The organism is Heliomicrobium sulfidophilum, from assembly GCF_057715735.1.
This window is the reverse complement of the sequence record NZ_JBVTZZ010000002.1, coordinates 1-57,671: the sequence shown is the minus strand read 5'-3', so window position 1 is coordinate 57,671 and position 57,671 is coordinate 1. Positions and strand designations below refer to the sequence as shown.

Genomic DNA, 57,671 nt, shown 5'->3' with positions numbered 1-57,671 from the left:
AGAGCCCTTCGGCTTCCACACCTCTACCTCTCTGCCACCTCGCTTCTCCAGGACCTTTTCCTCCGAGCAGATTTGCTCGGCATACTCACGATCACATTCAGCAAAGACCATCCATGATCCGGGACCGTTCGGTCTGTTCAGGCGGCCGGCAATCATGTCTTTGTATTGGCTGCCGTCAACGATGTACAGTTTCATGCCGTAAGCCTTGCTGTCGACCTTGTCGATGGTGCTCACCTTGTAGCGCGACAAGAGTGGGTTCGATGAACCCTTCACCGGCACCGCCCATTCCTGGTTGATGACGATGAAGTCGTAAACCTCGTCCGTCCGGGCGCCGGAGTCTACTCCGCACAGGTTGACCTGATAGGCATTACCGTGACGATCTTTATATGGCAAGTTCATCACATGCTCAACGTCATCCCAGCTTTCCGCCCTTCCGTGTGCAATGTTCCAACTGGTCATCGATGTTCCCCAGGCGCGGATGGTATAGAAAAAGTGGTCCTTCTGCACGTCAACGCCGCCCGTTAAAAGCAGCGCGCCGTCAGGGACCACTCCCTCTTCGAATTCGCTTTGCCGCTCTAGCACGAGGTCGGAGTTCATCCGGACCTCCGTCTGCTCCCACGGCTCAGCCAGCCACGAGTTGATAAAGTTCTTGAGCAGCTCCGGAAAGTCTTTGGAGCGCAAGAACTCGTAAGCGACGTCGCCGAAGCGAACCCAAGGAGAATACAGGGCGTTGAGATGAAAGGCCGTCCGGCGAGTGCCGGTTTTGCTCTCTGACTTCCACCGGCAGGCACGAAGCATGGTCGGCTTATGCCCGTCCGTTATAATTCCTCGGCACTGTTCACACTCATAATGCGCTGCGGCCTGAGCCTCCTCCGGCTGCTTCGCGGACTTCGGCCACTTTATCTGTTTGAACCTTAAGGTTTGATAGTGCCCACAATGGGGACACGGCACATAGCACCGGCGCCGATCGTCAGCTCCCTCCCACTCCTGCCAGATTGGCCCGCCCTTTGTTGTCGGGGTTGACGTCTGGAAGATTTTTTTGTTGTGCGGAAAGGTCTTGGTACGTTCACGGGCCAGACTTCTCGGATCGGCTTCTTTGCCGGCGCTTTTTGGGAACTTGTCCACCTCATCCATGAAGAGGTATCGAATCGGCCGGGATGCCAGCGACGCCGGGCTGTTGGCCCCAGCTAAAACGATGTACATGCCGTTATATTGCAGTTCAAGGACCTTGCTCTCGCCTTCCCGATATTTCTCTTTCAGCGTCGGACACAAGTTGACCATGGGTTGCAATCTGTTTTTCGAGGTGTACTCGGCGAGTTCCAGCGTCGGGTAGACAATCAGCGTCGGGCTTGGGTCTTGCGCGACTACATAGCCGAGCATGTTATTCAGACTCTCCGTACCGCCGACCTGCGTCGGCTTCACGAAGATAATCTCTTCGATGTCCACGTCGTTGAAGGCGTCCATGATCCCTTGCAGATAGGGCGTTCGTGCCGTCCGCCAAGGGCCGGGCTCCGCCGATGTCTTTACGTCCAGGACTCGGTACTTATCCGCCCACTCAGAGACGGTTAGCTGCTCAGGAGGTTGCAGCGCCCGTAAAGGTTTTTGTAGCCAATCCGGCCATTCAACCTTTGGGCGTTTTCTTCGGCGGCCGGTAGACCCCGTCAATACTGAGTTGTTCAAGGGCATTGAGGGTCAACTCCGTAATCATCTTTTCAATCCTCCTGGCCGTCATCGAATCCACGTAAGCGGCTAATTCCGTCGCTATCCTGCGACTGTATCCCATCATAGAGCGCTTGAGCACAACAAAAAAACGCTGCAACTCAGCGGAGACGTCTTCTTTTTTGACGTACTCTCCTCTGGCAACCGCGTTTTCAAATGCAGCCTCTTCGGCTTTTTGCTTTTTCAGTTCCGCCTCGTACTTTAGCTTTTTGATCGCCAGGGACGATTCCGCCGCTTCTCCCTCATCGGCAATCTTCCCGCCGCCGATAAGCCCCCGCCACCGTAAGACCTCCCACAGCGGCCACCAACCCCGAGCCAACTTCGGGCACCCTTTGTCCGCCCACTCGGCGAGTGTCTTTCGGCTTATGTCTAGCTGGCTGCAAAGTTCGCCGGTTGAGACGCAGAACTTGCCATCTATCTCCCGGTAGTTGTCGTCCACTGTGACCACCCTTTTTGTTACCTTGTTACCCAGTTTTAAAGTTTTGCACTGGGTGAAATCTCGGGGATCACTAGACCCGCACTTCCCCCACCCCCGGGGAAGGACCCATAAATTTCCAAAGCAAGAGGCACCCAGCATATTGCTTGGGTGCCCCTGCGCTTCCTTGGCTCGATACCATATTAGCACGGGATAGTGTGTCATTGTGTGTCATCTTTTCAGGCCAAGAGCTTTAATGCGTCTGAATGGATACGGTGGACCTGCTTCCAGCTATAGTCCATATCCACGCATATCTGCTCCCAGGTCATCATGTCGATGTACCTGGCCCGGATCAAGTATCGTTCTCGTGGTGGTAACTTCTCTATGTCTTTCTCGACCTTGGCCAATAACCTGTACGACTTCTGAATCTGCTCCTGGATTTCATTCTCTACCGTTACGATGTCCGCCACGACGTTCCCTACCCGGTCCGACGCGCCCCCGCTACCCATACGCTCACTCTTCGTTTGGGCGGTCTGGCGCTCGGCCGTGGCCCTCAGCTTCTCCAGCTTTTGCTCCAGCCGCTGTATGTATCGCTGCAACCAGTAATGCTCTTGCAGGTCCTTTTTCGTCAAGCCGCCATCACCCTTTCAATCCTTGCTTTCACTGCCCTCAGCAGTTCGTGCTGGCCAGTCGCTTTGTTTCTCAAGGCCCGCATCACGTCCTCATCCACCGTCCCCTCAGCAATCAGGTGGTGGATGATCACCGCGTTCAGTTGCCCCTGCCGATGGAGTCGGGCATTGGCCTGCTGGTAGAGTTCCAGGGACCAGGTTAGACCGAACCAGACGATGATGTTCCCGCCCGCTTGGAGGTTTAGCCCGTGGCCCATCGATGCGGGATGGCCCAGGGCCAGTTGAATCTTTCCGGCATTCCACTCGGCGATGTCGGCCGACGTGTCCAGGGTCCTCGCCTTGGGGTATCGCGCTTTCAACCGCTCGAAGTCATGCTGATAAGCGTAGAACACCAAAACTGGTTTCCCGTTGGCCGCCTCGACGATGTCCTCCAGCGCGTCCAGTTTTGCGTCGTGAATCCAGCGAACGGCTTTCTTCTCGTCGTATACGGCACCGTTGGCCATTTGCAACAACTTGTTCGACAGGATGGCTGCGCTGTCCGCCACGACGTCGCCGGCCGCGTCGGCAAACGGGAGAAGTAGGTCTCGCTCCAGCTGGTCGTATTTCTCCCGGGCCTCCTCCGGCAGCCGAATGGTGATCTCCCGGTCAATCCGCTCCGGCAGCTTCAGCCAGTCGTCTGCGCTCATCGACACGCACAAGTCAGCCAGCTTTTCGTATATGGCCCGTTCCGCCTCCGGCTTTGGCTTGTAGCTGTAGATGATGGTCCGGTTCCGCTTGTCCGGCTGAAAGTATCGCTCCCGGTATCCGGTGACCGTTTTGCCTAGCCGTTCCCCGAGGTCCAGGAGATAGATTTGTGGCCAGAGGTCGATGAGCCCGTTGGGCGCCGGCGTCCCGGTCAGACCCACAATCCGTTTAATCAGTGGCCGCACTTTCCGCAGCGCCCGGAAGCGCCGGGCCTTCGACGATTTGAACGATGACAGTTCATCGATGACCACCATGTCAAAGGGCCACTTTTTCCCGTAGTACGCCACCAGCCACTCGACGTTCTCCCGGTTGATGACGTAGATGTCCGCTTTGGATTCTAACGCCCGGATCCGCTGTCGTTCTGACCCCAGCACCTTGGCCACTTTGAGGTATTGGGTGTGCTGCCACTTCTCGGCCTCCCTCGCCCATGTGTCTTCGGCCACTCGCAAGGGGGCGATCACGAGGCACTTGACCACGTCGAACCAGTCATGCATCAGCTCCGCTGTCGCGGTAAGCGTGGTGATCGTCTTGCCCATTCCCATGTCCAGGAACAATCCGACCTCTGGCTGGTCAATGATTTTCTGTCTCGCGTATTCCTGATAGGGGTGCGGTTCAAATTTCATCGGGGAAAAACTCCTCGAGGAATGCCTGTATCTCGGCGTCAGAATCAATGACTCTCACTTGATGCCCCAACGCTTCCAGTTCTCGGTGGCGTTTCACTTGCAGCGGCTCCGGCTTCTCTCCCCAGGCTTTTATCTCAACGAATACTGTCCGGCCGCCTGGCAAGACGATGATTCTGTCTGGGGCTCCGGCCCAGCCGGGTGAAACGAATTTTAACGCAAGACCGCCGCGCTTATTTATTTCTCGGCTGAACCGCTTTTCCAAAATGGCTTCCGGTTGGTGTTTGGGGTTCACGCGGACGTTTTGAATTTTATAATTCCAGTTCAGCGCTTTTGGGTCGACAGGGTGATACCCGCTTACCAGCATTGCGCCTTTGAACTGATCATTGGTGACGTAGATTTTTGTAGTCGAGTGGAAAAGGTGTTTTAACCCGTAGCTGGTGTGCCCGTGGTTTTCGGAATTAGCTGGTCGTATGTACTCGCGGATCCACCAATCCAATTCCTCGCGAATATCGTTCTCCAGCCCTGAATATTCGCACATCACCTGGTCGATTATCTTGTTCACGATTCGTCCCCTCCCTGATTCAATCGCGGCGTCGACAGGGTGGACGGGTTGGCCGAACTATTCTTTTAAACTTTTTAAATACCCCTATATTTTTAAATATTTTTCTCTTTTCTCGTGTGCGTAGGGTAAAGAAAAGTCGTCCACCCCGTCCACTTCCTAGAGCCGCAAGGGTTTGCGCCCGCCCACCACCCGTCCACCTACCCGTCCACTCCGTCCACCTTTACGATGTTTTTGGAGATAATTCCTTGAAAATTGAAGTTTTTAGAATTGGAATGTTACCCGTCCACCCCGTCCACCCCGTCCACTTTTTGCAACCCGTCCACCCCTACCCGTCCACCCTATTTACTCTAAATAACCTTCAAAATCGGTATCATTTACCAGTTTCAGGTTGCGCCACCTTCTCGGAGATGTCTTTTTGTACTCTTTCACATCGGGTCGTAACACCAACAACCGGCTGTTAAAATTGGCCTGATTGATGGGCTGGTTACCCCAACGGAGACACATACTGCGGTAGGCATCGTATACTTCCTGCTTTCCCGTCATAGCTTCCGGTTCAAAAAGACAATGCTCCTCGAGGAAACGGAAGACGGTGTCTCCGTGTTCACGATACTCCGTAAGCGTTTTTTCAACGGTCTCTGAACGGGTGAATCCCTCATTCGCTTGTAGCCGTTTTAGGCCTTGCAGCGCCCGAAGCAAAAAGCCAGAGAGGCAATTCGGTGTAAACAGGCGTTCACGAAGCGCCCTGTCTGTGAACTTATTCGGAAAATGGACCATTAGCAAACGTCGGTAGAAGCCTTCCGTGTTGTCTTTGCTAACCGGAGGTTCGTTGGCGCTAAAAATCAATTTCGCCCGGTTACGAAACGCAAAAGGCTGCTTGTGCTTCTCTTCAGCCCGAATCATGTCGCCGGATACCAGTTCCTTAAAACGTGACGAGTTTTCAAGGATTTTACTCGGAATATCCGCGTGTAAGTTGGCCATTTTCCCGAACAACTCTGCTGACGCAAACCGGTTCTCCGCCAGGTCCTGAAAGGAAACATTCGAGACGTTTTGGTCGCCCAACAGGCTCGTCAATAGTGCGATCAGTGTGCCCTTGCCGTTCCCGCCCTCCCCCACAAGCATGAGGGCCTTTTCATATTTCATTGACGGGATTAAGCAGTAGCCAGCCATCTCTTCGATGATTGGAATGCAGTCCTCCGGAACCACCTGGCGTAAGAATGAGTCAAACGCAGAACTGTCCGCATCCGGGTCATAGCAAACAGGCAGTTGTGTCACAGTCAAAAGATCCGGAGAATGGGGGACCAATTCGAGCGTATCCAACCGCAAGAGACCGTTCTTCACATTCACATATTCCGAATTGGCCACCGCCTCTTCGGCCGTGACACAGGGAATCGTATTTTTGACATACGCCAGCGCTTCGTTGATCCTCCGCGTTTGATACTCCGTATTAAGCGCCAATGTGCCCTTTTCCTTAAACACTCGTTCGCCATTGACATAGACGCCATCTTCGTAGATGTACAGGTCGTCATTCATAACGAACGCCCGATGATGAGACAGAAACCACTCCGCCATATACGCCGGCACAAACCGCTTTCCGTCAAAAAAGAGGCGCTTCGGATCAACTTCCCCGCCGCTAAAGTCCTCTTCTATGGCTGCAAGTCGCTCTTGCCGCTGTGTCTCCTGCACACGGCTGTCACCTTCTGCGAAGGCAGACATGGCCTTGTACGACGGCAATTTATCAACGCTTAACTCCGGGGAAGCGCCATCATCTAATTCACCGAACTTATGCAGGCGAACCAAGTCAAAAGCGTTGACTAACCTCCCGCCAATCGGGTCCGTGCCATGGTGCGAAAACGCGAACGTGTCGTTGTCATAAAGGACAAGCCCGCCGGATGATGACCCGGGGAGATAGGTATAGCGCCCATCTCCCACAGGTGCGTAAATGTCTGGCAGGAACGTCTCGATGGCCTCCGAAACGGTATAGGTCCGGCAGAACGCCCCGACGATGCCCGGTTTCTCTGTCGGGTCCCCTTGCTTGTCGGCCAGCTTCTTTCGCTCCTGCTGCGCCCTCGATGATTCCGGCCAGTAGGAGCTATCCCGCCAGTCCGGATAACGCGCCAGAACGGTGTCTGGGTCCAGCCAGGGCTCGTCCATGAAGCGGAACACGTACTCTCCGTCGGCGGATGTGCTGGGCCAGTACATCAAGCGATGGACCCCATACGTGGTATCGTCGAAGAAGTCGATTCCGAGGTCAGCGGCCACACGCCGGGCTACCGCCGGGTATTCATCGGGCGTAACGGGCCGGGCCAAGGGAAAGACCAGGCGGAGCCGCGGGGCCTCTGGACAGTGCTTGTGGGTGCTGTACATCGCGCAGGCGCATCCCAGCATGATCTCGACAGAGGCCCACAGGTCGCCTTTCACATAGTCGGCATCCAGGTACAGCACATGGCGCCAGGTCACCGCGTCCGCCTTGCGCCGGCCGCCTTTCAGCGCCCCGCCGACGAAACCGCCCACGTCCTTGATGGCGTCCTGCTCCGGTTTCGGCAGCTTACGGTACTCAGCCAGCGTCTCCCGGGTCCGCGTCGTCTCCCGCAGCCGGTTGACCAGGTCGGACCAAAGCATCTCTTTGTTTTTCCAGGCGGTTTCCTTGCGGCTTTTCCCGACGGCGATGGTGACCGGGCCGTCATGTCGGATATGTAGCTGTGTGAATGCGTTTCCTGGGTTCAAAGCAGTCACCCCTCTTGGCCGTTACTCCAGCATCTCGACAATATCGATGACCTTCTGAAGGTCTTCCATCCATAGCCCGTTCCGGGCGATTTCCCCGTGGAAGGCGGTTACTTCGTGATCCACGATCGTGAAGTTCCCGTCCTCGTTTAGGCTACAGTGGCAAAGCTCGTGGTCCAGGAGGGCGCTCCGCTGCTTCGCGGTTAGCTTCTCCCACACGTCCACGTTGATCGTGATGATGTAGTCGAAACCGTCAATCCAGGGGCCGTCCTGGTGCTGTAGCTCTTCCGGAACCGGCTCGAAAGTTGCGCGGCAGTCTCGACATTCCCAGGTCTCAGTCACAGACCTGCTCGTCCGTGGCCAGGAACCAGTCGATATCCTCTCTGGGGATCGACTTCTCCTTAGCCTCGTTTACTGCAACACCCGCCGCCCGTTCCAGACGTTCCGCCAGTCCGTTTATCTGCTCCACCGTGGCGGTGATTTGTACGAAAGACCATACCGGATGTGCGCTACGGGCCACCATGCCCCGAAGCTCTTTGGCTACCTCCAGGACCTCTTTGGCATCCATCCGTTCAATCATCCTTCCGGTAGTAGTTACACTCGAAGCCGTCGGCCCGAAGCGGCAGACCCGGCGCCCAGGCGATGGGTTGGCCCATGATTTCCGCCACCTCGTCTACTGAACTGACACCCAGGGGCACATCCAGGACCACTTCGTCGTGGACGTGCATCCGGATGTCGTAGCCCGCTTCGTCCAGCCGCAGCATGGATTCGGCGAGACAATCGCGGGATATGGCTTGGACGATGTTCTCGACGAGTTTCGGCCCATATGTTTTGATCCGGCCCCATTGCTTTGTCCCCTGCTCCTGACCCTCGTAGGTCAGGCCGTCTTTCCCGAAGCGCTCATCGGCCTCGATGTGCGGCTTCACGTAGGCGAGTCGGCGGCCAGACGGGAGACGAATGAACAGCATCCCGGATTCGAGGCTGAACACGATTCCGTGGTGCAATTCGACTGACCGCTTCTCCCTGACGGCCGTCATGGCGGCCCGCTCTACGTCCCACCACAGCTTTGTAATGTTCGGGTTGGCGTTGCGCCACAGCTTGACTAGACCAGGTAGTTCCTCTTCCTCCAGCCCCATCTTGAGCGCCCCCATCGACACCAGGGCGCCGACGCTGCCACCGTACCCGAGGGCCAGCTCCGCGATTTTCCCCTTCTGCCGAAGTGGGTTGCCCCTGGTGATCTGCTCGATGGGAACCTTGAACATGGCACTTGCGCTGGCCTCGTAGATTTTGCCGTGGCTGTTGAATACGTCAAGGCGCCATTTCTCACCGGCTAACCAGGCAATCACTCGGGCTTCAATCGCGGAAAAGTCGGCCACGATAAAGCGACAACCGGGAGACGGAATGAAGGCGGTGCGCGTCAGTTGAGAAAGGACGTTGGAAGCGCTGCCGAAAAGCAGGTCAATCGTTTCGTAATCTCCGGCCAGCAGTAGCTGTCGGGCGGTGTCCAGGTCTTTCAGCTTGTTTTGCGGCAAGTTCTGCACCTGTACCAGACGCCCAGCCCATCGACCGGTCCTGGAGGCGCCATAAAACTGCAACAGCCCGCGGACCCGGTTGTCTCGACACTTGGCCCGCTCCATGGCCTTGTACTTCTTGACGCTGGCCTTGGACATCTCTTGTCGCAGTTCCAGAACCCGCTTCACGGCGGCACTTTCGGCCTGCTTGATAAGCCCGGGGACAGTCTCCTTCGAGAGCGACTCAACCTCCAGCCCCTCAGCCTCCAGCAGCCAGTCTTTTAGCTGAGTAACACTCTGCGGGTTATCGAGCCCGGACAGCCGGACAGCCTCTTCGATGAGCCGCTCTTGGTGGGCGGTGTCACAGGCGATCGCGTGAGTGACGAGATTAGGGTCGATGAGGATACCGGCATCGTTGATCTTCTGGTCGAGATACCACAGGCGCTGTTCGGACTCCAGAACGGGGAAGCGAACCATCTTCTTGCGAATCGCCCGCTCGACATAGACGTCCTGGCAGCAGTACCGAAGGAAGTCGCCCCACTTGTCCGGGGCATGGTGCGGCAGGTTGCGCGTCCTCATGCCGTTTGCCTTTGTCGGCTTGCAGGGGCTACAGAAGTACCGGATCAGCGCCTTCCCCTTGGCGTCCTTTTGCTCCTGTAGCTTAAGGACCTTGGCCACTCCATCCAGTCCCCCATGGAGGCCCAGGGTCAGAGCGTGCACCATCGTACACTGCCACTGCTCGACAGGCATGGGCATTCCGAAATGGCGTGACAATGCTGTGCGTTCGAAGTTGGCGTTGAAGGCGGATTTGAGAACGTTGGGGTCATGGAGAGCCTCGATGATGTATTCCGGTATCTTCTCTCCGCTGGCCAGGTCGATGGCATCCGTAGGCTGGTCGTCGAAGGCGAAACCGAATATCAGGACCTCGAAGTCAGGCGCGTCCACGTAGGCGTAGGCGCCGCACTGCTTGATGTCCACGCTGCTGTACGTCTCGATGTCGATGGATAGAATGGACGCTATTTTCTTGGGCCTTTTGTCGTCCTCGATGATGATTCCTAACGGACAGGGCTCATCCGGATAAAGGTCGTCCGGGCAGTCATATCCGTAGGCAGGTATCTTTGGGCAGTTATCTGGGCATTCCCATTTCACTCATTTGACCCCCTGTACCTGAGAGAAAAGGGGACTCTTGCGAATTCCCTTTTTCAATCCGTTATGTCTAGTCCAGGAAGCTTTCCTCTTCGTCGGATTCCAGTGCTTCAAAATCGTCTTCGGCCCGGCTCCGGCCGCCGAGGTAGTCACCGTCGGCCATTTTTTGAATGTGGTTCAGCCCGCAGGCGACGCCCTTATTCCCGGCAGTGTTGAAGGCGTAAAAGTTAATGCTGGCCCGAGCGTAGCAGCCGGAGTACACCTCGGTGGAATCCATGATTGGATTGAGCTTCCCGTCCACGATGCCAGGCTTGGTCTTGGATGTTGCGTTCAGGAAGTAGTGGCCGGCATATTCCGGTTGATCGGGCCGCTCTTCGTCCCCATCGCGCAGGGGCGTTTTGAGCGTTGCCGGGATCTTCCCGCCCCATTTGCTTTTGCCGGCCTCTTTGGCTGCGTCGGTGGCCGCTTTGATCTTGCGCAGGGTCTCCTTGTCGGTCTTGGGAATCAAGAGGCAGACGGAGTATTTCTTTTCCTGGCCCTCATCGATAGCGTGAGGCTCAAACAGGTGGCAGTAGCTCAGACGGACTTTCCCGGTGACCACTTTGGTATCGGAGTTAGTGACAGCCATTGATCATGTCTCCTTTTCTCTTCTCAGTTATCAGCGAAGTCGGCCGCAGCGGCGGCCACGGACGAAAGTTCCGGGCGCCTGTCCGATTCGGGGACGAGCGTGGGCTTTCCAGCGGGTTTAACCACGTAGTCTTTGAGCAGCTCACCGAACTTCTTCTTGCCGATGGCCTTCTCCATCGCGGTGATGCCGAGGATCTCCCGGGGCTCGTAAATCTTGTCTTCTGGGTATCCCTCAATGATCAGAGTTTGGGCCACGGCCTCTTTGTCGGTGTACTTTCGATTCGCCCGGCCTTCGACCAACTTCCAGCCGGGGAACTTGACGCCGTGATTCTCCGCCTGGTCGAGGGCGTAGTCCTGAACGTCCTTGGCCCACTTGGCCAGTTGTTCGGCCTGGGCCAAGATTTGCCCGATCTCTTCATGGGTCAGCAGCGGCGGATCCCGGAAGTCAAACTTGGCTAATTCGAGGTTCGCTTCCGCCCTGGCCCGGCAGGTCGCCTTCGCCCGGCAAAACAGGCAGTGGTCGCCAGCGCAGAACTCCCCTTCCCCGGCGATCGCCAGGGCGGCCTTGGGCATCACCACTTCTTCCGCCCATTTCAGCAGTTCTTCGGCGGATATCTCGTCGGTCGATACGCTGTCCAGCCGGGGCTGGACGATGGTCATGCGGATCTTCTCGATGTCATACAGGCATCCGTACTGGTTCAGGGCGCCGACCCCGTACAGTCGCATCTGCGTGTTGCCTTCTGCGGATACCGGAACGCCCTTCCCGTATTTCAGGTCAATGACCTCGATGGCGCCGTCCGCGATGATCACCACGTCGCCGGTGCCGAAGCCATCCGGAACCCAGGTGGAGAAATCGAGGCGCTCCTCCAGGAGAATGACCGCGTCAGGCGTCTTTGCCCTGGCCGTGTTGATCCGTTCGATGACGATGGTTATGTAGGTCTCAACGTGTTCGGCCATCTCCTCGGAGTAGAAGGCGTCAGCCCGTAGAATCTCCATGCTCTTGTCGAAGGAGGCTTTAGTGATTCGCCCGAGGTACAACTCCAGGTTCAACTCGGCCATCGTGTGGGCGAAGGAGCCCTCCGCTGCATAGGTGCTCTCCGATTCCGGGAACTGCTCCTCCAGGCGGGCGCTGGGCGGGCAGGAGAGCCATCGCTTTGAGCCGGACGCACTCAGCAGGGCGTGGGCTCTCGGGGCCTCTGCGGCTACAGCGGCCATCAGAGGGCCTCGGCTTCGGCCATCATGGCGGCGTACTTTTCAGCCGGAACGTCGGTCAGCTTTTGTCCGCCGTACTTGGTGATCAGCGCCTTGACTTGTTTTTGCTTCCCGCCCTGGGACAACTCGGTCAGTTTCGCCCGGACCTGTTCCAAGGTGTAGGTGGGGGACTCGGCGGCTTTTTCGGGTGCAGCGGCGGCTGGAGCCGGTTCGGGCTTGGCTTCAGCAGCCGGTTTCGGGTCTTCGGCTTTTTTCGGTTCGGGTTTGGTGACGGTGGCCGGAGCAGTGACCGCAGCGGGTGCGGTGATAGGCTCAGCTTTGAACAGAGCCAGGGAGTTGGCCAGCGCCGTGATGGCTCCGGCCAGTTCAGGTGCGTTGATGTTGACGGTGATGTTCAAGTCTTCTTCCTCCTCTTCTTTATCCACCCATACCGCGTGTGGGCAGGGTTGGTGTGGCAGTATGACGGGGGGGCAATTCGGGCCATACATTTCGAGGTTGGGACAATCCCAGGGGCAGCACCACACGATGGTATCCCCCTTAGTTGGTTGGTGTGCTATACTGTAGGCGACAAACGCATTTTTTTGGTTGGGCGGCTTCTAGGCCGTCTCTTTTTTATGCCCGGAAATCGGTTGTCCACAGAATCCACAGGTCGCTTGCTGAAGACCGCGCTGGAACTGATCATCCGTCATCGTGCTATCCGGCGGTCAAACTCGCGAAGGGCTTTGAGCAGCCCCGCGGCCTTGCCGGCGTAGCAGAAGATTTTCCGGTTAATCACGGCTTATTGCCCCCTTCAAGAATCTCTACCTCCACAACCGGATCACCCCACTTGAACGCCTGTCGCTTGTCCGACATCAACACGTCCAGATCGTCGGGGCCGAGTCGGCCTGTGTCTTGTATCACCCGCTCACCCAACCCCGGAATCCTCACCCGCGTCCCGGGCGGGTACGTGTTACTCGCCGCCGTTATCCCTACAGCAGCCTTTTCCCCGCTGGAAGTCCGGCCGTATGCCGGGTGTCCCGGCCTCTTGCCGCCGGTCTCGTCTGGGGCCAGGGTGTAGGCCGTAACCCGCATCATGGCCGTCCGGCGAATCGGCCCGGTTGGCATTGGGTCCATTTCGCTGAGCTTCGGTGAGATTTGAGCGCCGAAGCGGACAGGGACGCCGTTGGGGAGTGTGTAGTCGGCCTGGACGGCGCTCACCGTCTCGTGAGTCAGCGGCGTGGCCGGGAAGAGAACCAGGACCAGCGTGAGGGAGATCGCCTTGCAGTTAAGCAACGCCATACTTGATCGCCATCTCTTTGACGATAGCCACGTACCCCTCGATGAGCTTACAGTCCTCGGCGATCACGTCCAGATTGGTCAGCTTGTCCCGCTTGGACTTGCAGACGCCATCGTCAGCCATGCGCTGCCGTTTGTTCGTGAGCCGCGTTTTGAGGCTGACGCCCATCCGGGTGTTAAGCAGCTCGTAACTCTCCGACCGCAGGTCTTTGATGTGCTCGTTGCCACCTAACTTTTGGGCCATCTTAACGATCAGGCTTGCGCTGTCTTTCCGCCAGCCGTTGGGGTTGAGGGCCACCACTTCCCGGATGCACTGGACCTCTTGCTTCGTCTCCGCGATGGAGCGCTCCATTTCTTTCTGCTTGAGTTCCATATTGATCAGCAGTTGGAGTTGCGGGCTGAGGTCGTGGATGGGCGGGATCGTTTGCTTGGCCCGGAAGTAGACGTTGACCAGTTCACGCTGCACCTGCCACGCCAGGTCGTCGGTGAAGGATTTGACGAGCATGAGATAGCCGGATTCGGTGATGAGGACCAGGCCGTTAGGGGCGACGATTCCGAATTCGTTTTTTGCTTCGTCCGAATTTCGGACGAAGAAGTCAGCACCGTCAATGAATCGTTCCTTGTTGTCATTGAACCGCTTTCTTGCAGTTCCCTCGGGTCTACCGTGAAGTTGGTCAATGTCCTTGAAGGTGACAACACGCATCTCTTGCGTCTCTTTGACGGCCAGTTCTTTCTTCTCGCCGCCGATGTTCAGATAGATAAAATTGTCTTCCATGTGAGCCCCCTTTCAGATTCATTGGTGTTTAAGTTCTTTAACCTCGAACGGATTTGTAAGGTCCTTGCCTTCATACCGCTCCAGGAAAGACAACAAGGTTTGGCGACGAATTTTCATTTTCCCGAGCTTTAAGACCGGAAGTAATCCGGCTTTGATCAGTTCATACACGTATGCCGGATTGGTCTTAAGCAGCTTCGCCGTCTCGCTAACTGTGTACAGTACCTCCTCCATAGGCGCCCCCCGTTTAACAATCGATCCCCGTGTTGTCGTGTATTTCCGTCATTCGGTACAAAAAATTAAGGTCCATACCCAGACAATGCGCCACCTTAGTCAGGGCTTCCACACTCGGGGCGTACCTTCCGTTTTCAACATCGGAGATGTAGTTTCTAGACAGGCCCGTCATTTCGGCCACCTGAGATTGGGTTAAGTTCTTTTTTCGGCGGTTTTCGCTGATATTTTCGCCGATTAATTTTTTACCGCCATCGTTCACGGTATCACCTCCTGAAGCCAGTGTATTGTATTTCCGTCATTCTGTAAAAGCGCAAAAATTGCCTGTATTCGGCAAAACTCGACAATAATCAAAAATAACTTGTATATCCGTCTTTTAGCTTTTGAATACTTGTATTTCCGTCATTAAAAGCCTTGTATATCCGACACATCGAAGGGTATAATAAGGTAAAGTCGGTATATACGACATCTCGGGAGGTCTGTGGTGATGTTAGGTCAATACATTAAGAAAATTAGAAAAAGCCGGGGGCTTACCCAAGTACAGCTGGCAGACAAAGCAAATATTTCTAGATCTTATTTGGCGGACGTAGAAAAAGGTAGGTATAATCCTAGCCTAAGTACGTTAGAAAAAATTGCAGAATCACTAAATGTATCCGTAGATAGACTAACAGGAAAATCTATTCTAACCATAATTGAAGACAGGCTCGAACAAATCAATTTAACGATGCAAGACTTGTCGCTAAAATCAAATTTACCGCTAACCTACTTGAATAATTTAGAAGACATTATTCCTACTCCGTATGACTACGAAAACATGGGCCTACTAGCGAACATTTTAAATGTACCGCCTGGTAGTTTACGAGCAGCTTTAGCAAGACAAGAACCGCCAGAAGATGATAGTCCTAGAACTTTAGCTTCGGACGACTTTAATGATGTGCTTTTAAATAATGGATTTATTATTAAAGAGGATCAATTTACTTATAACAACCTTACCACAAGGCATGAAAAAGACATCGCTAGAGATCTACAGAGAATACTCGATAGCTTAGAGAGCAATGAAGCCCTCGCGTTTAACGGAGAACCATTGGAGATGGACGAAGAGACAAAAGAATTGCTAAAAATATCTCTTGAGAATTCCATGAGAACCGCCAAACACATTGCGAAGCAGAAGTTTACGCCGAATAAATATAAAAAATAGTCCTCCCGGAGGGATATCCGTGAAGCCCATTAAACAAGTGGTTTCTCAACTGATCCGGGCGTGCGGGACAAACGATCCGTTCAGAATAGCACAGCACAAAGGGATCCGTGTTGTATTAGAGCCATTGGGAGAAATCCTCGGTTATCACCACAGCTACTGCCGCGTGTCGTCACTCCACATAAATTGTAATTTGCCCGATGAGGACAAGCTCTTTTGCTGCGCCCATGAACTCGGCCACTCTATTCTCCACCCGAAAGTAAACACGCCGTTTTTACGAAGAAATACCCTACTCAGCATAAGCCGCATAGAGCGTGAAGCGAATGAGTTTGCCGTTGAGCTCCTGGCCCCAGATGAACGCATGATGGAATTTGAGAACACCGGCATTACCCGAGATGCTTTGGCTTCTTATTTCGGGATACCCCGCGAGTTAATGTTCTTAAAGAAGTAAAAAAAAAGAATCCCTCGACGGCTCCAACGTCGAGGGATTCTCGATACACCCAAACCCGAAGGTATGGGATGCACCTGCAAATCATATTTTAGCATTTCACCACCTTTGGGACAAACAAAAAGAAAGGTGGTATTTTGCTTTGGAAGGTCATGTAAGGAAGCGCGGAGAAAAATGGTACTACTCCTTTGAGGCCAGTAGCGTTGACGGTAAACGAAAACGTATTGAACGCGTCGGCGGCCGGACCAAAAAAGAGGCGGAGGCGGCTCTTAGAAAGGCACTTCAAGAATACGAGAACGCAGGTCTTCATTTTGAACCAACTGAGATTTCAGTGTCCGATTACTTCGACTACTGGCTAAAGAATTACGTACAGCTTAATTGCAAACATAACACGATCCTGTGCTATAAAAATATTATCGACAAACACATTAAGCCGGCGCTGGGCCACTATAAACTAAAATCACTTACGCCGGTGATTTTGCAAGATTTCATTAACAATAAGTACCTCTGCGGGTTCAGCAAAAACCATCTTGTCAATATGCTCACTGTATTAAACGGCGCCCTGAAATACTCTGTGCACCCGTGCAAGTTTATCAAAGAGAATCCGATGCTTTATGTTAAACCGCCGAAGTATGATCACTCCAAAAGGGAAACAAACCGAAAAATAATCAGTGGCGAAGACTTTTCTAGGATAATTGAGAAATTCCCCTTCGGGTCAACCTTCCACGTAATGCTTATGATTGGCTATTACACCGGTTGCAGGATCGGTGAAGTGGCCGGGCTTACTTGGGATGATGTCGATCTGGATAAGGGCGAGATCAGCATAAATAAAATCCTCTATAAACGCGGGAAGAACTGGTTTTTCGGAAGCACGAAGACTGAATCATCGGTCCGTCATATCAAAATTGGCAAAACGCTAATTGATACGCTCAAAAAACAAAAAAAGTGGCAGGCAGAAAACAGGCTTAAATACGGGAATTATTATACTCAGCAGTACGAGTTGGCTACGACCGAAGCCGGTGAAACGCTGAGACGAGTAGTTTCGTTAGAGTTATCCGTTCCAGAGCCGGGGTCGCCAGTCCACCTGATCTGTACCAAAGAAAACGGCGGCATGATTACTCCCGACTCGTTTAAGTACGCCGCCCGAGTGATTCACTATGATTTAGGGATTGTTTTTAACTTCCACGCTCTTCGCCATACCCACGCAACGACCTTGATTGAAAACGGAGCCAATATTAAGGATGTGCAGACGCGACTCGGTCATGCCAACATCGAAACTACTCTGGACACTTACACTCACGCTACAGAAAAAATGGCAGAACAGTCTGTAGATATTTTCGAAAAAGCAGTCAACCGTTTGCCTACGGGAAGAAAACCGCGTAGGCAAACGGTTGGCAAAACAGATGATTTAGGCGAACAGAATAGCGCAAACCCTTGATTTACTTGTCTAGAAGACAAACACTCTCCACATGCCCCGTCTGCGGAAACATGTCCACCGGCGTCACCTGCTGCACCTGCCACCCATGAGCGGCAAAGCGCGCCGCATCGCGGGCCAAGCTGGCCGGATCGCAACTGACGTAGACGATGCGGGAAGGGCCGGCCTGGGCGATCGCTTCGATCACGCGCTCATGACACCCCCGCCGGGGCGGATCCAATACGATCACATCGGGAACACCTTCCCGTTCGAGCAACGACGGCAGCAGGTCCTCTACCTTGCCATCAAGAAACTCGGCGTTGGTGATGCCATTTTGCTCAGCGTTTCTCCGGGCATCTTTGACGGCCATGGCGACCTCTTCGATGCCGATGACGCGGGCGCAGTCGCGGGCCAGAAAGAGGCTGATCGTGCCGACACCGCAGTAGGCGTCGACAACAGTCTCTCTACCGGTGAGGCCGCAGGCATCTTTTGTCAACTGATAGAGCACTTCCGTCTGCTGGGGATTCACCTGGGTGAAGCTGGCGGGGCCAACCTCGATCGTCAACCCGCCAGGCAGAAAGTCGGTCAACCGATCTTTGCCCGGCTCGCTCACATGGTAGGGGTAGTCGGGGCCAAGAACCTCTCCCTCTCCTTTTTCGTTCACGTTCACGTAAAGAGAGACTAGGTTGTACTGTTCCCCTGAAGACCGTTTCCCCGTGAGTTGCTTGCCTGGGAGCTGCTTAGCTGGGAACAGTTCGCTGGCAAACCTTCCCCCCATCAGCCGCTTCGCCAGTTCTCCCACAGCCTTGCGCCAAGCAGAGCGCCATGCGGAAAAGACGAGGATCAGCATCATCTCCCCCGCCCCTTCGGGCGGGGTTGTTGTTTTCAGGACCACATGGCGGATGGGCAGTTCGCCTTCGGGGTCAATATTCGGCAAATGATGCCGCAATGCTTTCAGGACCAGTGGAAAGGACTCCGGCAGGAGGGGGCATTCATCATTTTCCACGAGTTCATGGCTGGACAGGCGGTAGTAGCCCATCTGTACTGGCTTTCCCTGCGCCCCAGCTTCCCGGCGCAGGTGCATCTGCACCCGGTTGCGGTACCGCCAGGGGTTCACTGCGCCGACGATCGCGCCCACGGAAACATTCTCCAATCGACCCAGCCGCCGTAATGCGTCCTGGACGCCTTCTGTCTTCACACGGCATTGCGTGGGGTAGTCCATCATCTGAAGTTGGCATCCGCCGCAGCGCGGGAAGACGCGGCAGGGCGGTTCCACACGCTGCGGTGACGCTTCGAGTACCTCCAGCAGTTCGGCACGGGCAAAGTTCTTTTTCACCTGGGTGACGCGGGCCTTCACCCGCTCACCAGGCAGGCACTCAGGGATAAACAGGGCCATCCCGCCGGGGCGGGCCACGCCTTCGCCCTGCAAGGTCACCCGTTCAATGGAAAAGGTATCGATATCGCCAGATCGCATCAAGCAGCCTCCAATTTTTTATGAAAAGCCATTTTCATCATAGTTAGTGACCCGACGGGTCATGGAAGTTTTTTATGTAAAGTCATTATGCTAAATCATTGACCCTTTCCTTACCAGTTAGATTGACCATTTCCCTACCTTCCAATGTACGCGCCGCATCCGTTCAGACGCTATCAGACGGGAAACCTGCCTCACAACAACATCTTCTTATCGGACGGGTAACTTATCCAACCGGCATGAAACCGGACTTATCCCTCTAACAAGCGCCGACAGCAAAATACAATGCCCCAGTAATCGATAATCGATTATCGATGACCACGCTTGGATTTTTTTTCTTCCCAATGATTATTATAAGACAATTGCCCCCAAGTAAAGAAGGTGGCTCAACAAAAAACCACCTTTAATCTCTGATGCGCAAAATATCCAGGCGTGACATGGCTGTCAAGCCCGACTCCCCCTTGCGCATTTTGCCTCCCCTTCGGGGAATACATAACAAAAAACGGGGAGGGCTGCCATGTTCTCCGCCGAACTGTTCTTAGCCCTGCTCTGGTCGGCCACCGGCGGCCTGCTCTCGCTGCTCGGCTCTACCGGTATCTTCGTCTCTCTCGTCGTGCAGCGGCGGATTGAGCGGCTTCAGGATATCCTTGAAGAGTTCCTTGAACTGCCCTACCAGGAGAACAAAAACCTGGCGGCGCCGATGGTCTCTCTGGTCCGCAAGTACCAGGTCCACTACCTCTTTCCCGACCGGCCGGGCCGCACGATCCTCTTTTACCTCGACTTCACCCTCCTGCTGATCGGGCTGATCTGGCTGTGGGTGCTTTTTTGGGCCATCGATGGTCCTGTCCGTCCCCTTTTCTGGTTTCAGGGGTTGCTCCTGCTGCTGATCGGCGGCAACATGTTTCTCTTTCGCCGCCTGCTCCAGCAGACGATCAACCCGACGGGAAACCCACTTTTCAACCCGATCATCCCGCCGCCAGAGCGGTTGCGCAGCGTTTCCTACCTGTCGCGCTATGTCAACGTATCGGTCAAATCGATGCTCCAGCAGGCCCGCTTCGCCTTGTCTGTGACCAGCGACGGCGAACTTCGGCTGAAACAGGAACTCTCTTTTGACGATTTCTACTACCTCCTCCACTGCCCTGACCAAAACTGGCTGGCCTGGGGAGAACTGCGGCTCGCCTTTCCGCCTGATCCGATTACGGGGAAACCGGTTCCCTTGCAGCGCAACGTAGAGATACCGCTGGGACGGCTTAGTTCTTCGCTCAGGTCAAGCCACAACCCTGGAGCCTTCGCTAAGGCCGGGAGCGATGCACGGGGCGAGGGCGGGGTCAACGCAATCATCGACACCGGTGCAAGCATCAATACCCATGCGAGCCTCGATGTCGACGCCTGCCTTGACAGGGGCGTAGAAACCAAAGATACTGCGGGCGCCCTTGCTTTTCCCGCGATCCTCTACATCTTCCCGTCCGGTGAAAAACATCCTATCCAATTCGAATTCGATCTGCGCAAGGAAGAGGTGGGCTACCACTCCCGTCCCTTTCCCGAGATGACGGTCCAATCGGCGATCCTCTACCGGTTTGCGGGGGAGCGGCGACCGGAGCGGTTGGAGATCATCGAAGAGGGCGGACGTCTCGCCGTCTTCGCGCCCTTTCATTCCTATTTTATGTGCAATCGCGAACGCTACTTCTGCCCCTCGTCCAAACAGACGCCTGTGCGTTGCACCGCTCCCCTGGAGGTGCGTTAAAAAGGGAAGCCGGCCTTTCGCCAGCTTCCCTCTGTCGCTGTTATTCCCTTCGTCGCATTATTCCCTTCGTCGCTGTTATTCCCTTCGGTCACAGTTATTCACTGCCCTTGATATAACGCTGCTCGCTATCCCGAACCAGTGATTACTCTTCCTCTTCTTCCTCATCGGCCGGCCCCGGCACAGGCGGCGCTTTCGGCTCCGGCGCCGGTTCTGGCATGAGCGGCTTGCTCTTGAAGCGCAGCAGTTGACCCTTCCCCTGCCCTTCTTGCAGGAGTTTCCCTTTGGCAAAGGCCATCGTGCCGTTGACGAAGACGTAACGGATGCCGCTCTTCTTCTCCGTCCGGGGAGGCAACAGATGGGGGTCGATCAGCACCAGATCAGCCCACTTGTCCTTTTCGACGGTCCCCCGGTCATCGAGACCCAAGAGGGCGCTGGGACGGCCGGAGAGCTTCAAAGCCGCCTCTTCCCAGGGGATCTTGTTCTGATCGCGCACCGAGCGGCCCAAAAACTCCTTCAGGGCGTCCGGGTTGTACTGGGTGGCGCTGCCCATTCCCGAGTCCACCGTCAACGACACGAAGGGCGCGCCGGCGAGGCGGTCAATCCGCTCCAGGGTGGTCGTGCGCAAGACGATGCGAACGAGACCGGCCGAAGCCATCTGCCGGGCCGCTTCTGCCGGCGCCATGCCCCGTTCCTGAGCGATCTCCTGCAAGGTTTTTCCCACCAGTGTGGGCGGGTTCTGACCGGTCGCCTCGGCGATCTCGATCATCTCCGGCGGGTAGAGGGCGACGGCCCGCTGCAAGGTCTGGCGGACGCCAGACGGTTGCCGGTTGCTCGGATAGAGAGTGGTATAGAGGTTGCGCGACGACAGGTAGCCTGCCTGCAAGTCCTGTTCCATGTCGGCGATGCGGGCGTCGGGGGCGTTCCCGATATACCCCCATGGGGCCATCAGGACGCGCACCTTCGTTTCCCGGTGCAGGTCGATGACCCGTTTCATGAGCACCGCCGGATCGGAAGAGGTCGCCGGCAGGGTCAATGCTAAGATAGCCCCTCGTTCCTCCAGCGCCTTGGCTAAGCGGCTGATCTCGTCAAAGGTGAGCTGCCGGCCCAATTCGTCATCAAAATCGATAGAGAGACCGAAAGCCCCCTGTTCCAAGGAGGTCTGCAACTCCATGATCAGGTCCTCGACAGCCGGTTTCGGCTTTTCCGCCACCGGAGGCGGTGGCGGGATCTCGCCGAACTCCAGCGGTTGTTCGTCAGCCATGGCCGTGTCGGTGCTCTCCTGCGGCTCGATCAGTTTGAACAGCCCCTGGTGACCGGCCAGGAGGGCGTAATTGACCGGCAGACCCGCCTTGGCCGCCTGTTGCAGGTGCAAGGTCACATCGTCCTCAGCGATGTCGCCGTAGCCCGACAAGACGGTGGTGATCCCCTGCTTGATCAGGCCGTCAAAGGCGTCCGGCCCATCCAGGGTCCCGTCCAGCCGTGAATGAAGATCGATAAATCCGGGCAGGATGAGCAGGCCCGATGCGTCAATGACCTCCACCTTGGACGGCGGCTGGATGATGCCGATGAAGGCGATCTTTCCTTTTTTGATCCCAATGTCAGCCTGGTAGGGTGTTTTGCCCGTCCCATCGACGATGGTCCCGTTCTTGAGCACATAGTCATAAGCGAGGGGCCTTTCGACCAGTTCGATACCCTGTTTTTCCAGATAATGCAGGCCGAAGTAAATCCCGGCGAAGGTGGCCGCGAAAAGAGCCACAAGTCCCCCCAGGATCGCCAAGACGCGGTTCATCCCATTCCCCCCATGCCAAGGTACAGCAGACCCAGGCCAATCAGATTCCAGACCGAATGAGCAACAATTGCCGGGAGGATAACGCCCTCCCGGGAGACGATGAGACCGAGCCAGTAACCGGCGGCGTAGAGCGGCAGGAAGCGGTGCAGATCACCGTGCATGGCCGCAAAGATGAAGGCGCTGCCATGGATGGCCTTGTTCCACCCCCACCGCCGGGCCAGCGCCGGCAGGAAAAGGCCGCGGAAAAAACACTCTTCCGCCACCGGCGCAAAGATCCCGGCGGCAAAAAAGATCAGCAACAGCGTCGACAGGCCGGGCCCAGACCCCTGACCGTGAAAAAAATGTTCCACAGGATGCGGCGGGGCGGGAAAAATGCGGCTGATCAAGCCCCCCAGCAGGGAAACAAGCAAAAAAAGGAAGATGCCCTGGCGAAGGCCCTGAAGAACGATGTCGCGAACACCTTGGTGCGCATTGCGGCGAAAATGTTTAAGGGGCAGCAACAGCTCGCTTCCCGGAGGCACCATGCCCTTCCGGCGAAGCCAAGCGCTTGTCCCGAAGGCCAATACCAGCATGAGCGCCCCGGCAACCATACTTTTGATCAAATTCCATTCGGTCATTCCGTTCTCCTCGCCGCAGTCTCCTCGCCACAGCGTCCCAGACCTGATCATTCTTTTCGGGATAACGGCGAAAAATCCCTGCCGACTCGTTTAAATAGGGAGCGAGGACACGGGAATACTAGGATGGCAATCAGCCCTGAGGAGGTGGTCTGCCTTGGTGCCCTGGTTTAATATCGGCCTGTTCGCGCTTGCATCGCTTATGATCGCCATCACCTTCCTGCTCGTCTACACCTGGCTCCAGCGCCAGAGCCGTCGCGCGCCGTTGCCTGCAAAAAAGATATACGACGAGTATGCCGAGGAACTGTCCCCTTTTCGAGGCCCCAAGCGTTTCGATGCTGACCTGTCGCCCTTGCAGCACCGCTGTGACGAGGACGCCATCAGCCTGCTCCCCCGCTCCCCCCATTCCCTCTACACCTACTGGGAGATCTCCAGCGAGCGGGAGGAGGCGGCCTCCGCCGCCTATCCCCCCGACGAGTGGTGGACGGCGCCGCGCCAGATCCGCCTCTACGACATCACCGATACAGCGGAACTGGAACAGGCGCCTTTTTTGGAAATCGACGTACCTGACCACGCCGATCACTGGTTCATTCAGGGCGTCTTACCGGCCCATCGCTACCGTTTGGCCGTGGGAAGGCGCCTGTCGGAGCGATTCGTGATCCTCCTTCTCTCCGACGAGATCATAACCCCTGCGGCGGCGCCCTCTTCCGTCATCGACCCGAACTGGCCACCCATTCCGGAGCTGCAAGGCCAAGCGATCCCCATGGCCGTCACATCCCCCGCCGGTCCTTGGACGATCATCCCGCCAAGGCGGTCGCTCGCGGGAGGGGCAACGCATGGCTAACGGTTGGATCGCTTTTGTGCTGCACGCCCATCTTCCCTTCGTCCGCCACTTCGATCGGGAAGACTACCTGGAGGAACGGTGGCTCTTCGAGGCCATCACCGAATGCTACTTGCCGCTGCTTGCCGTCTTCGAAGGCTGGCGGCGCGATCACCTGCCCGTCTCGGTCACCCTGACCATGAGCCCCACGCTGCTCAGCATGTTGGCTGACCCGCTTTTGCAGGAGCGCTATGCCAAACATATGTCGAAACTGACTCTGCTCGCCGAAATGGAGATCGAACGCACCCAGGGAGATCCGGCCTTCGCCCCCCTGGCCCAGATGTACCGGGACCGCTTCAACAACGCCCTGTCCACCTTCAACGACCATTACAGGCGGGACCTGATCGGCGCCTTCCGGGGGTTGATGGACGCCGGGATCCTGGAGATCATCCCCTGCCCAGCCACCCACGGCTACCTCCCCTTGATGCGCCCCCATCCCGTGGCCGAACGGGCGCAGATCGCTGTCGCCGTCGAAACCTATCAGAACTTTTTTCATCGCTCACCAAAGGGGATCTGGCTTTCCGAATGCGCCTTTCATCCGGGCCTGGAAAACATCCTGGCCGACTTCCACCTGCGCTACTTCATCACCGACGCCCACGGCATCCTCTTCGCCACCCCCCGGCCGCGCTACGGACTCTACGCCCCGCTGATGACCCCCTCCGGCGTGGCCGCCTTTGGCCGCGACGTGGAGTCGTCAAAGCAGGTCTGGAGCAAGGACGAGGGATATCCCGGCGACGGCGATTACCGCGAGTACTACCGTGACATCGGCTACGATCTGGATTTTGAGTATGTGCGCCCTTTCATCCACCCGGAAGGCATCCGGCTGCATACAGGCTTTAAGTACTACCGCATCACCGACCGGGAAGGCAACCACAAGGAACCTTACGTGCCGGCCTGGGCGGAAGCGAAAGCGGCCCTTCATGCGAGAAACTTCCTCTTCAACCGATCCCGACAGTTGGATTGGCTGAAGAGCCTCATGCCGGAACGGACGCCCCTCGTCCTCTGCCCCTATGACGCCGAACTGTTCGGTCACTGGTGGTATGAAGGACCACGCTTCCTCGATCAGGTCATCCGCCAGCAGGGGCAGGTCGATCGGGAGATCGCCTTTATCACGCCGGGGCGCTATCTGGACGAAACCCCGCTGATCCAGCCGTCCATGCCCAACGAATCGAGTTGGGGAGACGCCGGCTACCATGAGGTATGGCTGGAAAACAGCAATCACTGGCTCTACCGACACCTGCACCGGGCAACGGAGCGGATGATCCGCCTCGCGCAGGAACAGCGGGACCCCGAGGCCTTGCCCCGCCGCGCCCTCAACCAAATGGCCCGGGAACTCCTGCTGGCCCAGAGCAGCGACTGGGCCTTCATCATGAAAACAGACACAGCCGTCCGCTACGCTGTCAACCGCTCCGTCTATCACCTCAACAACTGTTCGCTCCTCGATGAGATGCTGCGCGGCAAGAAACCCCTAGAGGAATCGGTGATCGCCGATCTGGAGGAACGAAGCCCCCTCTTCCCGCGCATCGACTACCGCACCTACGCTGACACTAAGTCGTCGCCAGTCCACTGAAAAAAAAGCCGCCCTCACCCTAAACAGGGTGGCTGGGCGGCTTTTCCGCGCCTTTCGCCTGACATCGATTGCCGGTATACTTTGTTACAACGACCCTATTTTTTAATCCCGAAAGGGGATCATCACCAATGCACCGATACAAAGGAACCGGTCGTCTCACCCATTGGATCGAAGAGTTAGCGGCAACGGAGCGGGTTGCCTTCATTCGCTTTCCCGATGGACGGTCTTCCGGCCTGGGATTGAGACTGCTCGAAGGATATGCCCACCTAATGTACGTGGTTGCCGTGGCGCCCTCGGAAGGCTGGTATGCTGTCCACGCCACCCCACACGGTTGGATGGAGTTGCCGGCGATCCTGACCAGCCTCCCCCATCCTCCCGTGGAGATCCGCTATTCCCGCTAGCCTCTACATATCACCAATAAGTCCTTCCCATACCCCTCTCCTGCCTGTTAGGGGCAGAATGACACTGCGATTGCCTGCTGAAATCTCATGCCGACAGCATGCCTCACTGTCTCCCCCCTGCCTGCAAAAACTGGCTCCACCCTTTAAAGCGAAAGAGTGGTGTAGGTCGGCGCCGCGCTGCTGCCGCCGCATCCGTCTTCACTCCCCGGTAGACCTGGAGCGTCTGGTCGGCGATGGCAGACCAAGAGTAAACCTCGCGCACCTCCCGGGCGGCCTGCTTCGTCATCGCCTTGACGAGCAGTTCATCTTCGAGAGCGGTGACGATCTGATCGGCCAGCGAGTTGGCGTTGCCTGTCAAGGCCTTCAACCCGTTTTGGCGGTGTCGGACGATTTCAGCCAAACCGCCCGTATCAGAGACGACGACCGGCGTCTCGGCGGCCATCCCCTCAAGGGCGACAATGCCAAACGGTTCGTAGAGGCTTGGGAAGACGGCCACATCAGCTGCCCGCAACAGCCCCACCTTCGTGGCGCCCTGGACATAGCCGGCAAAATGGACCTTGTCACCGACGCCGAGGCGGTTGGCCAGGTGTTTTAAATAGTTCATCTGCGCCCCGGTCCCACCGATGACCAGCTTGGCCGGTTGGCGGCGCAGGATCTGGGGAAGCGCCTCAACGAGGACCTGAACGCCCTTCTCCCAGACGAGGCGGCCCACAAAGAAGATGATCCGTTCATGCGCGGCGGCGTAATCGCTGCGGCGGAACCCCTGGGCTTGGGCGGCAGAAAAATCGTCGGGGTGAACGCCGTTAGGGATGACGGAGATCTTGTCGCCAGGCATCTGAAAGATGCGGCCCAGTTCCCGCTCCATATGTTGGCTGCAAACGATCACGCGCCATGCCTCATAGCCCAGCCACCACTCGACCTGGCTGATGTAGCGCTGCAGGTCATTGTGCAAGCCGTTGTGGCGTCCCCATTCGGTGGCATGAATGGTGGCAATGAGAGGCTTCTGCCAGCCGTGCTTCAGGGCCCGTCCCGCATAGGCGACCAGCCAGTCATGGGCGTGGACGATGTCAAAATCGCCGTATTCGCTGGCGACGGCCAGCGCCTTTTCCAGGAAGGCGAAGTTGAGGTGATGGATGTCGCCGGCGAAATCGAGGGACCATAGAGAATAGGGATGGATGCGGTGGACGGTGACGCCCCGGTCGTTTTCCGTCGCCGGCAAACCATCGCCTCCCTGGGTGATCACATGGACCTCATGGCCCTGCCGCGTCAACGCCCCTGAGAGGCCGTGCACATGAGGCGCCAGCCCGCCGACCACGCGGGGCGGGTACTCCCAGGACAGCATCAGAATTCGCAAAAAAACACCTCCTGAAATTCTCCCTGTAAGCTCCCCCGTTACCCCGGAACCCACTCGTTACTATCAGAACAGAGGGCCAGGGGCCGTGAGCGGCCCCTACCCGTTGTGAACCTGGATCGTCCAGTTAATACCGTTGTTGTTGTCCCAGTTATGGGCGGAGTCGTGAAAGCAGAAGTGCATGGCGCCCAGGTCACGGGCGGGAAGGACCTTCACCCAACCGTAACCGGTCTTGTCCATTTCCACGTCTTCGACCTTATCCCAGTTGCCGGCGTCGCCGTAGCCCACATGCAGATAGACCTGATCGGCGCCGTCATTGGCCAGCAGCCCTGAGTAGAGGATGCAGACCTCCTGTCCGGCTGTGGCGGGCAGCGGATCGATCCTCACCCCGCCGGGATAGATGTTCTCAGCCATGGCTTCCAGACGGTTGTCGACACTGAAACGGGTGTATTTCTTGTCGGACACTCCATCACCTCCATTGAGTTCGGAGTTCGGCGTTGGGAGACCACTGGCCTTTCCTAGTATGCGGCGCAGCCCTGTCCCCTATGAACGGAGCTGCCGGGGAAAGCCTTTCAATAGGGGAAATGATTACTGGCATAAAAAAACGGCTCCGGCGCAAAAGTTGCGCTCGGAACCGTTTTTCTTTTTGGGATGGCCTCAAGGGCCGCTTCAGGGTCGGTTTAGTGTTCGGGATAACCGTAGAGCTCTTCGTAGATGAACATGAGCTCCTTATCGAAGAGGGTGCGCTTCAGCTCAACAGCTGTCTCGCGAACACGAGCCAGCACTTCGGCGGCTTGCACCTCGGTGAGGTCGATCTCGAACTCGCGGAACTTGGCCTTGATGGAAGCGGTGCCGGAGTGCTTGCCGATGACGATCTGACGAGCGAGGCCCACTTCTTCAGGGGAAATGACTTCGTAGGTCTTCGGGTTCTTCAGAACGCCGTCACCGTGGATGCCCGATTCGTGGGCGAACATGTTGCTGCCGACGATGGACTTCCAGGTGGGCAGGAAACGGCCAGAGGCTTTGGAGACGTATTCGCAGAGGTCGCGGAATTTTTCCGACTTGAAACCGAGATCGATTTCGTCGCAATATTTAAGCGCCATGACGACCTCTTCCAGCGCGGCGTTGCCAGCCCGCTCACCGAGACCATTGACGGTCACGCCGATATGGGTGGCGCCGGCGCGGACACCGGCGAGAGCGTTGGCGGTGGCCATGCCGAAGTCGTCGTGGGTGTGCATTTCAATGTCGATATTGACGGCTTCACGGAGCCGCTTGATGTTTTCATAGATCTTGAAGGGTTCCATGATGCCGACGGTGTCGCAGTAGCGCAAACGGTTGGCGCCCAGCTTTTTCGCTTCCGTGGCAAACTGGATCAGAAACTCAATGTCAGAACGAGAAGCGTCTTCGGCGTTGATGGAGACATAGAGGCCTTGCGACTTGGCAAACTCGACCGCCTTCATCATCGACTCCAGGACCCACTCGCGAGAAGTGCGCAGCTTATGTTGGATGTGGATGTCGGAAGTAGAGATGGAGATGGCAACAGCGTCACAACCGCAGTCGATGGAGTGCTGGATGTCAGAGATGACGGCGCGGTTCCAACCCATGATGCTGGCCTTCAGGCCCATCTTGCAAATCTTCGCGATGGTATCCTTCTCATCGCCACCCATGACAGGAATGCCCGCCTCGATCTGGTGAACCCCGATTTCATCGAGCATCTTAGCGATACGGATCTTTTCTTTGTTCGCGAATACAACACCTGCTGTCTGTTCGCCGTCACGCAACGTAGTGTCGACGATGGTAATTTGCCGGTTGGTCAACACCCTCACCCCTCAATTGTATTTTTTCTATCTCTTTGGTAAAGACTATTATATTTTAGCATAACTTCGAGCAAACGCAAGAATACAGAGATTTATATACTGTATACAGGCTTATTTGCCTGGATTTGGCCGTTTTTGGGCCATTTTTGGTTTTTTCTTCGACAAAATTCGATATACGCTTTCATGCCCACTCGACGGCGGTCACTTTTTGAATCGGAATGGGATGGGTCATGGGGTCAAGCATGTCGTCCCGAATGCCGTAGGCGATCGGCGGTGTCACGTCGATGATCTGAAACCGCTTCACCGTGCCGTCGTTAAAATAGACATACACCTTCCGCCCCTGCTCTTTCGCCTGTTCCAGCATGCTATACACTTTTCCCCGGTGCAAACTCATCATGTCTCCCCCTGCCTGCAGGATTTGGATCGGAACCACAGGCTCTCCAGCGACGGCAATAAACCCGTAGGAGCCTGGGGATGGTCTGCTGCCTGACGTTGCCGGAAGCAGTTGGGCCTTGGCTTGGATTTCCTCGATACGCGCTACAGGATCAGCCCTGTTGCAACGCCTGAAGGACGGCGGCGGCGTGGCCGGCCGACTTGACCTTGCGGTAGATCTTCTGGATATTGCCTTTGGGGTCGATAACAAAGGTGGACCGTTCAATGCCAATGGATTTTTTGCCGTAAAGCGTCTTTTCCTTGAGCACCTGATAAGCCTCGCAGACGGCGCTGCCGGTGTCGCTGAGCAGCAGAAAGGGCAGACATTGTTTTTCGACAAAGCGCTCATGAGATTTGACGCTGTCGCGGCTGACGCCGAGAATGAGGGCCTTCGCTTCCTCGAAGCGGCCATGGAGGTCGCGAAACTCCTGGGCTTCCAGGGTGCATCCGGCCGTGTTGTCTTTGGGGTAGAAATAGAGCACCACGGTACGTCCGGCAAACTGGCTCAGGCGCACCGTCTCCCCGTTGGAAGCGGGCAGTTCGAAGTCGGGCGCCTTCTGACCGATGATCAGTTCCTCCATATGTATATCGCCTCCCTGGGTTTGATCAGTACTTCATTGTTAGATCATCTTTTTAGGTCGTTTTCTTCCTTAAGACCATCTGGCAGCAGGGATCGCCGGCGCCGATGGGCTGTTCGGGAATAACTCCCGCCACTTTAATCGTGGCACGAAGGCTGCGGTCTTGTCAACCTTCAAAAAGGCTGCTGAACCTGTCAGCAGCCTAGAATGATGATTTACGGATTCACGCCAGAGCGTTTCATTATCAGCCTTCCTGGTTTCTTCAGGAGAGCCCCTGTCTTGGTTAAAGAGTCAGTTCCTGACCTAATCCGATCAGGAAAAGGCAACGGTGTTTCACTTTTGCCTGAAAAACGGTCTCTACAGCCCGGTGGTAGAGGTTGACTTGGCCCAGGTAAGTCCTGCGAAGCTGGAGGAACCATTCGGTCATCTCCATGCCCGCAGGCGGGCGGTCTGTCTTATAATCCAAGAGCACCCAGCCGTCCTCTTCCTCAAAGAGGCAGTCGATGACCCCCTGGACGATGACGGTGTCCTTCACAGCGGCTTTCTCAGGGTACACCTCCTGGACTGGCAGGGCCAGTGTAAAGGGAACCTCTCGCAGGCGTTGCTTCGCCCGGCAAAGGCGTCGCCCCAGCGGGCTTTCCACAAAGCCCCGGATTTGGTCTTCATGGATGGCCTCTCGCTGTTCCAATGTCAGCAGTTCCCGCTCGACAAGGGCGTCAACCTGCCGGGTGATGCCATCACGAGACAGATTGCCGGAAAAGTCAAGGTGTTGCATGACGAGATGAAAAGCCGATCCCCTCTCGACTGCCGTGAGCCGCCGTTCCTGTTGGAGAAAACGCGGGCGGATGTCAGCAAGCGATAGGGTTGGGCGATTTGCCGTTGCTTCCGGACGAGAGGTTGTGTCCGGACGAGAGGTTGTGTCCCTTTGACGCATTGTATCCGGTTGAGCATTTGTTTCACCGGCGCTGGCTTCCCCATCGCTTTCAGGAAGTTCCTCCCCCTGAGCGTAGAGCCATCGAACAAAGCGGTCCTTGACACGGCTTACGGCAACCTTGGCCGCGATTCCAGATACCTCGGCAAGGGGGTAACACCAGGCAAGCTGGCGGTCGACGCGTTCTGTCGAGGTGACCGGTTCAAACCGCTCCAGTTTGACTAACCAGGCCGGGTTGACCGTTTCCTGGCCGTCTGTTTCCGCCTGAATCTGTGTCAGTGATTTTTTTGTGGCAAAGCACAATCTCCACCGGGATATGTCCTTGGCGCCATCGGTTGCATCAGCGCGATCGGCTAGATTGGCGCCATCAGTTGCATCGGTGCCATCGGCCCGATCTGCTCGATACACCGCATCGACGGGGAGGGCAATCGCGCCGGCCGCCCAGGCATGAATTTCCCGCCCGTCACGATGTGCGGCCTGGGCCGGGCCGATCCAGTCGAGGTAGCACTTTGCCCGCAACAGCGAAGCATCTGGAATGGGCGAATCAGGCGCGAGCCCTTCGGCATCCTGCCGCCATTGCTCAGCCGACTTGACGATGTCGCGCACAGTGCCCAACAGGATCAGTTTTTCCTTGGCGCGGGTCAAGGCCACATAGAGGATGCGCATTTCCTCGGCGAGTGTCTCCCGGTAAAGGCGGCGTTGGATGGCCAGTTTGGCGACTGTAGGGTAACGGTAGCGCAGTTGTGTATCGACGACAACGGGGCCGAGACCGAGGTTTTTATGGATCAACAGGTCCTGGCGCAGGTCCTGGACGTTAAACTGGGTGCCCAGACCGACCACAAAAACGACAGGGAATTCGAGACCCTTGCTCTTGTGGATGCTCATGATGCGGACCACGTTTTCCTTTTCCCCGAGCGCCCGGGCTGTTCCCAGGTCGCCGCCCTGATCCTGGAGGCGTTCGATGAAGCGGAGGAAACGGAAAAGCCCCCGGAAGGTGGTGGCCTCATACTGGCGCGCCCGGTCGTAAAGGGCGCGCAGGTTGGCCTGGCGCTGTCCGCCGCCGGGCATGGCGCCGGCGTAGTCGTAAAAACCGGTCTCCCGGTAAATGGTCGCAATCAACTTAGCCAGGGAATCGCGGCGGGCCAGCGTCCGCCAGGCGTCGACCTGGCGCAAAAACGCCTGGAGACGGAAGGCCAACGGGGCGAGGTCAGCACAGCCGGGCACACGGTTGGGTTCACGATTCGGTGCGCCATTGTCTGGACGGTGGCCGCTTGCATGGCAATTGGCCGCTTCCGCCTGGGCGATGAAGGCCTGGATGGCGTCAAAGTAGGTGTTCCGCGCATCAGCCAGGCGGATGTGGGCAAGTTCCTCGCCGGTAAAACGGAAGATGGGCGAGCGCAGGACCGCCGCCAGAGGGATGTCCTGGCAGGGGTTGTCGATCACCCGCAAGAGCGACAGCATGATGGAGACCTCGGTAGCCTCAAAGTAGCCGGAACCGGTCTCGGCGTAAGCGGGAACGCCAGCGGCCCGAAACTCCTCCAAAAAGATGTCTGCCCGCCCCTTGGTCCCCCGCATCAATAGGACTATATCGCGGTAACGAACTGGACGGTAGCCGCCCTGATCGCGGTCAAAGACAGGCATGGCCTCGTCGATCAGTTCCCGGATGCGCCGCGCCGCCAAGCGGGCTTCATATTGGGCCGTTTCGAGGACCAGCAGTTCCTCTTCCCCATCGCCCGGTTCGGCGTCGTCTTCATCAGGGTCTTGGGCGGCTCCCTCGCCGGGACTGGCGGCACTGCTTTTACCGTCGGCGTCGGGCTGTCGCTGTAACAGGTGCAATTCGATGACCGGATCGTCTGGCCGCCCGGGCAATTCAGGAAAAGCGGCGCCATAAACCAGTTCAGCCTGCCGGTCATAGGCCATTTCACCGGCGCGGACAGTCATGATCCGGCGGAAGATGTCGTTGACAGCCTGAACGACATTGCGGCGACTGCGGAAGTTTTTGGCCAAATCGATGCGGGCTTCCCGAAGGCTTGCGTTCGCGGCATTGGCGGCGTCGCCGTCGTCAATGCCCGACGCCGCCATGGAATACGGGCCATATCGCTGATACTTTTCCAAAAACAGAGCCGGCTCAGCCAGCCGGAAGCGGTAGATGCTCTGTTTCACATCGCCGACCATGAAACGGTTGTTTCGCGATACCAGATCCAGGATCGTCTCCTGGACCCTGTTCGTGTCCTGGTATTCGTCGGTGAGGACCTCAGCAAAGTGTTCCTTCAATTCCAGCGCCAGTGGCGACGGGGCAGGGTCGCCGGGCGTCGCCCTTTCGTCAAGAAGCAGGCGCAGGCAGAAATGCTCCAGGTCGTTGAAGTCGACAAGCCGTTTTTCGCGCTTGGCCGCTTTGAAAGCGCTGTCAAAGGCAAGGACCACCTCGACCAGCATTTCCATGGACGGCAGCGCCCGCTCCAGGTCGATGACCAGCTCCTCGGGCTTCCGGAGGAAATATTTTTTCTGCAGGTCTGTGAGCTTCTTTTTGGCCTGATCGCGCAGGCGGCCCACTTCTTTTTTTACTCCTTCGTCGACAGGGCCGCGAACGGCCTTGGCCCGGGCAAAGGAGAGCGCCTGGAACTGGCCGTAAAGCTGTGACCAGGAACGCCCGGCCGCCAGCCGCAGGTCCTGTGTCACATGGATATCGGCGGTGATGGCGTCGGCATAGGCCGCCGGCCCCCCCGGACGGCGGCAGAGGGTCAGTGCCCGGGCGAAAAGCCCTTCCGCTTCGGCCAGGTCAATGGCCATCTCTTCCCGCAAAGCCGTGAACCAGGGAAGGTTTTCCCAATGCGGAGCCTCAGCAGATTGGGACTCCTTCGACTGTTGCCCGACTGTCTTCCCTGCTTCCTGAAAAATACGGAGGATGTCTCGCAGCCATTGTTCCGGCCAGGGCTGGCTGAGCGCCTTTTCATACAACTGGAGGACGATGTCCTGCAAGGGGCTGTCGTCACGGTCTCCCCCATAGGCGTCAACCAAGGCGGTAAATCTGCCGGCCCCCGCTTTGGCGCCCTTCCTGGATTCGGCCTGCCGCCTGTTCTCGGCCCCCGATTCAGTCTCCCCTTCCGCCCCTGCCTGCTCGTAAAAGGCCTCAAAGACCTCATCGAGCACATCCTGACGGAGCAGGGCGATCTCTGTCTCATCGGCAACCCGGAAGGCCGGGTCGAGGTCGAGGCGGTAGTAGTGCTTGCGCACCAGATCGAGGCAAAAGGAGTGGAGCGTCGTGATGGCGGCGCGGTTGATCAGAACAAGCTGCTGTCGCAGACGGGTCTGCTGGGGGTTCTGGGTCAATTCCTTCGTCAGCGCCGCCCGGATGCGTTCGCGCATCTCCGCCGCCGCCGCGTTGGTGAAGGTGACGACGAGCAGGCGGTCCACATCGACGCCTTCCTTAATGATGCCGATGATCCGTTCCACCAGCACAGCCGTCTTGCCAGATCCGGCAGCGGCGGCCACGAGGATGTCGCCGCCCCGGGCGGTGATGGCCTGCCACTGTTCGTCTGTCCATTTGGGATCGCGAGGCATGGGAGCGCTGTTTTGCCGAACCTGGCGCAGCGTATCGCGGCACAACGTATCGTGTTCGCAGTTCATCGGATCACCCCCTCGAAAACGGCATTGGGACCGGCGGCGATTTTTTCCCAGATCCTATCCGGCGGATCGTCGATGAGCAGGCGGTAGTCGTTGTCCTGCAACAGCAGGTCGAACTGGCAGACGGGCTTGTAGGGGCAAAAGCCGCAGGCGAGCCGGTCGTCGCGGCGGTAGGGGCGGATGGAGACGAGCCCGCCCAGAATGGCCTCGCCGGCGCGGGCGAAAATGCTCTGCAGGTACTGCCGAAGGAGGACGAACTGTTCGAGCGTCAATACGGAGGAGGCGCTGTAGAAGCTGCCGTCTTTTTTCAAACCTACCGGGATGAGCGGCGAATAGCCCTGCTGGGTGTGGCCGTCCATGAGGCCCACGACGGCCGGGTCGGCCAGGACGTGGCCGCGCATCTTCAAGGCCTTGAGGATGGCCTGATCAGCCTCTTCCCGCGTCAGGGGGCCGCCGGCCGGGAGAAGGGGGTCGCGGACGCCGAAGTAGAGCATCCCGCCGGGGCGGCATTCCGGCGCGCCAATCAGGGACGCTGGCACGCCTTCACCCTCACCCTGGCCCAAACGCCGGCCCTCACCCGGGTCCAATCCCAGACCCAGGCCCTCGCCAAAAGCGCCTCCCGCCAGAAGCCGGTTGCCGTGACGCAAGGCCACATCCAGGTAAGTGAGCAGTTGCAACTTCAGACCGTGGGCCATGTCGGCCAACTTCAACTCGGCCCGGTTGGACTTGTAGTCGATGACACGCAACCAGGGCGCATCGCTGGCACCAGCGGCGTCGATGCGGTCGATGCGACCCACCAGTTCCATCCAACGGCCCTCAGGCAGGGGCACCTTGACAGGCGGCAACAGTTCCTGCGGCCCAAAACCGACTTCGAGGGCGAGGGGCTGAAATTGGCCGCGCCGGGCGTGTTCGCCCAGGACGGTGACGGCCCGCGAGAGGGTCTGCTGAAGCCTACCGGTGAGGTAGCGGTGGCGGGCGGTGCTGAGCAGGATCTCGTTTTGCAGTTGCGGCGCCAGGTTGGAAACGACCTCGCCGGTGAGGCGAAACAGTTCCTCCTGGGGCAGGGCGCCCCAGTCAAGACGGTCCTGGCGAACGCGATCGCCAAACTGTTTTAAGGCCGCGTGAAAAAACTCGCCCAGATCGGGCGCTTCGAGACGGAAGACGCGCCGCTCTCTGAGCCGCAGGCCGTGAGAGACAAAATGGGAAAAAGGACAGGCCAGAAAGCGCTCGATCCGAGAGACGCTGGCCTTCAAGGGATCGCCGAAAAGGCGGCGGCTCACCGGCTTCGGCAGCGCCTTTTCCCGGTTCTCATGCCAAAGACCGGCCAGGACCTGTTGCAACCGCTCCCGCCAGGCGGGGCGTTCGGCCAGCCAAGAGTAGGCGGCCCACCAGAGGAGCGGCGCGGGACGGTGGGCCAGCGCTTCCCGCATGGAGGGGATCAGGTAGGAAAGGCTGCGTCCGGGGTGGACGATGTATTCCTGGGCCAGCTCGTCGTCGTACGTAGACGCTTTGATGGCTGCGTCCTCAAACGCTACGACTTCGAAGGTTGATTCTGCTTCGGCTGCGTCTCTTTTGGCCGCTCTCTCTGCGGAATCGCCGGTATAGCCGCCCGCAGGCAGCGGCAGGATGCCCGGTTCCAGCAGCCATGTTCGTTCGGCGACCTGCGGAAACAGTTCCCGCACCCGGGCGATGACCGACGAGGGCAGTTGCGCCCGCCCTTCGGCGTCCGCCAAGGGGTAGCTGAGATAGCAGCGTTCGCTGGCGCGGGTAAGGGCCACATAGACGTGATACTCCTCGTCAAAAAGGCGGCGGCGGCTGCCTGGCGCCAGTTCAAGCCCCGTCAGTTCCTGGATGCGCTCGCGCTCCTTGTCGTCGAAGATGCCATCGTCTTTGGGCCGGGCCGGGAGCACCCCTTCGGAGACGCCAAGGACAAAGGCGGCGCGGATCTCGGGGCTGCGGGAGCGGTCCAGGCTACCGACAAAGACCTGGTCCAGTTCGGGCGGAATCAGGTTGAGCTTCAGGCTGTCGAGACCTGCTTCCATAACGACGGCGTAGGTGGCCAGGTCGAGGGGCGTCTCGCCAAGGGATTCGACAATCTGGTCAAAGAGGTCGATGACGGCAGACCAGACCTGGCGGTGGGCACGGGCCTCTTCGATCCGTCCCGCCGCCTCCGCCTCGGCGATCCAGTCAGACAGTTGCTCCGGCGCCTTCACATCGACGAGCAGTTGATAGAGGGCTGCCGTGATGGGCCGCACCGCTTTCGCGTGGACGACGGCCTGGTGAAAGTCGCGCAGGGCGGCGCGGGCGCGGTCCCGGGCATCGTTGATCCGGGCCAGTTCGGCCAGTTCCTGGTCGGTGAATTCATCGAGGCTGTCCTCACCCAGGGTCAGGCGGCGGCGAAAGAGCCAGGGCGCGTCGTCGCGCCAGCGCCGCCCCCGGATGCCATGGGCCAGCACATAGTTTTCCAGCCGGTCCGTCTCCTCCCGGGAGATGGGAACCAGATCGGTTTTTACGTAGCGAAAAACCGGTTCATAAGCCCAGTCGCGCAAGACCGCCTCCAGGGCCGACCGGATGAGTTCGACCAAAGGGTGGTGGGGCGCCGGGCGCTTGCTGTCCATGAACAAGGGGATGCCGAAATCGCTGAAGACATTCTCCATCAGGTCCTGGTAGGATTCCATGTCGCGCAGAAAGAGGGCCATGTCGCGCCAGCGATAGCCCTGATCCCGGCAGAGACGGATGATCTCCCGGGCCGCCCCCTCCACCTCGCTACGTCGGTTGGCGGCGGCGCAGACGAAGAGGCCCGCTGTCCCGCCCGGCCAGGCCGGCGCGGGGCGGCGAAAATAAAAAGACTCCAGATGCTGCAGTTCGGGGTTTTTCTGAAAGCGGGGGGCTGTCGCGCCGGGAACTGCGCTAAGAGGGAGCGCTTTTTCAATCGTGATCGCTCTGTCGTAAGCCAGTTGCAAGAGCTTTGCCTGTGTCTCGCGGGTGCGGAAAAAGGGATCGTCCAGATCGCAAGGGTCGTCCAATTCGTCCGGGTCCAGGCAGAGGGCCACATTGACGCGGCGGCAGGCGGCCATGAGCGCCGCCAAGACGGAAAGCTCTTGGGGCGTAAAACCGGCAAAGCCGTCGACCCAGACCTCGGCGTCTCGAAGCATGGCCGATTGGGCGATGCGCTCGGCCAGCAGGTGCAGGTAGTCGTCGGGATCGGTGTACTTGCCTTCCAAAAAGGCGTTCAGCGCGCCATAGAGGAGCGTCAGGTCGTGGATCTTGTCGGCCAGCAATCCGGCGCCATGGCGCTCAACCACCTCGGCCTGGCAACGGCCCAGGCTGTTCACATCGATGTTATAGAGCTTCAACTCGGACAGTGCGCCGGCGAGAGCGTCGGCGAAGCCGGGCTGTCCGGCCGAGCGGTGAAAAAGGCGCAATTCGTCCTTATGCTTCTCCAGGAGGTTGCGCAAGATCATGCGCTTGCCCAACTCGCCGATAGGGATGCGGGCGCTGCCGCCCACCTCCTGGAGCACCCGGTAAGCGAGGCGGCGGAAGCTGAAGACCTGCGCCCGGATCGCGCCACCCAACCCCGGTGTCGTGGCCAAGGCACGCTCCGTCTGGAAGGTGGCTTGCTCGGGCACCAAGAACAGCAGCAGCGGCCCTCGGGGAGACTGGAGAAGTTCTCGGGCGATCTCGTCGAGACAAACCCGGGACTTCCCCGTCCCGGCCCGGCCAAGGATGAAGCGCAGGCTCATGGGCGCTCCCCTCCTCCTCCCCTGTGGTGCAGCGGCTCGCCGGGAGACCGGACGGTTGTCTCGGCGCGGCTCCTGTCAGCATGGCTGGTTTTGGCAGCGCTTGTTTCGGCGATGCCGGCGTAAAAGCGGCGGTCCATGCCCTTTAGATAGGGAGACCAGCCGTCCTTCGCCTCGGCCAAGGCCTGGCGCACCTTGAACATATCGGCGTCAAAACGATCGGCATAATGGAGGATCAATGCCTCTGCCGTCTGGGGTCGCTTGGGCGATTGCCACTCATACTCGCCGTGGTGGCTGGCGATCAAGTGAAGGAGTTTTACGCGAAGCTCCTCGGGAAAACCGGGCAGCTCGCTGATAAGCCGGTCGAGCAGGTTGATGCCGATGACGATATGTCCGAGCAGATTGCCGGCGACGGTATAGCCGATGACGCTCTGATACTGCAGCTCCTCGATTTTGCCGATGTCGTGAAGGAGTGCCCCTGTAGCCAAGAGATCCCGATCGGCTTCCGGCACGCCAGCAGCGAGGCCGAGCGCTGTCCCATGGACGCCGAGCGAGTGTTCCAAGAGGCCGCCGATGTAGGCCTGGTGGTGAGTCATCGCCGCCGGGGCGCACAGGTAGGCGCGGCGGATGTCTCCTTCAGCGAAGAGGCGCGCCAACAACGTTTTCAGGTGGCGATTGGCGATGGCAGCAATGGCGGCGTCCAAGTCCGCTTCAAGCTGGTTCCGGTCCAGCGGCGTTACCGGCAGAAACTGGCCCCAGTCGATCTCCCGGGGATCGACCAGTTCGACGCCTTGGATATGCAACTGAATGGCGCCCTGATACTCCGTCGCCTGGCCGCGGATGCGAAAAACCGTCTCCTCCTTCAGGATCTGGGCGAACTGTTCCCCCTTGTCCCAGGCTCTCGCCTCCACCTTGCCGGAGCGGTCTTCCAGGGTGGCGGTAAGATAATGCCCCTTAGCGGCGTCGCGGTAGGGCATGAGAGAAAAACGGCGAACGACCAGGAGGTCATGAAAAGCCTGACCGTGTTTGAGGTCTTTGAGCATAAGACGGTCGGTATGGCCGACAGCAGATGAGTGGGTCACGAAGACAACTCCTTTTCTATGCGAATTCAGCAGGTTTCTAAAACGTGTCGTCAACGCGGGTGAACACTCTATTTCGCGTAAAGACATGACGTGGAAATTTTTTTGTGTAAATCCTTGGCAAGGAGAGAAAACGAACAAGTACGGGACCCGTACTTGTTTCGGCAAGAGGTTTCTAAATTCCTTGCGATAAAAAATGCCTTTCAACTTGCCGACATCCTAAAAGGCGGCTTATTGAAAGGCATCTTGCTCAATCGTGGTTGTTGCTACAAGTAGGTCGTCTTATAATGGATTCAACCGCAACAGGCGTAAAAAGCCGGAGGTGATCGAACCGTATGAGCAGTTCCCTACAGGCCATCATGAACCGCGCCACCGACAGACCGGTCAACGGCGCCGTCGAGTTTATCGTCAACGCCGGCCGTGTGCTCCTCGAAGCGAACGCCGAGGTGTACCGGGTGCAAGACACCGTCCAGAAGATGGGGACCGCTCTCGGTATCGATGAACTGGAGAGTTATGTCACCCCAGCGGGGGTCTTTGTCAGCTACATCGACAGCGAAGGGAACCTCCGCACCTTCTTCCGGCGCGTATCAAAACGGCAGGTCAATCTCGATCGGATTTCCGCCATCAATTATCTTTCCCGAAAAGTGGTCCGCCGGGAGATCCCCCTGGAGGCGGCCTTTGCGGCGTTAGAAAAGATCGAAGACACGCCGCCCCTCTATTCCCCACTGGTAAAGCTGTGCATCAGCGCGGTGATCGCCGCCGGCAGCGCCGCCATCTTCGGCGGCGGCTGGACGGAGTGCGGGGTGGCGCTGGGGATCGCTTTTCTCGCCTTTTTGCTGATCGACGGGACGAAGCTCTTCGCCATCGCCTATTTGCGCGAACTGCTCCTCGGCGCCGTCGGAACGGGACTCGTCCTGGCGGCGCGCACGGCCGTCAATTTCGACATCGGCCCTGTCGTCGTCGGGTTGCTCTTGTCGGCCATCCCAGGGGCCTATCTGGTCAACTCGGTCCGGGACATTATCGCTGGCGACCTGATCTCCGGCGCCATCCGCGGCCTCGAATCGAGCGGCCTCATGGCGGCCCTCTTCGGCGGGGCGGGCATCACGCTGGCCATGGTGGGCACCCAGTACCTGTCCGAGCCAGTGGAACCGCAGCCGCCGATCATCGCCGTCAGCTTTTTCGTTTCCGCCCTCTTTAGCATTTACAACCAGGCGCCCAAGCGAACGGTCTTTTCAGCAGGGCTGACGGGGATGCTCAGCGCGACGGTCCTTTATCTGGCGGTGGCTCAAGGGTTCACGCTGGTCCTGGGCATGTTCTGGGGCGCCATCGCAGTGGCTGTCGCCAGCGAAATCTTCGCCCGCATCCACCTCGTGCCGGTGACGGTCTTCATTGTGGGCGGTTTCATGCCGCTCCTCCCGGGGATCTGGTTCTTCCGAGCCACCCAGTATCTCTTTACAGGCAATTACCTCTATGTCCTGGAGCCGCTGATGGTCGGCGCCGGCGGCATCGTGGCCGTAGGCGCGGGCGTAGCCATCGTGACGGCGGTGATGCGGCACTGGAAACAAAACCGCTGGAACATCCGCCTGGACTGGCGGTATTGGCGGAAACGAATCCAGCGGATGTGACCGAGATGTGCCACATGTCACAGCATAGAAGCCCGGACATCGATTCCTTTAAACTGCTCGACAACTTGATGCAGCACAACCGTTGACTGATACATCGCTTCTGTCTTATTCGTCAATTCCTCCAATGTGGCCAACATTTCTTCCGCTGAAGCGCCTACATCGGTCAGGTTGCTGCCATGGCGGACAAATGTTTCTTGGATGCTGGCCAGTTCATTGGTCAAGTGGCCCAAATCCGCCTGTTGTCCATTGGCCTGGTCCGATACGGATTCCACCGTTTTGCGTATATTGATGATGCTTGCCAATATCTGTTCGATATCCTTCCCGGTAGACTGGGAGAACTGTGACGATGCTTCCAACTGATGGTCCACATCCCGTAGCGCTTTGTCCGATCGCGCCATCTCTCGGAGAACGGTAGCAATGACATCATTGATCTTTGTCGCCGTCAGACTAGTCTCATTGGCCAATTTGCGAACCTCTTCAGCAACGACACTGAATCCACGCCCTGATTCACCTGCCCTGGCTGCTTCAATGGCCGCATTCAAAGCAAGCAGATTGGTCTGTTCCGAAATCTTTTGAATCAATAAGATGAATTCACCAATACGGTCAACCGCGCCTGTCAGGTTCTCGACAACGGATAAGGAAACGATAAAGCTCTGTCTTGTCTGTGTAACGCTTTGTCCCATTTCCTGCAGGCGTTTCATGCCTGTCGTCGCCGCATCGGCAATATAGCCGCTATCCTCCCGAAGCCGTTCTAATGCTTCATGGATGGACTGGCTCTTCTGTTCCACTGATTCTGAAGAAGCCTTCAGCGTCTGGAGAGATTCAATGTTTCTTTCTAAAGCAACGCCGCTATCATTGACGGCGGCAGCGACATTGCCCATCAGTTCTTCCGATTGTTCCGATATTGTCATCAAGGTTTCGCTCGTTTTTTCAAGTTCAAAAGAGGATGCCTGCACAGAACGCATGTTATGCCGCAGGGACGCCATAAACTGGTTGAATTGGCGACAGAGATCGCCGATCTCATCCTTGGCTGCTTCCGGCAGAACTTGCCCCAGGTCTTTTTGCGAGATAATCCCGGTCACTTCCTTAATAGGCCTTACGATATTATGATTCAGCCAAAGCAAACAGGCCGTAGACAGGATCAGAAGCAAAACGACGAGGACAGTCACATGGGACAACAGCGTGTTCAGCGCAAGAATCCCGGAACGCCGTTGATCCATCGCAAAAACAGTTCCAATCGGTTTGCCGTCACCACCCATAAAGTCATGGCGTCCATAGGTTATCATCTGATCTCCGTCAATTTGCCACCCGATTTGCATGTCATTCATGACTTCTACGGCATACGTTTCTATAGGCACATCTGTCGTACTGATGCGGGCGCCGTCAGAAAAACAAAGCCCAATATCCACACCGGTAATCGCCTTACCTTGCGCCATAAGGGTTGCATCACACTTGGTGAATTGCACTACATATCCACTCGGGGTACGAAAAGAGAGATCTTCACCATCGACGACGGGTGTCAGGCCTACAATATAGAGGCCATCGGCATACTTGAAATAGGCGCTGACAAAATGCCGCTCTGCTGTCAATTTCGGCAAGAGATGGTTTTTTAGCTTATCCGTTTCTTTCAACGAAGAAGGCATGTCAGTGCTGCCAAGCAATTGGAAATCCATTGTGAAAACCATCAGTTCGTTCTGCTTATTGACTGTGTCAATAACATTTCCTTCGATCCATTCCCTGTCTTGATTCAGGATCGCCTCATGAAATTCTCCCCACTGGGTCCAGTTTGCGATCGATTCATTATTCGCATTTTCCAACGTCTTGAAATATGCATCTACGCTCTTCATTTTTGAACTGATGTTATCTTGCTCGATCGTGATGATGCGGCTTTTCATCGTCATGTAGGTATAGCCTATCCCTAGAGATAATGGAAGAAAAATGACAACCAAAAGTAATAGAAGTAACTTATGCTGTACCTTCATACTGCACCTTTCCTCTTTTCAACCATGATAACAATGTCTTAGCTTGTATTCTAATATCTCATTGTTACCATATGGTTAAAACGGTGCTTTGCTAATCAACTCTTAACATGATAATGATTGTGCATTCGATACTAGACTTGTAAGCAATTGGTTGTTTGTTTTTTTGTTCCTTTTTGAATATAATTTTACAAAACATTCCGATTTTCTATATTGTTATTTGGCTTTTTGCCACGTTTTCAGATCCTGCGGTGATCAACAGCCATTTCCATTTTCAGGTGTCTGGTTCGTTTTGTTTTCTCTACAGAACGGACAGCCCTGCACCGCCAGGGGCAGTTCCAGCCCACTCGCCTCCATCAGTTGGGCATCGAGGAGGATCGTCTTCGTCGGACCGTCAGCGACGATTTCCCCCTGCTGAACGACGATCGTCCGCTCGCAGAGGTCATAGACCATGTCAAGGTCATGGCTGGTGATGATCTTCGTATGGGGAAAGCTGCGCAGCAGGTCCATGAAGCGCCGGCGCGATTTCGGATCTAAAGCCGAGGTGGGCTCGTCCATGACGAGGATATCCGGTCCCATCGACAAGACGGAGGCGATGGCGGCGGCGCGCTTTTCCCCGCCGGAGAGCTTAAAGGGCGCGCGCTCTTTCAGGTGGGCGATCCCGACGGCCGCCAAGGCGGCCTCCACCTGCTTCTCCACTTCTTCTTCAGCAAGCTTGCTGTTGCGCGGCCCGAAGGCCACATCATCATAAACGGTCGTCATGAACAACTGATCATCAGGATCCTGAAAGACCATGCCCATCCGCTGCCGGATCTGGGGCAGGGTCTTTTTTGTCACCGGAATGTCATCGACAAAGATCTCCCCGCGCGAAGGCCACAAAAGGCCCATCAGCAACAACAGCAGCGTCGTCTTACCGGCGCCGTTGCCCCCGATGATGGCCACCGACTCTCCCGGCGCAATGTGAAAGGACAGCCCTTTGACGGCCGGGTGTCCGTCAGGATAGGTGTAGCGCAAATCTTTTACTTGCAATTTTCCGCCGCTCATGGAACCACCCCCGTAATCAAAGAACCGAGCCACGATGAAAGGTTCACCCAACGAGCCGCCAGGAAAAAGGCGCTCCAACCGGCGGCGAAGAGGATATCCCTTGCGCCCAGCTTCAGTCCCAACTCTCCGGCGTGATAATCGCCGGTAAAACCGCGCAGGCGCATGGCCTCATAAACGCGCTGGGCTCTGTCCATCGTTCTCAACAGCAGTTGCCCCGCCAGAGAGCCCCAGGCCGACCAGTGGACGCCCTTTTGCTCCGGCGCCCGCAGCGAATAGGCCATGACGGTGCGCTGCACCTCTTCCATCAGCACGGAAATATACCGGTAGGTCAGCATCAACTGGAGCACGAAGAGCTTCGGGACTTTGAAGATACGCAAGGCGACAGCGATCCGGTCCATCCCGGTCGTGGCGATCAGGATGAGCGTCGCCGTCACCGTGAGGGCGGTCTTGAGGAGCAGGGAGAAAAAGGTGAGCCATCCCGCCGAGAGGGCCACGCCGCCGATGACGACGACCTCCCGGTTCAAAAAGGGGCTCAAAACGCCGATCGTCAGCACAAAAATCTCCACGAAGAGGACGCGCTTGAGGATGGCCGCAGGCGGCAGTTCGGCAAGGGTTACGAGCATGACCGGAAAAAGGACCAGCGGCAACAGTCCCCCGATGGCCCGGCTGTCAAAAGAAGTAACCACAGCTAAGTAAATAACTGTGGTTAGCAACTTCGTGACCGGGTGAAGCCGGTGGATGGACGTCTGCTGACGCGCCAGGTCGTCCAGTTGTCTCATGCTGAGAAGCGAATCGGTAATATTCAACATCGTTGCCCGTCCCCGTCGGGTTTTTTACCGGAAGATGCCCTTTTGTTTAGACGTTCAGCTTTCGTTGCTGTCGCTTCGTCAAATGGATCAGGAATCCGATCAAAGCGGACAGGGCCAGTGTGAGCAGGCCGCCGACGATGCCCGATACAGAGGTTCCCGCGTTGACATTGGGCCAGGCGGATTCGGCAGACTCGGCGGATTCGCTTGATTCAAGCGCCTGTGTCTCCGTTGGCTCCGTCTCCGCGGATTTGAAGTCGTAGTCCGGCAAAATGGCGGTCTTGCTCTGGATGTCGGCGAAAACATGATAGAGGTCACCGGAGGCCTCCAGTTCGGCTGTTCCCGCCACCTTCTCCATGGACCATTCCAATCCGTCCGGATTGGCCGAGGCAAACCAGGACAACAGGCCGCCAACAATCACGGCGGAGATCGCCAACCCCTGCAACACTTTGCGGTAAGAGATATCACCATAGGCGCGACCGGCGGTCACCTGTTCCAGGATCTCCGGGCGGCTTTTCCAGACGAAAGTGATGACAGCGGCGGTCACCAGCCCTTCCACCACGCCGATGGCCAGGTGGATCGGCTGCATCAACAAGAGGAATGTATTAAAGGGCAGTTCCGTCTTGCCCGATAAGAGCGTCTCCATAACCACGCTGAAAGCGCCCAGTTGGAGTCCGACGATCGCCGAGATGAGCGAGGCCACGAGGATACGGTTCGCCGTCAGGCCTTTTTTTATGATGCCTTTATAAATCAACGGGTAGGCGACAAAACAGGTGTACACGCCGAGATTGAAGAGGTTGCAACCGTAGGCGAGCAGACCGCCGTCGGCAAAAAAGAGTGCCTGAATGAGTAAGATGGAGGCCATCGTCAAAAAGCCGGCATGCGGACCAAGCAGGATCGATAGCAGCATGCCGCCGCCAAGATGTCCGCTCGACCCGGTGCCGGGAATGGAAAAGTTGATCATCTGGGCAGCAAAAACGAAAGCGCCCATCACCCCCATCATGGGGATGATCTTGTCATCGATATTGCGCTGGACTTTTTTCATCGAATAGGCCGCCACTCCAGCGGCAGCAGCCCACAGGGTCCCTCCCACGACAGGAGAGATGAGCGCGTCGGCCATATGCATTTTCCCTGAACCCCTCTCAAAAAAATGACCCATAACGGGTGTGTCACCAATCCCTTTCATAGGGACAACTACCCTTCATGGGCCGAGTTTTGAGATATTAATCCGAACCGCGCGAAGTCTTCATGACTTCAGTGTTTCTAATCTATCATCATCTTTGGGGAGCGTCAAGTTATGGAAGCTTGGTCATCGTTATTCCCAAGCCTGCTATACAGTGATTTTCAGCAAAAAGTCGTCATAATTCTTCGCTTGCTTAAACTGAACATCTTGGGCAACGGCTTTGAAATGAAGTTTTCCGCACTTGATCTTTGTTTTTTCCACTTCATTCAGATCCTTATCCTCTTTGTCTATCTTCGTTTCCACGATAAAGAAGAGCTTGGCTTGATCATTCTCTCCTTTACGAATCACGGCCCAGTCGGGAGAATATTCGCCATAGGGCGTATCAATGACGAAGCCTCCCTTTTTGATCTTGGTATATAGCAGCACTTTCTCGTCTTCTTCGAGTCTTTTGGCGAATTGGAGTTCACCATCGCTGTCGAACTTGTAATACTTATGGACGGCTCTGCCTTTATCTGCGCTCGTCTGAAAGACGAGCGATGCGGCGTCATCAAGCATACCCATGTCGATCGAATCGGCTTCGAATATGGTCGACTCGTCAAAAACATAGCCGTCAATGGCTTCATAGCGGACAACGCCTTTTGCCATGAAATCGGTTCGTTTTTCCTTGATCTTTTGCGTCACTACATCGAGGATGTCTTGATTCTTTAGGAGGGTTGCCTTCTCCAGCTTCGATATGATCTTAAAAATGGCCAGACGGGGCAGCAGGGTGTGGTACATGATATAGTTGATGATCTCGAACTGGCTTTTTTGCAAATCCAGCCCTTCCGGTTCACTGAAAAAGGTCTGTTGCACCGAATCAGAGAGGCGGAACTTTTTCTGTTCGTCAAACTCTGCCTTGCCTGATTCAATATTGTACTCGTAGAGGACCCGCTTAAACCGCAGGAGTTCGTTCAGTTCTCTCGCCGATTCTTCGATGAAGGCATCACTATCGATGTTAACTTGATAGAGGGTCCGTTGGGACATGCGCTTGCCCAGTTCCTTGAGCAGTTGTTCAAATTGCTCTTCTGATATATAACTGTGGGCGCCATTCTCGATGGGTTCTTCGTCGCCGTTTTTAATGAGAATCTTCTTGCTGCCTTTTGCCTGCATCGCTTCAATAAAGGCTTTCTTGATCATGATGCTGTGCTCTTGCAGCGTTTCATGGATAAAGGTGATGGCTTCAATTTTCTTGGCGTCTTTGGTCAGTATGCCCTCTTTGTTGATGATGTTCTGTTCGATCAGTTCTTTTCGAAGGGGTTCCGTCAGGTCGATGATCTTGTTTTCCGGAATGCCGGCATTCCGGAGTGAGGCATGAATCACATCGATGGTGACTTCTTCCTTATTGAAGCCGGCCTGTTCATTAAAATCTTTTTGGAGTGCTGCGGCAAAATGGTCATAGTAATCATTGGCGATGACGGTCAATTCATTGATCGTCTTGTCTGTGCAACGGGTGCCTTCAATATCTACGGAGAGGCGCAATCCTCTGCCGATCTCTTGTTTTTTGGCTATATCGGAGCCGCCTTTTTTCAAGGTGCAGAGGGTAAAGACATTCGGGTTATCCCAGCCTTCCCGCAACGCCGAGTGGGAGAAGATGAACGCCAAGGGTTCCTCAAAGGATATGAGCTCGTCTTTCTTCTCTAGGATCAGTTCAATGCCCCGGTCGATATCTTCTTGGGACTTGGCTTTCAGCTTATCTTCATCCATCACCTTGTCCCAATCTTCAATCTCTACGGCATTTTTGTGCTTATCGACGGCAAAATAGCCTTCTCTCACCTTGTGTACATTTTTATAATCTTTAAACAGCTCCGGGTATTCGACAAAAAGCTGCTTCCCCTTTATATCCGTGATGATCTTGCTATACTCTTCGTCAAAAATGCGCAGGTATTCCCCTCGGCCATCAGGGGAGCTGGTGTCTCTATACTTGTTGACGGCGTCTATGAAGAACAAGGTGAGGACTTTGATTTTTCTTCCGCTCTTCAAGATCTTGTATTGTTTCTCCAAGTGGCTCTTAATGGCCAGCCTGATTTGGATTCGAATCGTCTCTTCATCACTGATGTTGGCATTGTTTTCTCCGACGGCAAGCTCCAGGATATCGTCCCAATTGCTGATTTTCAGCTTTTTCAGCTTGTGCGGATCTTCCATGACGAACATGTTTTTGTATTGAACCAGGTTCCCAGAGCATTCAAAAAGAGAGTCGCCGCCTCGGACTTTGACCTGCTTCTTGCGAATCTGCCCGCCCTGCTCGACACAGAACAGTTCGATCTTGGCAAAGAGGTCTTTCGTAAACTCTACGTAACGAACGTAAGGGAAGTCTTTCGGTATGGCGCCGTGGACGGTTTTTACCTGGATCTTCTTGACGAGATTGTTATAATAGGCATCGTAGGAATCGAGCTTGTAGACCTGGTTGTGCCGGCTTTTATGGGTGGCCGAATAGCGCAGGACAAACAAGGGGTTGATCCCCTCGATGGCTTCCAGCGAGGCGCTCTTCTTCTTCGCTGTGCCCTCGATTTTTTGCGGTTCGTCGATGATGACGATGGGGTGAATGTACCGGATGTCTTCCCAGAGGATCTGGCCGTATTCGTCGGATTGACGGATTTTGTTGGAATCTTTATTGAAGGCCTGGATGTTCATGACCACGATGCTGAGGTCTCTCGTCTCCACAAAACTGCTGCTGATCTTTTTCAAGTTCTTGGAGTCGTAGACGAAGGCATGGTTCATAATGTCCAGGCCGTCGTAGATGCCTTTGAAGTGTTCCCGCAACATGGTGATGGTTTTCTCTACGCCTTTTCGAATGGCAATGGTCGGTACAACGATCATGAACTTCGTAAAGCCATAAGCGCGGTATAATTCGAGAATGGTCCGCAGGTACACGTAGGTCTTGCCTGTGCCTGTTTCCATCTCGATGGTGAAGTTGTTCCCTTTCAGTTCATGATCGGTGAACAGCTTGTTTTTTTGCTGCACCTCGCGAAGGTTGTGCAAGAGCCTCGCCGGTGACGCCAGTTGCGGGTTGCGCACAGGATCGCCTTCGCCAAGTTTCTTCATTCTCTGTAGTTGATGATAAATGGTTCCGTCATCGTGGCGGTTAACGCCTTTAAAGAGGTTGACGACAGAGGTAACAGCATCTTTCTGATAGTCCAGCCTGTCATCAAATTGGAACGCAATGCGGTTGGTCATCATGGCACCCCTTATATGAACTCGACGCGATAGGCTTTCTTCTTCACACCGCTGTTTTTCTTCATCTGCGCTTCCAACCGAAGCATGCTGTTGGTTTTCAAGCTGATATCGGCGCCGAAGGCGCTGTCACGGAAGATGATCTTGGTGGGCATGGGCTCGATGGCGGCGATTTTATCAATCATGCTTTCCGTTACGTTTTCTTCCAAGCAAACGAGAACGGTGTCGGCGAAGATGTAGGTTCGTTCACCGATGGAAGCTACTTTCTCCACCTTGGACGATAAGGGGATATCCCGGTGACGGAGCAGGATCTCATAAACCACATCAAGATCGGTAAAGCCGGGGGTGAAGTCCAGCCTGTCTTTATCGGTCATGGCGCTTTCATCAAGTGTCATTTGATCGGACTTCATCGCTTCACTGAACCAACGGATATTGGTGTCGGCCACTTTGAAGACCTTGAAGCCGATGTCCAGGTTTTCGATGCCCTCTTTGTCTCTGTTTTCTTCGATGATCTTGTCTCCGGCTCTGCGGATGCGTTCTTTGCCGATTTCGCAAATATTTCTATACCCTAATTTGAATGCTTCTGACTTTTCATCACAAGGTTCTGGAATCTGTACCAAGATAAATTTTAGGTGTGTTCCTTCTTCTGCATTTTTCTTTATTATGGAATGAGCGGTTGTCCCACTACCAGAAAAGAAATCCAAAACAATATCGTTATCCCTTAAATCAGTCATTTCAGTAATTTTTTCCATCAAGTGTATTGGTTTAACATAGTTAAATACACCACTCGCTAAAAGATTTTTAACTTCATTTGTGCCATTTTGATAATTAAATTCCTTTTCTTCCCATATAGATTTTGCTTTGGTTCTTTTTATTTCACCTTTTGCGGAAAGATAGTCTTTCTGAAAGATGTCCCATGCTTTTTTCCCTTCACGCATAACTTCTTTTGGAATGATAAGGTCAATGTTGTCAAGTAATTTTTCTTTACTCCAGCGCCAAGTACCCTCCTCATTGGTACTTGGTTGAATGGGTAGCACAGGAACAGTAAAATTATTATCTTGTACAAGTGAAACAGTTTCTTTATCGGGATTAACATAAATTGGATAATAAAGGTTTGGTCTTTCGCTTCTTCTCCAAAATCCACCTCTTTGACGTAAACCTAATAATCTGTATACACCCCTATCATCCCTCATATTATATTCTGATATCATCTCATCAGATAGTTTATGACCCACTATATTTGCAGAAATAGAGCTTTTGGTGTATACAATTAAATATTCATGCATTCCTGCTAATTCGCTTTTGGATTGGGAACCCCTTGGATTACTTTTGATTATAATAATTCCTATTAAATTATTATCTCCGAACACTTCGTCGCACAGTTTACTTAAGTTATACAACTCGTTATCGTCAATTGATATAAAAATCACTCCATCTTCTGTCAACAAGTCTTTTGCCACCTTCAACCGAGGATACATCATTGACAACCAATTGGAATGATACCGTCCGTTGCTCTTTTGGTTAACGATCAGATCAGACGCTCTCCCTTTTCGTCTATCTCCCCTTCCAATGCACTGTTTTCACGCTGATCCATCGCAAAGTTATCTTTGTAGATGAAATCATTGCCCGTGTTGTACGGCGGATCAATGTAGATCATCTTCACCTTGTTGTAATAACTGTTTCGGAGCAGCTTCAAAACCTCTAAGTTATCCCCTTCTATATACAGGTTCTCCGTCGTCTCCGGGTGTTTGCTTTCTTCCGGCACATATTTCAAGGTTCGACCGACCACGTCCTGGTTGGCTAGCTTTTTCGCTTCTTCCTTGCCGGCCCACCCCAGTTCGTAGCGCTCTGACATTTTCTCGCTGACCGATTCAAATTGTCCCAGTTCCGCTTTCAAGGCTTCCAAGTCCACTTGCCCGTCTTTCACGGCAGCAGGAAAGAGTTGGGCCAGCTTTTTTACATTTTCAGCGATCGGATTGAATATTTCCTTTTGAACTTTTGAGAACTCCATGTTCTTCCTCCCTAAGCAGTTTCGATTATGTCGTTCAATTGGGCATATAGGCGTTTTAGCTCTCCGTTGAGCCTCGCCTGCTCGGCGACGGTTCTGGCTGAATTAAGATCGTTTTTCTTCTGTTGCGTTTCCTTGAGGCAACCGTAGAGGCGCAATGTCTTCTCCCGGTTATACCATATCTTTGAAGGCAGGAGCCCCTTCATGCCTGACCACAGGGACAGGTTGGAGATGACATGGGCCTTGCCCATCATTTCCAGGTAATAGTCCAGCTTGTTGCCCCTGTTGCCGATTTTGTCAAAAAAGATGTGCTCTTCCATTAACCTGCTGACCTCGTCGGCGAAGCGCATCGACGTGGCAGCGGAACATAGCATATCTTCGAGGACGATCTGGGTCCTGTCTTGTCGATTCAGCCTTTTGTGGGCAAAGCAAAAGATCTGCTGCTGGCTGTGGTCATAGAACCGGATGACACAGAAGGGTTTGACGAGACGCTGGAAGAGCGTTCCGGTAAAGGGGGCATGCTTCAAGGCGCTCAGGCGGACTGTGAAAAAGAGGATCGCCTGGCAGTCGTATTCGTCATTGATCAGGGACGGGATCGCTTCTCCGGCGATCTGGTAAGATAGCCGCACCTCTTGTACGTTCTCTTTGAGTCGCTTTTTCTCTGCCGGTGTCACTTCGGATGTCAGGAAGGTTTTCACGGCAAAGGTTTTCTCGACCCGGTAGGTGTCGGGAATGGCCAGCATGGCTTCACCTCTATTCGACGACCAGAAAAGAGATCAACTCAAAATCGTCGCTGGTTGCATTGGCAAATTCGTTGTTATAGCCGCCGAAGTCAAAAATGGTTGCCTCTGCCTTTCTCTCTTCATCGCCTTGTATGGCCGCTATGGCCTTATTGAGCAGGTGGGAATAGACGGACATGTCTTCGGCATTTTTGGTGCGCTTGTTAAAGGCTTTGAACAATGCGGGATCAGGCTTGTCTCTGCCAACAGCCATTTTCCGGAAGGCTTTCAAGGCTTCACGGGCATTCTGGTTGCCATAGTAAACCTGGCCGTCTTTGCTGATGTAGATGACATAATAGGGATAGATGGAACTGTCTGTGGCGGGTTTCGCCTTATCTTTCTGGTATCGGAAACAGAAAAGGCAACCCTGCTTTTCGCCATCCACTATGGAATAGACCCCAGGGGGGACGCAATCGATCTCTGGATGGTTCTTGACATATCCCGATAATTCGTACAGGTAATCGTTCATGTTCAAGTCGGTCAGGGATAGGTTGTCATTCAGTTCATCTATCTCAATCACTTCTTCTTGCAAGCGCTCCAACTGTCTTTTCCGGAAGATGAAGTCGTTCATTTCGGGGGAGAGGAAGTCTTCATCGCCTGTCGATGACAGGTTTACGGCCATCATTTTTCCTTTGACTCTCTGTTCGAGTCGGAGATATTCGTTCAGTTCCAGGTTCGGGAAGAAGTTGATCATGGCGATCTGTTTGTTCTGGCTGCCGATGCGATCGATCCGGCCAAAGCGCTGAATGAGGACGACGGGATTCCATTGGATGTCGTAGTTGATCACGGTGTCACAGTCTTGCAGGTTCTGTCCTTCTGAAATGCAGTCGGTGGCGATGACCACATCGATCTGCTCCTGTTTCGGCAACGCTTGTCCCCGTTTTGACAGGGGAGAAAAGTGGCGCAGGATCGTGTTGAATTCGGAACGGATCTGCTTCATCGTTGTCCGCGGTTCGCCCGAGCCTGTAATGGAAGCTACGTTGATTTGATGCTTGGAGAGTTCTGGGGCGATGTGGCGGTAAAGATAGTTGGCTGTATCGGCAAAGGCCGTGAAGATGAGGATTTTTCGGTTTCCCTGGTTATAGGGCGTATGGATGATTTTATCGACAATGACCTCTTCCAGCTTTTTTAGCTTGGCGTCCCTTTTTTCGTTCAACAGTTGTTGGGCCTTGCTGTACAAGCCTTCTAAGATGTTTTTGTCGTAGTACAGGTCTTCGAGAAAATCGGCCGCGATCAGATGCTCCACTTTGATCTCATATTTGTAGTTCAAGACGACATCTTCTTCGCTGTAGTCTTCGCCTTCCAGTTGCACGTCCCCCGTTTGGCTGCGGCTGATCGCATCGATGTAATCGTTTATTCTCGCGAGCAGTCTCCGGATCGTCTCGGAAAAGGCAAAGACGGAGCTTTCCAGTCGTTTGAAGAGGTTAAACCGGTGCAGCCGAGCGTTGATCAGTTCGCGGCTTTCATGGTAGAACAAAACCCTGTCGCCGTGAACGGTCTGATATTTTTTTCGGTAATACTCTTTATATTCTGATTTGATGTAGGTCATGGGCGCATAGACAGCCAGTTTCAGGGATTCTAACACTTCATTGGTCTCTTGAAAGGATAACAGGCGATTTTGTGTATCAATTTCTGGATAATAGGTCTTTGGCGGCAGTTTTTCCGGAAAATTGCCTATGCTTTGGTTGCCATAATAGCCTGTGATGTGCCGGCGGCTGCGGGAGATGGTCAACATTTCAAGGAGCTTGAAGAATTCGCCCGGCAGCCGATCGAGGAGGGCGTTCTTCGTCCGCTCATCGTCTTTCATCCAGTCATTGATTTCCTTCTGGGCTTTGCGAAGCAGGTTGGACAGGCTGCTGATGCCGGCTTCCTCAAAGGCATGGTCTTGGTCTGCCGTGATGATGTTGATCTGGTTTTTAAGATCGATCAATGAGTTGTTCACGGGAGTTGCCGATAAGAGCAGCACTTTCGTGCCACGCCCTCGTTTGATGATGTCATTGAGCAGTTTCATGTAGCGGCTCTGGTGTTCGGGGTCCTCGTTTCGGTTGCGAAAGTTATGGGATTCGTCGATGACAACCAGATCGAAGTTGCTCCAGTTGACCCTAGCCAAGTCGATGCCGCTTTTCGAGTAGCCTTTGGTGCGTGTTAGATCGGTATGACAAAGGATTTTGTAGTTGAAGTTGTCTTTGACAAAAGCGTTATCGACATATGGGTTCTTGAAGGAGTCCCAGTTGTCATAGAGTTTGGCCGGACACAAGACGAGCACATTGTCTTCCCTGAGTTCAAAATACTTGATCACTGCGAGGGCCTCAAAGGTTTTACCTAAGCCTACGCTGTCTGCGATGATGCAGCCGTTGTATTTGTTGATCTTTTGAATGGCCGAGACGACGGCGTCTTTCTGGAATTCGTAGAGGCTGTTCCAGATGATCGTCTTCTTGAATCCGCTTTTGTCCTTTTCAAAGCGGTCAATGCCGCTGTCAAGGTAATCTCCAAAGATCTCTTTCAAGGTGAAGTAGTAGAGGAATTCCGGGGAGTAGTCTTTGTATACGTAGGTTAGGCTTTCAAGCAACTGTTCCTTGTAATCTTCCGTATAGGCCGGGTTGTTCCATACGATCTGAAACATTCGTTGGAACTTGTCTATCTCTGTTTTGGACAGGACCATCGAGTTGAAGTGAATGGGCGCAACGTCGCCTCGCTTCGTCTTTTTGGCGAGTTCCAGGGAGGATGTGCCGTGGATGGCCACTTCATCATCGATCATGATGAGATGATGTTGCCGGTTATCTTGTCCGGTTCTTTGGCTTTGTGGACGTGTACATGCTTTTGGATAAAGGTGTACATCGACTTGGCTTTGGCAAAATGCTGGAGCTTGTTTTTCTGGATGATGTCATATGCATTAAAAAACAGTTCCCGATCGCGGTGTTGGATTTCAAACTCGCGAGGCACTTCGTTGCTGCCGGGGATGTTTTGGGTATTGCGGATAATCAAGTTGATGGTATCTACGTTTTTCAGATTCTTCGAGAGCTCGCTAAAGACGGATAAGGTGAGTTTGTCGTTGATGATGTTTATCTTTCTGCCTTTTTTCGCCTTCAATAATTCATTGAGCGTCACTATCAGTTGGTCGTTGGAAGTGATCACTTCGTTCACCCTGCCAGCCTCCAAGTTTAACAATTGTTTTGCAACGCGTCACATTAGGACCTTATTTTCTTGGTCTTATAGCAGGTCTATTGATTGGCTCTAATTGGTAATATACTGCAATAGTGTTTAGAATTCCTTCTTTGGAGTTCAACAGAATGACACAATGGTTTTTTACTTGGCTATTTGATACGCTGGATCAGGCGCCCCATCTGCTGGCGTATATCCACGCGAAAACATCAATTCGACGCAGTTTCGAGTAGTAAAAAAACGCCCCGGATATACTCCGGAGCGTTTTTTACTTGGTTCAAACCCAAATTCTAGAGCGGAGCCCCTCATTCGCTGTATTTCATGACGTTTCAAAAAATCAGAGAAAACGTTTATCAAGGGCAATGGCTTCGACACGCTTTCTTCGCCAGCAATGAGTTCCATCAGGTATTCCTTGATTTGTTCATCGCTGATTCGCATTCCATCTTGTCTCCCTTGAATACCCTGGTTGTGGCCGTCCGCCATTGTATGCGCGCTCTTTCGGTTCTCTCTGTAGACGTTGGCGCCGAGCGTAGTAGGTGGCTTCGTGAATGCCGATGACAGGCAAGACAAAGGCAGTGCTGGCTTCTTCCCGGGTTATCCATTCATCGGCAACGTCTAGTTTTTCCGATAGTCCGGGTTCTTCTTTTTTATCAAGTCCTGCAATATTTGAATTTCTAAAGCCTTTTCGCCAAGTAACTTTTTGAGCGCCATGTTTTCCGATTCCAATTGTTTGAATTCTTGTGCGGATGGCACATAGGGAGCAATTTGCTTTGCATTCGCCGGTGCTTCTTGGAAGCCTTTGTGTTGCGATTCTCGAATCCAATAATGCAGTCGCTTCGGATCGATCCCATGTCGGCGGGCCACTTGTGTTGCATTTCCCACTTCCATGGCTTCCTGGATCAGTTGCTCTTTCAGTTCTTTTGGGTATCGATTTCGTCTCATTTTCTTGACCCCTCCATATGTTCTCATTGTAGCCCACTGGAGGGTCTAGGCTCAAATATAATTAGGGGGGGTTTATAGTTTTTTTAGGGTAAAAGGGTGGAATGATTGTTTCAATCCACGCACCCGCACAGGGTGCGACGTTCTTACCTCACACCGAGTATCTTGCCACTTCTGTGTTTCAATCCACGCACCCGCACAGGGTGCGACACCTATCCCCGTTTCCAGCCTACCTATGAGGGATTGTTTCAATCCACGCACCCGCACAGGGTGCGACATAGTGTACCAAAATCAAAGGAGATATGCAAGATGGTTTCAATCCACGCACCCGCACAGGGTGCGACTTCGAATTCAATTCTTCCACCGTCAAAGGTGCGCCGTTTCAATCCACGCACCCACACAGGGTGCGACCAGGCCACTCCTTCCCTTTCTATCCTGCTCCGGTCGTTTCAATCCACGCACCCGCACAGGGTGCGACAAGGAGGATGCAAAGGATAGCCCCCCGCCAATCATGGTTTCAATCCACGCACCCGCACAGGGTGCCATGAATGGCCGTTTTTCATTGCCGTAATTCCATTAGCAACCAGTGTGATTTGTGGATTTTGGGTACCCATATGTCCAAGAATCGCGTTGATTCAATCGGCCTTGGGCATATGGGTACCCAAACATATCCTTGAGAGAAGATTGCCTCTTCGGCGCGGTTGTCCGGGGAAGCCTTGACGCGGCAGGGTTGCCGTTTGGCGCCGACGGGAACTCAGGAACAAGGAACCCTGAGTTTCCGTCGGGGTTTACATTTTACCCTGCCGGTCAAGGCCGCTGCGCGCCGGCAAGCCGGTTCCCCGGTCAACCTGACGTCATCACCACTTCTTTCGGTATGCCGCCGAAGTAGGCCCAGCAACGATCGAAGGTTTCGCAAAGGCTGGCGGTGGTAAAGGGCGTCGCTCGCCATTCCAGGTATCGGTAGCGAGAATGGGACAGGATGGCGCCAAAGCCGTAGACACGGATTTTCCGACCACTCTCTGTGGTGGCCCAGGCGAAACCGAAGTCGACTTGGACTTGTTGGCCCATGGGCGGGTCCACGACGGCCTGGTATTGGCGCTCATGATGGCGTGGTTTCGGCAGACCGTGCTTTCGTCGCAGTTTGCTCAAAAACCGACGCAATGTCCGTTCGCTTTCCCGGTACACGGCGTAATGTTGTTTCAGCCGGTCGTGAACCTGGGCTGCGCTGAGATCGGGGTGTTCCGTTAACCAATGAACGAGGATGTCGGTGTAGGGATCGTGCTTGTTTTTCCGCGTCGTGGCTGCTGACCGGCAGCTTGTGAAATCATCGGGGGTCATTCGCCAATACTTCCGCACGGTCTTGATATTCACGTCGAGAAAACGGGCCACCTGGGAAGGCTTCAGTCCCTGATCTTTTTGGTGATGAATCTGTGCGTACATTTTCCACCCCATCAATGGATTTCGACGGCCTCCTTGCAATGCTGGATGATATACGTGCCGTCTTCTTCTGCCGCGATCAGGTGGCCTGCTGTTGCATGGCTTTCTCAGGCGTGAATCGCTGGCGGTACCCGTTCTGACGACCCGCACATTGTACCAGACATCCAAGGCAAGTGACCGTTTTTTGTCCATTTTTAATGGCCAAAATTCATCCCTTTTAGTTTACCGTTCACA

At 55.3% G+C, this 57,671-nt stretch carries 46 protein-coding genes, 1 pseudogene and 1 CRISPR repeat array (1 of these 48 running past the window's edge); of the genes and pseudogenes, 8 read left to right on the top strand and 39 right to left on the bottom strand.

What is annotated here, in order from left to right; genetic code table 11:
- From AC0CW1_RS00760 to AC0CW1_RS00685, 16 genes are all read right to left on the bottom strand, one after another.
- Positions 1–1,686 carry the 5' portion of a phage terminase large subunit family protein gene (locus tag AC0CW1_RS00760; RefSeq protein ID WP_488181245.1) on the bottom strand. The gene continues 204 nt to the left of window position 1, outside the view, so the window shows 1,686 of its 1,890 coding nt (coding positions 1–1,686); its start codon is at positions 1,684–1,686; the stop codon falls past the left edge of the window.
- The gene (locus tag AC0CW1_RS00755) at positions 1,622–2,167 is read right to left on the bottom strand and encodes a hypothetical protein (RefSeq protein WP_488181244.1); all 546 of its coding nucleotides are present in this window, start codon (positions 2,165–2,167) and stop codon (positions 1,622–1,624) included. Before AC0CW1_RS00755 ends, AC0CW1_RS00760 begins: the two co-directional genes overlap by 65 nt.
- Before the next feature lie 206 nt (positions 2,168–2,373).
- On the bottom strand, positions 2,374–2,766 hold the full coding sequence (locus AC0CW1_RS00750; protein ID WP_488181242.1) for a sigma factor-like helix-turn-helix DNA-binding protein: 393 nt from the start codon (positions 2,764–2,766) through the stop codon (positions 2,374–2,376).
- A complete protein-coding gene (locus AC0CW1_RS00745) occupies positions 2,763–4,130 on the bottom strand; it encodes an SNF2-related protein (RefSeq protein ID WP_488181241.1) in 1,368 nt (455 codons plus the stop codon). Before AC0CW1_RS00745 ends, AC0CW1_RS00750 begins: the two co-directional genes overlap by 4 nt.
- A complete protein-coding gene (locus tag AC0CW1_RS00740) occupies positions 4,120–4,692 on the bottom strand; it encodes a PDDEXK family nuclease (protein ID WP_488181240.1) in 573 nt (190 codons plus the stop codon). Before AC0CW1_RS00740 ends, AC0CW1_RS00745 begins: the two co-directional genes overlap by 11 nt.
- Before the next feature lie 342 nt (positions 4,693–5,034).
- Entirely contained in the window at positions 5,035–7,416 is a 2,382-nt protein-coding gene (locus tag AC0CW1_RS00735) for a DNA primase family protein (RefSeq protein WP_488181239.1), read from the bottom strand.
- Between the two features lie 21 nt (positions 7,417–7,437).
- Complete coding sequence (locus AC0CW1_RS00730) at positions 7,438–7,755, bottom strand: putative metallopeptidase (RefSeq protein ID WP_488181238.1); 318 nt, start codon at positions 7,753–7,755, stop codon at positions 7,438–7,440.
- A complete protein-coding gene (locus AC0CW1_RS00725; protein ID WP_488181237.1) occupies positions 7,748–7,981 on the bottom strand; it encodes a hypothetical protein in 234 nt (77 codons plus the stop codon). The genes AC0CW1_RS00730 and AC0CW1_RS00725 overlap by 8 nt, the downstream gene beginning before the upstream one ends.
- A gap of 4 nt (positions 7,982–7,985) precedes the next feature.
- Positions 7,986–9,935 carry a DNA polymerase gene (locus AC0CW1_RS00720; RefSeq protein ID WP_488181299.1) on the bottom strand — a complete coding sequence of 650 codons (1,950 nt, stop codon included), beginning with the start codon at positions 9,933–9,935 and terminating at the stop codon, positions 7,986–7,988.
- A gap of 205 nt (positions 9,936–10,140) precedes the next feature.
- A complete protein-coding gene (locus tag AC0CW1_RS00715) occupies positions 10,141–10,698 on the bottom strand; it encodes a DUF2815 family protein (RefSeq protein WP_488181236.1) in 558 nt (185 codons plus the stop codon).
- Positions 10,699–10,721: 23 nt separating this feature from the next.
- Positions 10,722–11,912 (bottom strand): DUF2800 domain-containing protein, encoded by a 1,191-nt coding sequence (locus AC0CW1_RS00710; RefSeq protein WP_488181235.1) that lies wholly within the window; start codon positions 11,910–11,912, stop codon positions 10,722–10,724.
- The gene (locus tag AC0CW1_RS00705) at positions 11,912–12,307 is read right to left on the bottom strand and encodes a hypothetical protein (RefSeq protein ID WP_488181234.1); all 396 of its coding nucleotides are present in this window, start codon (positions 12,305–12,307) and stop codon (positions 11,912–11,914) included. Before AC0CW1_RS00705 ends, AC0CW1_RS00710 begins: the two co-directional genes overlap by 1 nt.
- A gap of 373 nt (positions 12,308–12,680) precedes the next feature.
- On the bottom strand, positions 12,681–13,181 hold the full coding sequence (locus AC0CW1_RS00700) for a hypothetical protein (protein ID WP_488181233.1): 501 nt from the start codon (positions 13,179–13,181) through the stop codon (positions 12,681–12,683).
- Entirely contained in the window at positions 13,174–13,959 is a 786-nt protein-coding gene (locus AC0CW1_RS00695) for an ORF6N domain-containing protein (protein WP_488181232.1), read from the bottom strand. The genes AC0CW1_RS00700 and AC0CW1_RS00695 overlap by 8 nt, the downstream gene beginning before the upstream one ends.
- An 18-nt stretch (positions 13,960–13,977) precedes the next feature.
- Positions 13,978–14,190, bottom strand: coding sequence for a helix-turn-helix domain-containing protein (locus AC0CW1_RS00690; RefSeq protein ID WP_488181231.1), 213 nt, complete (start codon positions 14,188–14,190; stop codon positions 13,978–13,980).
- A gap of 13 nt (positions 14,191–14,203) precedes the next feature.
- A complete protein-coding gene (locus AC0CW1_RS00685; RefSeq protein WP_488181230.1) occupies positions 14,204–14,449 on the bottom strand; it encodes a helix-turn-helix domain-containing protein in 246 nt (81 codons plus the stop codon).
- A 225-nt stretch (positions 14,450–14,674) separates the two neighbouring features.
- Between AC0CW1_RS00685 and AC0CW1_RS00680 the strand changes: the two genes are divergently transcribed.
- The 3 genes from AC0CW1_RS00680 to AC0CW1_RS00670 all read left to right on the top strand — a co-directional run bounded on the left by AC0CW1_RS00680 (position 14,675) and on the right by AC0CW1_RS00670 (position 17,268).
- On the top strand, positions 14,675–15,385 hold the full coding sequence (locus AC0CW1_RS00680; RefSeq protein WP_488181229.1) for a helix-turn-helix domain-containing protein: 711 nt from the start codon (positions 14,675–14,677) through the stop codon (positions 15,383–15,385).
- 19 nt (positions 15,386–15,404) lie between these two features.
- Positions 15,405–15,833, top strand: a complete 429-nt coding sequence (locus tag AC0CW1_RS00675) for an ImmA/IrrE family metallo-endopeptidase (RefSeq protein ID WP_488181228.1) — start codon at positions 15,405–15,407, stop codon at positions 15,831–15,833.
- A gap of 139 nt (positions 15,834–15,972) precedes the next feature.
- Complete coding sequence (locus AC0CW1_RS00670) at positions 15,973–17,268, top strand: site-specific integrase (RefSeq protein WP_488181227.1); 1,296 nt, start codon at positions 15,973–15,975, stop codon at positions 17,266–17,268.
- 1 nt (position 17,269) lies between these two features.
- Here AC0CW1_RS00670 and rlmD read toward each other — a convergent pair whose 3' ends face one another.
- Positions 17,270–18,718 (bottom strand): 23S rRNA (uracil(1939)-C(5))-methyltransferase RlmD, encoded by a 1,449-nt coding sequence (gene rlmD, locus AC0CW1_RS00665; RefSeq protein WP_488181226.1) that lies wholly within the window; start codon positions 18,716–18,718, stop codon positions 17,270–17,272.
- Between the two features lie 514 nt (positions 18,719–19,232).
- Between rlmD and AC0CW1_RS00660 the strand changes: the two genes are divergently transcribed.
- A complete protein-coding gene (locus tag AC0CW1_RS00660; protein ID WP_488181225.1) occupies positions 19,233–20,459 on the top strand; it encodes a hypothetical protein in 1,227 nt (408 codons plus the stop codon).
- 142 nt (positions 20,460–20,601) lie between these two features.
- Here the strand turns inward: AC0CW1_RS00660 and AC0CW1_RS00655 are convergent, their stop codons facing one another.
- Together AC0CW1_RS00655 and AC0CW1_RS00650 are read right to left on the bottom strand one after the other, a co-directional pair.
- Positions 20,602–22,248, bottom strand: coding sequence for a hypothetical protein (locus AC0CW1_RS00655; protein WP_488181224.1), 1,647 nt, complete (start codon positions 22,246–22,248; stop codon positions 20,602–20,604).
- Positions 22,245–22,865 carry a CPBP family intramembrane glutamic endopeptidase gene (locus tag AC0CW1_RS00650; RefSeq protein WP_488181223.1) on the bottom strand — a complete coding sequence of 207 codons (621 nt, stop codon included), beginning with the start codon at positions 22,863–22,865 and terminating at the stop codon, positions 22,245–22,247. Before AC0CW1_RS00650 ends, AC0CW1_RS00655 begins: the two co-directional genes overlap by 4 nt.
- Positions 22,866–23,022: 157 nt before the next feature.
- Between AC0CW1_RS00650 and AC0CW1_RS00645 the strand changes: the two genes are divergently transcribed.
- The 3 genes from AC0CW1_RS00645 to AC0CW1_RS00635 all read left to right on the top strand — a co-directional run bounded on the left by AC0CW1_RS00645 (position 23,023) and on the right by AC0CW1_RS00635 (position 25,713).
- On the top strand, positions 23,023–23,706 hold the full coding sequence (locus AC0CW1_RS00645; protein ID WP_488181298.1) for a DUF4912 domain-containing protein: 684 nt from the start codon (positions 23,023–23,025) through the stop codon (positions 23,704–23,706).
- The gene (locus tag AC0CW1_RS00640) at positions 23,699–25,312 is read left to right on the top strand and encodes a glycoside hydrolase family 57 protein (RefSeq protein WP_488181222.1); all 1,614 of its coding nucleotides are present in this window, start codon (positions 23,699–23,701) and stop codon (positions 25,310–25,312) included. Before AC0CW1_RS00645 ends, AC0CW1_RS00640 begins: the two co-directional genes overlap by 8 nt.
- Positions 25,313–25,440: 128 nt before the next feature.
- Positions 25,441–25,713, top strand: a complete 273-nt coding sequence (locus tag AC0CW1_RS00635; RefSeq protein WP_488181221.1) for a hypothetical protein — start codon at positions 25,441–25,443, stop codon at positions 25,711–25,713.
- 103 nt (positions 25,714–25,816) lie between these two features.
- Here AC0CW1_RS00635 and AC0CW1_RS00630 read toward each other — a convergent pair whose 3' ends face one another.
- The 8 genes from AC0CW1_RS00630 to AC0CW1_RS00595 all read right to left on the bottom strand — a co-directional run bounded on the left by AC0CW1_RS00630 (position 25,817) and on the right by AC0CW1_RS00595 (position 39,268).
- Entirely contained in the window at positions 25,817–27,067 is a 1,251-nt protein-coding gene (locus AC0CW1_RS00630) for a glycosyltransferase family 4 protein (protein ID WP_488181220.1), read from the bottom strand.
- Positions 27,068–27,163: 96 nt separating this feature from the next.
- Complete coding sequence (locus AC0CW1_RS00625) at positions 27,164–27,529, bottom strand: carbohydrate-binding protein (RefSeq protein WP_488181219.1); 366 nt, start codon at positions 27,527–27,529, stop codon at positions 27,164–27,166.
- A 215-nt stretch (positions 27,530–27,744) separates the two neighbouring features.
- The gene (gene nifV, locus AC0CW1_RS00620; protein ID WP_488181218.1) at positions 27,745–28,881 is read right to left on the bottom strand and encodes a homocitrate synthase; all 1,137 of its coding nucleotides are present in this window, start codon (positions 28,879–28,881) and stop codon (positions 27,745–27,747) included.
- 181 nt (positions 28,882–29,062) lie between these two features.
- Positions 29,063–29,275: a hypothetical protein gene (locus tag AC0CW1_RS00615; protein WP_488181217.1), complete on the bottom strand. Its 213-nt coding sequence runs from the start codon at positions 29,273–29,275 to the stop codon at positions 29,063–29,065.
- Between the two features lie 151 nt (positions 29,276–29,426).
- Entirely contained in the window at positions 29,427–29,894 is a 468-nt protein-coding gene (gene bcp, locus AC0CW1_RS00610; protein WP_488181216.1) for a thioredoxin-dependent thiol peroxidase, read from the bottom strand.
- A 280-nt stretch (positions 29,895–30,174) separates the two neighbouring features.
- The gene (gene addA, locus AC0CW1_RS00605; RefSeq protein WP_488181215.1) at positions 30,175–34,449 is read right to left on the bottom strand and encodes a helicase-exonuclease AddAB subunit AddA; all 4,275 of its coding nucleotides are present in this window, start codon (positions 34,447–34,449) and stop codon (positions 30,175–30,177) included.
- Complete coding sequence (locus tag AC0CW1_RS00600) at positions 34,446–38,189, bottom strand: PD-(D/E)XK nuclease family protein (protein ID WP_488181214.1); 3,744 nt, start codon at positions 38,187–38,189, stop codon at positions 34,446–34,448. The genes addA and AC0CW1_RS00600 overlap by 4 nt, the downstream gene beginning before the upstream one ends.
- On the bottom strand, positions 38,186–39,268 hold the full coding sequence (locus tag AC0CW1_RS00595; RefSeq protein ID WP_488181213.1) for a 3'-5' exoribonuclease YhaM family protein: 1,083 nt from the start codon (positions 39,266–39,268) through the stop codon (positions 38,186–38,188). The genes AC0CW1_RS00600 and AC0CW1_RS00595 overlap by 4 nt, the downstream gene beginning before the upstream one ends.
- Before the next feature lie 332 nt (positions 39,269–39,600).
- On the opposite strand from AC0CW1_RS00595, the gene AC0CW1_RS00590 reads away from it, so the two are divergent.
- A complete protein-coding gene (locus AC0CW1_RS00590; RefSeq protein ID WP_488181212.1) occupies positions 39,601–40,890 on the top strand; it encodes a threonine/serine exporter family protein in 1,290 nt (429 codons plus the stop codon).
- Between the two features lie 17 nt (positions 40,891–40,907).
- On the opposite strand, the gene AC0CW1_RS00585 is transcribed toward AC0CW1_RS00590, so the two are convergent.
- The 12 genes and pseudogenes from AC0CW1_RS00585 to AC0CW1_RS00530 form a co-directional block, all read right to left on the bottom strand.
- A complete protein-coding gene (locus AC0CW1_RS00585) occupies positions 40,908–42,872 on the bottom strand; it encodes a methyl-accepting chemotaxis protein (RefSeq protein WP_488181211.1) in 1,965 nt (654 codons plus the stop codon).
- Positions 42,873–43,124: 252 nt separating this feature from the next.
- A complete protein-coding gene (locus tag AC0CW1_RS00580; RefSeq protein WP_488181210.1) occupies positions 43,125–43,913 on the bottom strand; it encodes an energy-coupling factor ABC transporter ATP-binding protein in 789 nt (262 codons plus the stop codon).
- On the bottom strand, positions 43,910–44,722 hold the full coding sequence (gene cbiQ, locus AC0CW1_RS00575; RefSeq protein ID WP_488181209.1) for a cobalt ECF transporter T component CbiQ: 813 nt from the start codon (positions 44,720–44,722) through the stop codon (positions 43,910–43,912). The genes AC0CW1_RS00580 and cbiQ overlap by 4 nt, the downstream gene beginning before the upstream one ends.
- Positions 44,723–44,768: 46 nt before the next feature.
- Positions 44,769–45,845 (bottom strand): energy-coupling factor ABC transporter permease, encoded by a 1,077-nt coding sequence (locus AC0CW1_RS00570; RefSeq protein ID WP_488181208.1) that lies wholly within the window; start codon positions 45,843–45,845, stop codon positions 44,769–44,771.
- Positions 45,846–46,049: 204 nt separating this feature from the next.
- The gene (locus AC0CW1_RS00565; protein WP_488181207.1) at positions 46,050–49,115 is read right to left on the bottom strand and encodes a restriction endonuclease; all 3,066 of its coding nucleotides are present in this window, start codon (positions 49,113–49,115) and stop codon (positions 46,050–46,052) included.
- An 11-nt stretch (positions 49,116–49,126) separates the two neighbouring features.
- Positions 49,127–51,123 (bottom strand): annotated as a pseudogene (locus tag AC0CW1_RS00560) (site-specific DNA-methyltransferase).
- Positions 51,124–51,134: 11 nt separating this feature from the next.
- Positions 51,135–51,863, bottom strand: a complete 729-nt coding sequence (locus AC0CW1_RS00555; protein WP_488181206.1) for a DUF4391 domain-containing protein — start codon at positions 51,861–51,863, stop codon at positions 51,135–51,137.
- A 10-nt stretch (positions 51,864–51,873) separates the two neighbouring features.
- On the bottom strand, positions 51,874–54,657 hold the full coding sequence (locus tag AC0CW1_RS00550; protein ID WP_488181205.1) for a helicase-related protein: 2,784 nt from the start codon (positions 54,655–54,657) through the stop codon (positions 51,874–51,876).
- The gene (locus tag AC0CW1_RS00545) at positions 54,654–55,043 is read right to left on the bottom strand and encodes a phospholipase D-like domain-containing protein (protein ID WP_488181204.1); all 390 of its coding nucleotides are present in this window, start codon (positions 55,041–55,043) and stop codon (positions 54,654–54,656) included. The genes AC0CW1_RS00550 and AC0CW1_RS00545 overlap by 4 nt, the downstream gene beginning before the upstream one ends.
- 162 nt (positions 55,044–55,205) lie before the next feature.
- Positions 55,206–55,499, bottom strand: coding sequence for a hypothetical protein (locus AC0CW1_RS00540; protein ID WP_488181202.1), 294 nt, complete (start codon positions 55,497–55,499; stop codon positions 55,206–55,208).
- 177 nt (positions 55,500–55,676) lie between these two features.
- Entirely contained in the window at positions 55,677–56,003 is a 327-nt protein-coding gene (locus AC0CW1_RS00535; protein WP_488181201.1) for a transposase, read from the bottom strand.
- Positions 56,004–56,110: 107 nt separating this feature from the next.
- Positions 56,111–56,543: direct repeats of the CRISPR family, unit length 29 nt; unit sequence GTTTCAATCCACGCACCCGCACAGGGTGC.
- A gap of 300 nt (positions 56,544–56,843) precedes the next feature.
- Complete coding sequence (locus AC0CW1_RS00530; RefSeq protein WP_488181200.1) at positions 56,844–57,455, bottom strand: transposase; 612 nt, start codon at positions 57,453–57,455, stop codon at positions 56,844–56,846.
- Positions 57,456–57,671: the final 216 nt, after the last annotated feature.

Bases quoted from the DNA above. Each gene is read 5' to 3' on its own strand.
- AC0CW1_RS00660 (WP_488181225.1), top strand. From the start codon at position 19,233: ATGTTCTCCGCCGAACTGTTCTTAGCCCTGCTCTGGTCGGCCACCGGC.
- AC0CW1_RS00535 (WP_488181201.1), bottom strand. From the start codon at position 56,003: ATGAGACGAAATCGATACCCAAAAGAACTGAAAGAGCAACTGATCCAG.
- AC0CW1_RS00550 (WP_488181205.1), bottom strand. From the start codon at position 54,657: ATGATCGATGATGAAGTGGCCATCCACGGCACATCCTCCCTGGAACTC.
- AC0CW1_RS00615 (WP_488181217.1), bottom strand. From the start codon at position 29,275: ATGAGTTTGCACCGGGGAAAAGTGTATAGCATGCTGGAACAGGCGAAA.
- AC0CW1_RS00600 (WP_488181214.1), bottom strand. From the start codon at position 38,189: ATGAGCCTGCGCTTCATCCTTGGCCGGGCCGGGACGGGGAAGTCCCGG.
- AC0CW1_RS00745 (WP_488181241.1), bottom strand. From the start codon at position 4,130: ATGAAATTTGAACCGCACCCCTATCAGGAATACGCGAGACAGAAAATC.
- AC0CW1_RS00555 (WP_488181206.1), bottom strand. From the start codon at position 51,863: ATGCTGGCCATTCCCGACACCTACCGGGTCGAGAAAACCTTTGCCGTG.
- AC0CW1_RS00690 (WP_488181231.1), bottom strand. From the start codon at position 14,190: ATGGAGGAGGTACTGTACACAGTTAGCGAGACGGCGAAGCTGCTTAAG.
- AC0CW1_RS00635 (WP_488181221.1), top strand. From the start codon at position 25,441: ATGCACCGATACAAAGGAACCGGTCGTCTCACCCATTGGATCGAAGAG.
- AC0CW1_RS00590 (WP_488181212.1), top strand. From the start codon at position 39,601: ATGAGCAGTTCCCTACAGGCCATCATGAACCGCGCCACCGACAGACCG.
- AC0CW1_RS00725 (WP_488181237.1), bottom strand. From the start codon at position 7,981: ATGGATGCCAAAGAGGTCCTGGAGGTAGCCAAAGAGCTTCGGGGCATG.
- AC0CW1_RS00710 (WP_488181235.1), bottom strand. From the start codon at position 11,912: ATGGCCGCTGTAGCCGCAGAGGCCCCGAGAGCCCACGCCCTGCTGAGT.
- AC0CW1_RS00580 (WP_488181210.1), bottom strand. From the start codon at position 43,913: ATGAGCGGCGGAAAATTGCAAGTAAAAGATTTGCGCTACACCTATCCT.
- AC0CW1_RS00565 (WP_488181207.1), bottom strand. From the start codon at position 49,115: ATGACCAACCGCATTGCGTTCCAATTTGATGACAGGCTGGACTATCAG.
- AC0CW1_RS00695 (WP_488181232.1), bottom strand. From the start codon at position 13,959: ATGGAAGACAATTTTATCTATCTGAACATCGGCGGCGAGAAGAAAGAA.
- AC0CW1_RS00540 (WP_488181202.1), bottom strand. From the start codon at position 55,499: ATGCGAATCAGCGATGAACAAATCAAGGAATACCTGATGGAACTCATT.
- AC0CW1_RS00585 (WP_488181211.1), bottom strand. From the start codon at position 42,872: ATGAAGGTACAGCATAAGTTACTTCTATTACTTTTGGTTGTCATTTTT.
- AC0CW1_RS00680 (WP_488181229.1), top strand. From the start codon at position 14,675: ATGTTAGGTCAATACATTAAGAAAATTAGAAAAAGCCGGGGGCTTACC.
- AC0CW1_RS00715 (WP_488181236.1), bottom strand. From the start codon at position 10,698: ATGGCTGTCACTAACTCCGATACCAAAGTGGTCACCGGGAAAGTCCGT.
- rlmD (WP_488181226.1), bottom strand. From the start codon at position 18,718: ATGCGATCTGGCGATATCGATACCTTTTCCATTGAACGGGTGACCTTG.
- AC0CW1_RS00640 (WP_488181222.1), top strand. From the start codon at position 23,699: ATGGCTAACGGTTGGATCGCTTTTGTGCTGCACGCCCATCTTCCCTTC.
- AC0CW1_RS00570 (WP_488181208.1), bottom strand. From the start codon at position 45,845: ATGCATATGGCCGACGCGCTCATCTCTCCTGTCGTGGGAGGGACCCTG.
- bcp (WP_488181216.1), bottom strand. From the start codon at position 29,894: ATGGAGGAACTGATCATCGGTCAGAAGGCGCCCGACTTCGAACTGCCC.
- AC0CW1_RS00650 (WP_488181223.1), bottom strand. From the start codon at position 22,865: ATGACCGAATGGAATTTGATCAAAAGTATGGTTGCCGGGGCGCTCATG.
- cbiQ (WP_488181209.1), bottom strand. From the start codon at position 44,722: ATGTTGAATATTACCGATTCGCTTCTCAGCATGAGACAACTGGACGAC.
- addA (WP_488181215.1), bottom strand. From the start codon at position 34,449: ATGAACTGCGAACACGATACGTTGTGCCGCGATACGCTGCGCCAGGTT.
- AC0CW1_RS00655 (WP_488181224.1), bottom strand. From the start codon at position 22,248: ATGAACCGCGTCTTGGCGATCCTGGGGGGACTTGTGGCTCTTTTCGCG.